Below are 48,977 nucleotides of genomic sequence, written 5' to 3' on the forward strand. Positions count from 1 at the left end.
CGCCCGCGCCCCCAACGCGAGCTCCACTCGGATCGATCAGCAGAAATCTTCCAGCCCCCCAATCCAGGAGGATCAAATGCCCCAAATCGCCCTTGACAGAAAAAGCCCCATACAAGGGAAGGGTGAGGGGGTGATCGCACTTCACCGGATCACGCGCTAGCGCTTGATCGCCCGCCAGCCGATGTCGCGGCGGCAGAAGCCGCCGGGCCAGTCGATGCGATCGACGGCCGCATAGGCATTGCGCTGCGCCTCGGCCACGTCGGTACCGAGCGCGGTCACACCCAGCACGCGCCCGCCATCGGCCAGGATCCGGCCGCCCACTTCCTTGGTGCCGGCATGGAAGACGATGACGTCGGGCAGCGCTGCCGCGTCATCGAGGCCGCGAATCTCGGTGCCGCGCTGCGGCGCCTCGGGATAGCCCTTGGCCGCCATGACGACGCAGAGTGCGGCCCGGTCATGCCAGCGCAGCTGGAACTGCTTCAGCTCGCCGTCTGCGGCGGCAACCAGCGCCGGCAGCAGATCCGACTGCAGGCGCGGGATCAGCACTTGCGCCTCCGGATCGCCGAAGCGGACGTTGTATTCGATGAGCTTCGGGCCTTGGGCGGTCACCATCACGCCGGCATAGAGCACGCCCTTGAACGGCCGGCCCATCGCCGCCATCGCGCTCACCGTGGGCTTGATGATGCGGGTCATGATCGCCTCCGCCACGCGCTCGCTCACCACCGGCGCCGGCGAATAGCTGCCCATGCCGCCGGTGTTGGGACCGACATCGCCGTCGCCGACGCGCTTGTGGTCCTGGGCGGAGGCCAGCGCCAGCACATTGGTGCCGTCGATGAGCGCATGAAAGCTCGCCTCCTCGCCTTCGAGGAATTCCTCGACCACGAGGCTGGCGCCGGCAGCGCCGAAGCGCTTGGCACCCAGCATGGCGCGGAGCGCGTCGATCGCCTCCTCGACCGTCGCAGCGACGACGACGCCCTTGCCGGCGGTAAGGCCGTCGGCCTTGATCACGATCGGCGCACCCTTTCGTCTCACATAGGCCTCGGCGGCGCCGAGATCGGTGAAGCGCTCATAGGCGGCGGTCGGAATGTCGTTGGCGCGGCAAAGCTCCTTGGTGAAGCTCTTGGAGCCTTCGAGTGCGGCCGCCGCGGCGCTCGGCCCGAAGGTCTTGATGCCCACCGCCGCCATCCGGTCGGCAAGGCCGGCGACCAAGGGCGCCTCGGGGCCGATGACGACGAAGTCGATGTCCCCGGTCTTGGCGAAGGCGACGAGGCCATCGAGATCGCCGACACCGATCGGCACACAGATAGCCTCATTCGCGATCCCGGCATTGCCCGGCGCTGCGTAGAGCCGATCCACCAGAGGCGAGGCTGCGATCGCCCAACACAGCGCATGCTCGCGCGCACCGGAGCCCACCACCAAGACCCGCATTCCTGGCTCCATTTCTTTGTCCCACTCGGCTGGTCTTGTATCATGCTTCCGTCCATGGCCAAGGCACGCAGTCCATCGGCTCAAGCGCTCCCGCTGGCGCCCGGCAATTTGCCGGAATTCACCGTGGGCGAACTCTCGGTCGCCTTGAAGCGCACCGTCGAGGGCGCCTTCGAGCGGGTCAGGGTCAGGGGCGAGCTGTCCGGCAGCAAGCGCCACGTCTCCGGGCATTTCTACTGCCGGCTCAAGGATGCGGATGCGGTCCTGGAGGCGGTCGCCTGGCGGGGCGTGTTCTCCCGCCTCGGGCTCAATCCCGAGGACGGCATGGAGGTGGTGGCCACCGGCAAGATCACCACATATCCCGGCCGCTCCCAGTATCAGCTGGTGATCGAATCGATGGAGCTGGCGGGCGAAGGCGCCTTGCTCAAGCTCATCGAGGAGCGCCGCAAGCGGCTTGCCGCCGAAGGCCTGTTCGATGCGGCGCGGAAGAAGCCCTTGCCGCTGCTGCCCGCCGTCATCGGCGTGGTGACCTCGCCCACCGGGGCGGTCATCCGCGACATTCTGCACCGGCTGGCGGAGCGCTTTCCCCGCCATGTGCTGGTCTGGCCGGTGGCGGTCCAGGGCGAAGGGGCCGCCGAGCAGATCGCCCTGGCAATCGAAGGTTTCAACCGGCTTACCCCCGGGGGCGCGGTGCCGCGGCCCGAGCTCATCATCGTGGCGCGCGGCGGCGGCAGCCTCGAGGATCTGATGGCCTTCAACGAGGAGCGGGTGGTGCGCGCCGCCGCCCTCTCGGCGATCCCGCTCATCTCCGGCGTCGGCCACGAGACCGATACGACCTTGATCGACTGGGCCGCCGACCTCCGGGCGCCGACGCCGACCGCCGCAGCCGAGCGCGCCGTGCCGGTCAAGGCCGAGCTCTTGGCCCGCATCCTGGAGATGGGCAGCCGGGCGGCGGCGGCGAGCCAACGCCTGATCGGCGAGCAGCGGATCCATCTGACCGGGCTGGCGCGCGGGCTGGGCGACCCGGTCGCCCTCATCCAAACCGCCATGCAGCGCCTCGATGACCGCGCCGAGCGCCTGGCCAATGCGCTGCCGAACTACGTGCGCGACCGCCGGGCGCGGCTCGACGGCGCCGCCTCCAAGCTCGGCGATCCGCGCCAGCTCATGGCGGCGGCGAAGGCCGCGGTCGAGCTCGTGGTCCACCGGCTGTCCGCCGCCTCGCACCGGTTCCTCATTGAGCGCCGGCACGGATTCGAGCGCTCCGCCCAGCGCCTCCGGCCACAGCCGATCCTGCTGAGCGTGCGGAACGGCCGGGAGCGCATCGGCGATCTGGCCCCGCGGCTGACACAGGGTGCCCGACGCGAGCTTGGTACCTTAGAGACGCGGCTCTCCGGCCTGGTTGCCCTGCTGCAGAGCTTCTCCTATGAGCGGGTGCTGGAACGCGGCTTTGCGCTGGTGCGCGATGCTGCGGGATCGCCGGTGACCTCCGCCAAGGCCTTGAAGCCCATGGACCCGCTCACGCTGCGCTTCGCCGACGGCGAAGCCGGGGTCACCGTCAGCGGCACCGCCAAATCGCCGCGCGGGCGGGGGTCCAGACGCGACGGCGGCGACCAGGGCTCGCTCTTGTGAGAGCGCTGGCGTTCATCCTGCTGGCGCTCGGCCTCGCGACCGCGCCGGCAGCCGCGCTCACGCTCGAGGGCAAGCTCACCCAAGGCTCTCTCGTCGAAGGCTTGGCCGCGCCGGGGGCTGCTGTCAGCCTCGACGGCAAGCCGGCCCATGTCGGCCCGGACGGCGCCTTCCTTCTCGCCTTCGGCCACGATGCGGCGGAGGAGGCGCGACTCGAGGTCGCCTATGCCGACGGCAAGACCGAGACGCACCTCCTCCAGATCCAGCGCCGGGAATGGGACATCCAGCGCATCGAGGGCTTGCCCGAGCGCATGGTGACGCCGAAGCCCGAGGACATCGCCCGTATCCGCGACGACAACCGGCAGATCGCCGAAGTGCGCGCCCTCGACTCGCCCGAGCCCTGGTACCGGCGCGGCTTCGCCTGGCCGGTGATCGGCCGGATCTCCAGCGTGTTCGGCAGCCAGCGCGTGCTCAACGGCCAGCCGCGCGCCTGGCACAATGGCGTCGACATCGCCGCCCCGGTCGGCATGCAGATCAAGGCCCCGGCCGACGGTGTGGTCCGCCTGGTGCATCCCGATATGTTCTTCACCGGCATCACCATGATGATCGACCATGGCTACGGGCTCTCCACCGTCTATGCGCATATGTCGCGGGCCGATGTGATGGTGGGCCAGAGCGTCAAGCGGGGCGATCCCCTCGGCGCCGTCGGCCAGTCCGGCCGCGCCACCGGCCCGCATCTCCACTGGGGCATGAGCCTCTTCACTGTCCACGTCGACCCGGCCCTGCTCTTGCCGCCGATGCCGCCGGTTGGGGAGAACTAGACGGCGAAATGGTACTTGATACGTACTGCGTATCGGACAACAATACGATGAACTCGTGATCCGCTCGTTTCGATGCAAGGACACCGCGCGCGTTTGGCAAGGACGGTCTAACCGTAAGTTTCCGGCGGATCTTCAAGATCGCGCGCTGCGCAAGCTGCGGCAGCTCGATGCCGCGCATAGGTTGGACGACCTCCGAAATCCGCCGGGCAATCGCCTGGAGGCTCTTCAGGGTTCGCGCAAGGGACAAATGAGTATCCGCATCATTGATCAGTGGCGCATTTGCTTTATCTGGGATGAAGGGGACGCCGATGGCGTCGAGATCGTGGACTATCATTGACAATCGACATGCTTTGGAGATTCGGCGATGGCGCTGCTTCGCAATCCTCACCCGGGCGACATACTGAGGCACGAGTTCTTGGACGAGATCGGGGTGAGCCAAAACCGACTCGCGAGTGCGATCGGGGTGCCGCCCAATCGCATTCACTCGATCATCAAGGGCGCGCGCACCGTTACGGCCGACACGGATTTGCGGCTGTGCAAATTCTTTGGTCTCTCCGAGGGCTATTTCCTCAGGCTGCAGAATGCGTTCGATACCCTGGAGGCGAAGCGCCGGATTGAGGCCGAAATTGCCCGCATCAAGCCCTACAAGCGGAACCGCGCGGCATAGCTGCAAAGCCACGCTCGTTCGCCGAGAGCATTCCCTGGATTCGCGTCAGCGCGACTGCTCCGTGTCTTCACCGTCGCTCAACCGGGCAATGGCAGACGCATCGAGGCGGTAATAGATTTTGTCCTCGACGATGCGGGCACCCAGCGCCCGGTAGACGGCCTGCGCTTGGGTATTGTCCTGCTCGGCCGTCCAATCAATGCGAACGCAGCCAAGCTCCTTCGCATTTCGCGCCAGGCCGCGCAGCAACGCCTTGGCGACACCGCGGCCGCGCGCCGCGGCGGCGGTGTAGAGATCTTTCATGTAGAGCTGCGGCTCCATGCCGAGCCCGGGAAAAAGCACGACGTAGGAGGCAAATCCCAGGAGGTCGTCATCCTCGACCGCCAGCAAGAAGTCGCCCCTTGCGAGCTGGGCTGCAATCGCCCGTGAGATATCCCTCTTGCTCGGCACGTGCATGTCGTAGTGCTGGAGAAGCTCCGCCACGAGCGTGGCGAGCACTGGGATGTCGGAAACAGTAGCCAATCGCACCGCGGCCATCGGTTGAGCTTAGGGCTGCCCCCTCAGGTCGTCCACCGGCCGCGGCGCGCGCAACGGCGTGGCGATGAGGCGCTTCAGCTCCTCGGTGCCACCGAAGCCGCCAACCCCGTCGGACCATCGGCCTAGCGGCAGGAAGGGGCTCTTGCCCGTCGATTTTTATGTAACATAACAGTTTTCTATGTTGTATAAATAACCATGGTGAAGCGTCCCCCGAATCCCGCACCGAGGCTGCAGCCGGTCCAACCCGGACCGTGGCGCAGCTGGTCGTCGGCCGCGGGCATGGCGGCCTTGCAAAGGCTGCTGGCCGAGGGCGAGAGCCCGTTCGGCAAGGCTTTTCTCGAAACCTTCGCCGCCGGGCTCGGCAACGCGAATACGCGCTCGGCCTACGAGGCGGCCCTCCGCCGCTTCACCGCTTGGTGCAGGGCGAAGCACATCGACGACCCGGCGCTGATCGGCTCCGAGCACGCCCGGATCTACTTCGAAGCGCTCTGCCGCGAGGTCAAGCCGGCGACGGCGCGCCAGCACGCGGCGGCGCTGCACGGGGCGTTCGGATGGCTGGTCGCGGCGAACGCGCTCAAATACGACCCCACCCGGACCATCCGCGGGCCCCGCCGCGCGCCCTCCCCGGCGCGGCGGCCGGCGCTCTCGGCGGCGGAGACCCGGCAGCTTCTCCAATCCATCGACACCACCACGCGCATCGGGCTCCGAGACCGGGCGCTCATCGCGCTCCTTGTCTATGGCTGTGCCCGCATCGGCGCCGTGATCGCCATGCGCATCGAGGACTACTATCTCCTCGGCAAGCGGCGCTGGCTCCGGTTGCACGAGAAGGGCGGAAGGCTGCATGAGCTGCCGGCGCACCCGAGGCTGGCGCAGTATCTCGATGCCTACATCGCCGGGCTCGGGCCCGTCGATGCGCGCCGGCGCTGGCTGTTTCCCTCGCTGCGCGGCCGCGCCGGCCGACCGGCCGAGCGGGCGATGACCAGGATCGATGCCTACCGGATGATCCGGCGCCGGGCGGCCGAAGCCGGCATCGAGGCCCGGATCGGTTGCCACAGCTTTCGCGCAACCGGGCTCACGGCGTTTTTTGCCAATGGCGGTACGGCTTCCCAGGCCCAGGCCATCGCCGCCCACGCTTCGGCCAAATCGACCTTGGCCTATGACCAGACCCGGCCGCCGGTCACCCTAGAGGAGATCGAACGCATTGCGCTCTGATCCGGAGAAGCCGGCGCGCCGCCGCGCCCAAACGCGCAAGCGCACCACCATCAGCCTGAAGCAGGCAAGGCGCCTCTATGCGGAGGAGCTCCGCCATTGCGCGCCGGCCCATTCAAGGCTGGTCGTCGATGCGTTCGCCACGGTGCCGCGCGAACGGTTTCTAGGCCCCGGACCTTGGACGATCCTGCCGGCGATGCGGCCCGACCAGGCGTTCACCACGCCCGATGCCGATCCCAGGCGCCTCTATCACAATGTGCTGGTGCCGATCGACGAAAGCCGGCGGCTCAACAATGGCGAGCCGGCGCTGTGGGCGTTCCTGATGGATCAGCTCCGCCTCGGGCGCGGCCAGCATGTGGTGCATATCGGCGCCGGCACCGGCTATTACAGCGCGATCCTCTCCGAGATCGTCGGGCGCCACGGACGGGTGACCGCGATCGAGGTCGACCCGGAGCTCTCACTTCGTGCGCGGCGCAATCTCAGGAAATGGCCGCAGGCCCGGGTCATCGCCGAGAACGGCTTCACCTTCACCCCCGAAGCGGCGGACGTCGTCGTCGTCAACGCCGGCGTGACCGAGATCGCCCTCCCCTGGCTGGATGCGCTCGAGGTAAGCGGCAAGCTGCTGGTGCCGCTGACCGTCGAGGATCTGCCCCGTGGCTGGGGCCCGCGCGGTTCGGGCCGCAACGGGTTCGGCGCCTATCTCCTGATCGAGCCCAAGGGTTCGCGCTACGCCGTGCGCTTCGTCAGCCGGGTCGGCATCTTCCCCTGCATCGGCGGTCGCGATGAGAGATCCGCGGAGAAGCTGAGGGGCGCGCTGCGATTTTCGGATTTCACCGCCATCAGCTCGCTGCGCCGGCCCCCGGAAAAACCCGACGACACCCTCTGGCTCCGAGGCACCGGCTATTGGTTCTCGACCGCGCCGGTCGCGGTGGAACCGCCGCCGCGCAAACGCAGGCGCCAGAACTAAATAGCCCAGCCCGCGGCATCACCGGAGATACAGATGCGCGCGACGATAAGAGATACGATTATCTATTTCGACGTCGAGGGGATGGGCCTCGTGCCCGATGGCGCCATGATGCGCGAGAGGCCGGTCGCGATGGTGGTACATGGCGGGCCTGGAAGCGATCATAGCGGCTTCAAGCCGGCATACTCTCCGCTCGCGACCAGGATGCAGCTCATCTACTTCGACCACCGCGGGCATGGCCGTTCCGCACGTGGAGACGCCGCCAAGTACACTCTGGACGAGAGCGTCGAGGACATGGAGGCGCTGCGGCGCCATCTCGGGACCGGGCCGATCGTTTCGATCGGGACGAGTTACGGTGGCATGGTCGCCATGGCGCACGCGGCGCGATATCCCGCCGGCGTCTCGCATCTGATCCTTATTGTAACCGCGGCCCATAACGGCTTCATCACGCGTGCTAAACAATACCTGCGCAAGTGCGGCACGCCCGAGCAGCAGGCGGCTTTCGAGAAGCTCTCTACGGGTGCTCTTACCACGATCGAAGCCATGCGCCGCTATTACGCGGTCACGGGTCCGCTTTACTCGGTCCGATACGACGCCGAGGCGCCAGAGTCGTCACACGAGCGCTCGATACCTTCGCCCGAGGCGCAAAACCGCGGGTGGTCGCCCGGTGGGTTCCTACACAGCTTCGATCTGCGGCCGGAGCTGAAGAACATTGCCTCCCCGACACTGATTCTCGCTGGCCGGCACGACTGGATCTGTCCACCCGAATTCTCCGAGGAGATCCACCGCCTCATTCCCGGTTCGGACCTCCGCATCTTCGAGAAGAGCAGCCACCAAATCCGAGTCGACGAACCGGAAGCCTTGATTGACGCGATTGCGGGTTTCATCGCTCACGACGCCTGCCGAACGGCCGGCTAGCGCCGCCGCCGATACTCACCCGCGCCTGATGTTCCAGAACACCGTTGCGCGCTGGACGAGGCCGCTGAGATCGGCGCGATGGGCGGTGGGCTGGATCATCTGGCCCAAGGGGATATAGGGCACCTCCTGGAAGGCCTGCTGCTGGATGGCTTCGGCGATCTTCCGCTGCTGCGCGGCCTCGTTGCTGCGCAGCCAGGCCTCGCGCAGCTCCTCGATGCGTGGGCTCGTGGGCCAGCCCGGTGCGGCCATCTTGCCGCTGCCGCGCAGAAACGCGTGGACGGCGGGGTTGGCCTGGTCGGCGCCGGGCCAATTCGTCTGGAAGACGCTCCAGCCGCCCTTGTCCAACCCATCGGTCTTGCTCCGGCGCTGCACCAAGGTACCCCAGTCCATCACCTGGTAGTCGAGGTTGAGGCCGAGCCGCCGGTAGAGATCGGCGGTGACGTCGGCGAAGATCTTCGCATAAGGCACGTCCGCCGGGCCCAGCAGCACCACCTTCTCGCCCTTGTAGCCGGCCTCTTCCAAGGCGCGCTTGGCGGCGTCCACGCTGCGCGGTCCGGTGAGCGCCTCCATGCCCGCCCCGTTCGCCATCGGCATGCCCGGACAGAAATAGCCGACGCCATCCTGCCAGCGCGAGCGGTCATCGCCGTTCATGGCGATCATGTAGTCGGACTGGACGATGGCCGGAAACAGCGCGCGGCGGATCTCCGCCTTGTCGAAGGGCGGCTGCAATTGGTTGAACCGCATGCACGAGATCGATCCCGCCGGCAAATGCACGGTGACCACCAGATCCTTGCGGGCCCGGAGCGTTTCCAGCAGATCGGCATTGGGCGTCAACACCCAGTCGACCTCGCCACGCTGGAGGGCGGCCGCCGCCGTCGTCGCATCCGGCAGAATCCACCATTCCACCCGGTCGAAATGGGCGATCTTCGGCCCGGCGGTGCCCGAGACCGAACCGCCGGATCGCGGCACATAGGCAGGGTTGCGCTCATAGACGACGCGGGCGCCGGGATTGCGCTCCGCGGCCCGGTAGATATAGGGACCGCTGCCGATCGTCGCCGTCACTTGGCTGAAGGGATCGCTCGAGGCGAAGCGTTCCGGCATCATCGCGCAGACATTCGCCGAGGACTTGCCCAGGGCATCGGCGACCGGGAACGCATATTTAAGGCGAATGCGGATCGTGCGGTCGTCGAGGGCGGCGATCTCCTCGGCGGCGGCCAGGAACGCCTGGCCGAAGCTATCGCGCGCCGCCCATCGGCGGATGCTGGCAACACAGTCGCGGGCCAGCACGCGTTCGCCATCATGCCATTTGAGCCCGTCGCGCAAGGTGAGCCGCCAGAGCGTGCCCTCGGCCTCGACCACATGGCCTTCCAGCATCTGCGGCTGCACCTGGTAGCGCGCATCCATGCCCCAAAGCATGTCGTAGACCAGATGGGCATGATCGGTGCTCTGGGACGCGGTCGTCCAAATCGGATCGAAAACGGCGAGATCCGCCGCCGGCACGAAGCGGATGACGCGGCTGGATTCGGCCCGCGCGATGGCGGGGAGCGCCAGCGCGGCCGCACTTGCCTTGAGGAAGCTGCGACGATGCATCATGGTGTCCTCCCGATTCGAGACAACCCCCAGGCGGACTCGAATGGCGCCCTGAGAGAGTAGACCCTCTGAGATTAGACGGGGCGGCCCCAGTACCTGATCGCGTTGCCTAAAGGGATTTGTACCGACTTTCTACGAAAGTCGGTACCAGGGCGGCAATGTCGGCCCGCTGGTGTGACTTTCCTGCACGCATCGCCTCACTTTCGAGCGCCTGTCCGGCGAAACTCTTTGCCGGCGTTCGCCGCATCGATTATGGTGCCGGCATGCGTTACGCTACGAAGCAACAGGTCATGTGCATTCTCTCGACCCACACCGGTGGGCCGTCGGAGGTCATGGCGCGCTGAGTTTCGCGACGTAACCCGAGACACCAAGGCCCCGCCGGACACCGTCGGGGCCTTTTTCATGGGCCTCGGCGGGACGCTCCGGCGACAACGGAGATCGCCATGGCCGGGGACGAGAGAGCGAATGCGGCAATCGCCGAAAATCCGTCCGGCGCGGAACGAACCCCTGCGCCGAGCGTGCGGGTGCGCCCGGAAGGCACGCATCTCTGGGATCAGCTCCGCGCCCGCTGGGGTGCGGCCGAGCGGCTGAGCGAGGCGCCGCCGCCCCGCGATGAGGAGTGAGCCATGCCCGCGCTCCGCCTCGATAAGCTCGCCAAGACCTTCCATAGGAGATCCCGGCCGGCCGGCGGGCTCGGCCGTCTGAGCCAGCTCTTCCGGCCGTCGCGGCCGATCGAGGTGCCGGCGGTCATCGGCGTCAGCTTCGCGGTCGAGGCGGGCGAGCGCGTGGCCTTCATCGGCCCGAACGGCGCCGGCAAGTCGACGACCCTCAAGATGCTGACGGGCATGCTGACGCCGAGCGCCGGCCATGCCGAGGTGGCGGGGCTCGTCCCCTGGCAGGCGCGGCGGCGGCTCGCATCGCGCATCGGCATCGTCTTCGGCCAGCGCTCGCAGCTCTGGCCGCAGTTGCCGGTCGCCGACAGCTTCTGGCTGCTCGCCCGCATCTACGGTGTGAGCCGGGCGGCGTTTCTCACCCAGAAGGCGCGCCTGACCCACGCCTTCGCCATCGGCGACTTCATGGACCGGCCGGCTTCCCAGCTCTCCCTAGGCCAGCGCATGCGCTGCGAGATCGCCGCCGCCTTGCTGCACGGGCCGGGGATTCTGTTCCTGGACGAGCCGACCATCGGTCTCGACGTGACCGCCAAGGCGGCGCTGCGCGATCACTTGAACGAGCTCTCCCGCGCCGATGCCACGACCGTGCTCTTGACCTCGCACGACACCGGCGACATCGAGAAGATCTGCGAGCGGGTCATCGTCATCGACCACGGCCGGCTGATCATGGATGTGAGCCTGGACAAGCTGAGACGCGACTATCTCGGCCGCCGCATGGTGACGCTGACCACCGCCGAGGAAGAGCCGCTTCTGGCGCTCGACGGCGTCGAGGTGGCGGCGAGGGCGCCTTACCGGCTCAGCCTTGCCGTCGACACCGCCCGGATGCCGATCCAGAAGGTCGTGGCGGAGGCGATGGAGCGTCTCACCATCCAGGATTTGATGATCGAGAACCCGCCCTTGGAGGACGTCATCAAGGCGATCTACCGCGGCGACCGGCGCGAGCCCGCCGAATGGGGCGCTTCGTGACTGCCGCACAGCAGGCCAAGGCCATGCTGGCGCTGTTCGCCATGGGCTGGCAGCGCGCCGGCATCGAGCGCGCGGCACTCCTCGGCCGCGCACTCCTCTACGGCCTGGTGCTGCTGATCTTCCAGGGCATCTGGCAATCGACCCCCCTGGCCGAGCTCGCCGGACCCGGCTACGACACCGAAGGGCTGATCTGGTACGTCGCGGTCACCGAGTGGATCGTCTTCGCCACGGCCTATCCCTACCGCGAGGTCGAGGCCGATATCAGAGGCGGCCGCATCGCCCAGCTGGCCTCGCGTCCGGTGCCCTACCTCGCCGCCGTTGCGGCCGAGTGGGCCGGCGCCAGCGGGTTCCGGCTCTTGGCGCTTGGCGGCTTCGGCTTCGCGGCGACGATCCTCATGACCGGCACGGTCCCGATCGCCTGGTCCGCCGGCCCCGGCCTCCTCCTGAGCGCGCTCCTGGCCATGGCGCTCGCCTTCCTCCTGCAATTCGCCATCGGGCTGGTCGCGGTCTGGATGGGCACCGCCGCACCGGTCTACTGGATCGCGCAGAAGCTGTTCTTCGTCATGGGCGGCCTGCTGCTGCCGCTCTCGATCTATCCAAGCACGCTCGGCGCCATCGCCGAGGCGAGCCCGTTTGCGGCCATGCTCTACGCCCCCGCCTCGCTCCTGCTCGACGCCGGCAGCGCCGGGCTCGGCCAGGTTCTCCTCGGGCAAGGCATCTGGCTGGCGCTGCTGGCGGCGGGCGCGCTCGCCATCGAGCACAGGGCGATCCGCCGCATCACCCGAGAGGGGATCTGAGCCGCCATGGGATCCTTTTCCTACCTCGCGACCTTGCTCCGCCTCAATGTGAAGAGCGGGCTCAGGCCCTTTCTCCCCTCGGCGATCGCGGCCACCCTCATGTGCGCCAACAACCTCGTCTTCTTCATCATCTGGCTCATCTACTTCCAGCGCTTCTCCAGCCTCAAGGGCTGGGGACTGGAAGACGTGGCGCTGCTCTTCGGCATCGCCGCCTGGAGCTTCGGGCTGACCGTGCTCGTCGCCGGCGGGGTGCGCGACATCACCCGCAGCATCGTCGACGGCAGCCTCGATGTGCATCTGGGCCGGCCGCGCCATCCCTTGCCGAGCCTCATCTTCGGCCGCTCCATTGCCGCCGGCTTCGGCGATTTGGCGAGTGCGGTGGTGCTGTGGCTGGGATACGCCGGCAAGGATCTTCTCGATCTGCCGTTCATCCTCCTCGTCGCCAGTGCGGCCGCGGTCATCGTGGTGGCGACCGCGACGCTCGTCAGCCTCACCGTGTTCTGGCTGCCGAACACGGTGCAGCTGGTCGAGGATGTGTATTTCATGCTGCTGATGGCCGCGGTCTATCCCCAGCACGTATTCGGCCCCTTCCTCAGGCTCCTCTTGTTCACGCTGCTGCCCGCCGCCTTCATCGGCCTGGTGCCGGTCGAGACGATCCGCGAGACCAGCCTCGAGAAGCTGGCGGTGCTGCTCGGCGCGGCGCTCGTCTATGCGTCCCTCGCCGTGCTTGTCTTCGAGCGGGGGCTCAAGCGCTACACCTCGGGCAGCAGCCTGAGCGCGCCCTAGAGAAGCATTGCCGATGCACCCGGGTGCTATTCTCCGCGATCAAGGGGCCCCGAGGGAGGTGCGTTCATGGAAGCGGTCGACCAGCTCAAGCGCACCATCAAGGTCTGCATGTTCGATCAATACGGAACCGTCGTCGACATGCAGACCGGTCTCATCGAGGCGGCGACACCCTACCTCGCGGAAAAGGGCTGGAGCGGCGATCCTTCCTCCTTCGTCACCTGGTGGCGGCGGACGCATTTCGAGAACTCGATGATCGATGCGCTCCTCGACAAGGAGCACACGCCCTATCGGGAGATCGGGCACCGCTCCTTGGCGCTGGTGCTGGAGCGCGCCGGCATCCCTTACACGATGGATGAGGTGCGCCGGCTGGTCGCTGAAATCGAGCGGCTCCGCCCATTCCCCGAGGTGCCCGAGGCGCTGGCGCGGCTCAAGACCCGCTACCGGCTCGTGGTCCTGTCCAACGGCGATCCCGACATGCTGGAAGCCGCGACGCAGCATCACCGGATATCCTTCGATCAGGTGATCTCGGTCGCCAGCGCCGGCAGCTTCAAGCCCCATAGGGCGACCTACACCAAGGCCGCGGCGATGGTGGGTGTCGGCATGGAGGAGGTGCTGTTCGTCGCCAATCACGCCTTCGACTGCATCGGCGCGAAATCGGCGGGCATGCGCACCTGCTTCATCGACCGCCGCCGGCGCCCCTTCGGGATCACGCCCCACCAGCCCGATCTCATTATGGGGACGATGACGGAGCTGGCCCAGCTCATCGCCTGATCTCGGCCCTCATACCTTCGTCTAATGTCGCCGGCCAGGCCCCGCTCCTAGGCTCGAGCCCAGGAAATGGGGAGAGAGTCATGAGCGACCGTGTCATCGATTGGCCGTTGGGCGAGTCCTCGAGCGCGTTGACGCCGTATTCGGCCGAGACCTCGCTCGCCCGCGAAGGGGCGGATTGGGGGCCGGCGGCGCGCGCCATCCTCGGCCCGCATCTGCGCTATTTCGCGCCGATCCCGGCGCCGCATGCGCCGGCCCGCGACCCGGGCAGAGAGGCGGATTGGCATTTGCTGCAATTCCGGGGCGGCGTGTGAGCCGTCCTCCCGCTCGGTCCGCCCTGCTTAGCCCGAGAGGCCCTTCTTCTTCTTATAGGCGGCGATCGCCTCTTTGAGATCGTCATAGGCCTCGCAGCCGAGCGTGCAGAGCTTGTCCAGCACCGCCAGACGCTCCTCGGCCCTGGGGAGATCGTCCATCGTGAGATAGAGCTCGCCCAGATATTCGTTCGCCGCCTTGTGCTCGGGATCGAGCTTGATCGCGGTCAGGTACTGATCGAGCGACTCCTTGAGCTTGCCGGTCTTGCGCATGCTCAGGCCCAAGAGGCTATGGGCATCGGCGTTCTTGTTGTCGACGAGGAGAACCTTCTCCAAGAGCGGGATCGCCTCGGCGTATTTCTCCTGCTTCACCAGAGCGTCGGCCTTCATGTAGTCGGGATTGCCTTTGCTCGCAGCCGAGGGCTGGGTCGGGATCATCGCCAGGGCAGGCCAAGAGAAGCCGAGCAAGACCAGAAGCAGAACCGCCTGAAGGCGCAGCATCGTCGACCTCATTTCACCAGCAGCTTTTCGATCTCTTGGGTGATCGTCGCCGATGTCGGCGTCACCGTCGAGGGCCAGGCCCCGGCCAAGCTGCCATCGGGTGCCAAGAGGTATTTGTAGAAGTTCCAGCGCGGCGTGTAGGACTCGCCCAGCTCCGCCTCCACCCATTTGTAGAAGGGATGGGCGCCGGGACCGCTGACGCTGTACTTGTCGGTCAAGGGGAAATCGACGGCGAAGTTCACCTCGCAGAACTGCTTGATCTCCGCCGCGCTGCCCGGCTCCTGCTCGCCGAAATCGTTGGAGGGCACGCCCAAGACGACGAGACCGCGATCGCGGTAGCTCCGCCACAGGGATTCGAGCCCCTCATATTGCGGGGTGAACCCGCATTGGCTCGCGGTGTTGACCACGAGCACGGGGTGGCCGGCGAACTTGGCGAGCGGCAGCTTGCCGCCATCGATGCCGGTGAACTCGAAGGCGAAGCCGCCCTTGGAGCCCGCCGCACTCGGCGGCGCCACGCTCATGCTCGCCGCCGCCAGCAGCATGCCGGCGAACTTGATGAATTTCGCCATGGCAGAGTCTCCTTCCCGGCACTCCGTTCAGCCATAACGCTGCTCCCGCCAGGGATCGCCCAGATTGTGGTAGCCGCGCACTTCCCAGAAGCCCTTCGTCTCCTTGGCCGCGAACCAGATATGGCGGACCCACTTGGCACTCTTCCAGAAATAATGCTTCGGCACCACCACGCGCACCGGACCGCCATGCTCGCGGGTGAGCGGCCTTCCCTCCCACGCGGTCGCCAGCAGCACGCCCTCGTCGTCGAAGGCCGCCAGCGGCAGATTGGTCTGGTAGCCGTCATAGCTCTTGAACATGACGAAGCGCGCCTCGGGCTTCGGCCGCACCACGGAGACGAGGTGTCGCCCCGACACGCCCTCCCAATGATTGTCGAAGCGCGACCAGGCGGTGACGCAATGGATGTCGGAGACATGGCGGGTGACCGGCTGCGCCGACAGCTCGCTCCATCCCCATTTGAGCGGCTGCTCGATGAGGCCGCCGACCGCGAGCTGCCATTCCCTAGCCGGCACATTGGGCTGCGTGCCGAGGTCGAGGACCGGCCAGTTCTTGACGAGATGCTGGCCCGGCGGTAGCCGGCGCGCTGCGGGGCTGGCGGTCTCCCCGGTCAGGAGACGGCCTTCCCGCGCCCATTTCTCCTTGGCCTCGATCAGCTTCTGCTTGGCCCGTGGAACCCCGTCCATCGCTTTCTCCCTCGACTAGACGGGAAGATATGGGCTCAGCGCCGCGGCGAATAGCCCCCGCTCGCGCGCTCGTGATCCCGTGCCGGCCGATACGAAGAGTGCTGCAATCCCGATCACCGCCAGCGCAAGAGCCAGCGCTCGGCGGCCGAGAGCAAAGCCCCGACGCCGAGCCCGAGGAGCGAGAGCACGACCACGCCGGCCAAGAGCTGGTCGGTCTGCATGAGATTGCCGGCCGTGAGGATGAAGGCGCCGATGCCCCGCTCCGCCCCGATCATCTCCGCAGCGACCACCAGGATGAGGGCGATCGAGGCGGAGATGCGAAAGCCCGAGAGAATGCCCGGCAGGGCGCCGGGAAGCACGATCGTCCTTAGGATCGCATGGCCGGGCAGGTTGAAGCTCTGGGCCATGCGAATAAGGCTGCGGGGCACCTGGTCGATGCCGCTCGCCGTCGCGATCACGGTCGGGAAGAACACGCCCAGCGCGATGGTGGCGAGCTTCGCCGGCTCGCCGATGCCGAACCAGAGAATGAACAACGGCAGGAGGGCGATCTTCGGAATCGGAAACAAGGCGGAGACGATGGGGAGGCCCGCGGCCCGGGCGAGGCTGAAGACGCCGATCGCCGTCCCGGCGGCGAGGCCGGCGAGCGTGCCGATCACCCAGCCGCCGAGGATGCGGACGAGGGAGGCCTCGAGGTGATCGGCGAGCTTGCCGGAGAGGGCCAGGCGCCAGAGCGCGCGGGCGACCGAGTCCGGGCTCGGCAGAAAGACCGGCGAGACCAGCCCCACGGTGCTGGCGGCCTGCCAGAGGAGGATCGCGCCGATGAGCGCTGCCCACGCCGCCAGCGGCCGCGGCCGGGCGACGAAGCCGCCGCCGCGAAAGCCGAGGGGACGCGGGTTAGCGGCGGCGTCTCCGGCTTCGATGGCGCGCCTGGTCATGGCGGTATGACCTCGCGTTCGGCATCGCGGGCCTCGTTCTGAATGAGCGCCCAGAGATGCTGGCGCAGCGAAGCCAGATGCCGGCTGCCGGCGTCTGTGCGGCGGTCCCGCCGCGTCCGCTCCACCGGGATCACCGCCTTGATCCGACCCGGGCGCCGGCTCAAGACCATGACGCGGTCCGCCAGGCGCAGCGCCTCATCCAGATTGTGGGTCACATAGACCGACGTCGTCCGCTTCTGTTCGCAGATCTGGATGAATTCCTCGAGCAACAGCTCGCGGGTCTGCGCATCGAGCGCGGAGAGCGGTTCGTCCAAAAGCAGGACCGCCGGCTCGACGGCGAGCGCCCGGGCGATGCCGACACGCTGGCGCATGCCGCCGGAGAGCTGCTTGGGAAAGGCTTCGGCGAAACCGGCAAGGCCGGTCAAGGCGAGCACGGACTCGATGCGCCGGCGCCGCATCTCGGCGGTGAGCCCATGGTGCTCGAGCGCCAGCGCCACATTGCCCCAGACCGTGCGCCAGGGTAGGAGCGCGAAGTCCTGGAACACGTAGGTGAGCGGATTGAGACAGGAAGGGGAGAGATCGCCGGCGAGGCTCACCCGACCGAAGCTGGGCTGGATGAGCCCGCCCAAGATGCCGAGCAAGGTCGACTTGCCGCAGCCGGACGGACCGATGACGGCGAGGATCTCGCCTTCCTCCACGCGAAAAGCGATGCCGTCCAGAACCTCCAGCCCGTCATAGCGATGCGAGATCGACTCGGCGATGATCTGCATGGAGCGGAGGCCTGGCCTCGGATCAGTCCGGCAGCGGCGGCACGAAGCCCGCCTCGATGATGGCGGCGGCGTCGGCGCCGGCATCGACCAGGCCCTCGCCCTGCCACCACTTCACCTGATGGGCGATGTCGCGGGCGCTGAAGCGCGCTTCAGGGTCGACATAGGGCAGGCCCAACTGCAGCGAGTCCCGCGGCTGCTCGGTGTATTTGGCGATGATGGCGAGCGCCGTGGCGAAGGCGTCCGCATCCGCGGGCTTGCCGTCGGCGGTCTTGTGCTGGAAGGCCGCATCGTAAGCCGCGGCACCCCGCTGGAAGGCGCGCACGAAACGCTCCGCCAGCGGGCGCTTGCGCTCGATCAGGAAGGGCCGGGTGAAGAGCGCCCCCAATTGCCACGGCGTCTCGTCGCCGGCCCAGCCGATGATCTTCGCCTCGCCGCGCGCCGCCATCGGCAGCGCCACGGTCGAGGGCATGACCGCCGCCTCGACCTGGCCGCCTTGGAGGGCCGAGACCATGTTGGGAATGCTCTGGAGCGCCACCAGCCGCATGCCGGAGAGTGGGAAGCGGTGTTTCTCGGCCAAGAGCCCGATCATGTAGTGGAAGGTCGAGCCGACCTGGGTCATGGCGACGGAACGCCCGGCCAGGTCCTTGGGCTGGCGGAGCCCTTTCTCCCAGGCCTGGTTCGAGGCCATGTAGGCGGAGAGGCGGTAGCCCGGCTCCTCGCGGCTCTGGCCGGCGATGATCTTGAGGGCACCCTTGCCGGCGAGATTGTAGAAGCCGGCGGTCAAGCCGGTGACACCGAGATCGGCATCGCCGGCGACCACGGCCACCGCCACCGGCTGCGCGGCGGTGAAGAACTTGAACTCGACCTCCAGGCCCTCGTCCTTGAAGAAGCCCTTGTCGGCGGCGAGAAAGAGCGGGCCCGAAGACGAAAGCCTGAGCGCCGCCACGCTCGCCTTTTCGGCCAATGCCGGGCTCGGGCCCCAGGCGATCGCGAGGGCGGCCAAGACGATGAGGCTGTGCATGCTTCGGTCCCTCCCCTCGCCATCCATTTGAGCGAGGCTTAGGCGAAGGGAGTCGAAGCGTCAATCCATGCGGTCGCGTGCCCCCACCCCGTCCCTCCCCCACGAAACGTGGGGGAGGGAGCCGGAGCTTCGGCTTCGTTCCCCCTCCCCCGCCGAAGGTGGGGGAGGGCTAGGGTGGGGGCATCGGTCGCTTCGCTGTACCCTGCCTGCTAGGTTGACGCTTCTTCCTTCTCGCGCGAGTTCGAGATGCCGTCTTCGGGCCCGACCCACACGCCTCAGCACACCGTCGAGGGCATTCTCTTGATGCTGGGGGCGCTGGTGCTGCTGCCGACGATGGACGCGGTGATCAAGCATCTGAGCCAGCGCCTGCCGGTGGGCGAGATCATCTGGGCGCGCTACTTCTTCCATCTGGCCGTGCTGCTGCCGGTAGTGCTGTGGCGCCATCGGGCCGCGGCCCTGATCGCGGCTCCGATCCTGCCGCAGCTTTGCCGCGGCATCTTGCTCCTGGGCTCGACCACGCTCTTCGTCACCAGCCTGTCGATGCTGCCGATGGCAGACGCGGCCTCGCTGTTCTTCATGGCGCCGCTCATCATCGCCGCGGCCGCACCAAGGCTCTTGCGCGAGCGGGTCGGCCTCGTGCGCTGGCTGGCGGTGCTGCTCGGCTTCGTCGGCGCCCTCATCATCGTCCGCCCGGGCTTTGCCAGCTTTCAATGGGGCAGCTTGTTCGCGCTCGGCTCGGCCGTGGTCAACGCCTCCTATCTCATGCTGACCCGCCGGCTCGCCGGCAGCGTGCCGCCGCTGGTGGCGCTCACTTATGTGGCGGCGACCGGCGCCGTGCTCATGTCGCTGATCGTGCCCGTATTGTGGGTGACGCCCTCGCCCCGCGACGCGGCCTTGTTGCTGGCGGTCGGGCTGCTGGCAGCCCTCGGGCATTTCCTGGTGATCAAGGGACTCGAGCGGGCGCCGGCCTCGGTCCTGGCGCCTTGCACCTATTTCGGCTTGGTCACCGCGACGATTCTCGGCTACCTCGTCTTCGGGCAACTGCCCGATCTCTGGACCTGGATCGGCGCCGCGCTGGTGGTGACGACCGGGCTTGCCGTCACCCTGGGCGAGCATTGGCAGGCCCAGCACAGCCTGCAGCGTCAGGCCGGCGCGGCATGAGCCCCCGTACCTCCCGGCCGCGCGTGGTCTCGCTCATTGCGAGCGCGACCGAGATCGTGGCCGCCCTCGGCCATCTCGATAATCTCGTCGGCCGCAGCCATGAATGCGACTTTCCCCCGGAGGTGGCCCGCGCGCCGGTCTTGACCGAGCCCCGCTTCTCGACCGAAGGCAGCAGCGCCGAGATCGACAGGCGGGTCAGGGCCAGCCTCGCCGATGCGCTCTCGGTCTATCGCGTCGATCGGGCGCGGCTCGAGGCGCTGGCGCCCGACGTGATCGTGACCCAGGACCAATGCGAGGTCTGCGCGGTCAGCCTCGCCGACGTGGAAGCGGCGCTCGCCGACTGGCTGGAGAGCCGCCCGCTTCTGGTCTCCCTCAAGCCCAACGCTCTCGGCGATGTTTGGAGCGACATCGCCCGCCTCGCCAAGGCGCTCGGCTCGGCCGAGGCCGGCAGCGCTCTCATCCGCCGGCTGAAGCAACGGATGGATGCCATCGCCCGGCGCGCACGCCAAGCCCGGCGACGGCCGAGTCTCGCCTGCATCGAATGGATCGATCCGTTGATGGCGGCCGGCAATTGGATGCCCGAGCTGGTGGCGATGGCCGGCGGCATCGCACCCTTCGGCGAAGCCGGGCGCCATTCGCCCACTCTCCTCTGGGAGGACCTGGTCAGCGCCGATCCCGATGCCATCTTGATCATGCCTTGCGGCTTCGGCATCGAGCGCAGCAGCAGGGAGCTCGCTTGCCTTGTCCGCCGCCCGGAATGGTCCGCCCTGGCCGCGGTCAGGAACCGCCGTCTCGCCGTGGCCGACGGCAACGCCTTCTTCAACCGACCCGGGCCGCGGCTGGCGGAAAGCTTGGAGATCCTGGCCGAGATTCTGCACCCGGAGCTGTTCGACTTCGGCCATCGCGGAACTGGTTGGATCGGCTGGGATAGTTGCGGGCGATAGGCAAGCGCGCCGGCGCTGCCGCGCAGGTTGCGGGCGTGGCAAAAGGTCGCGGTTGCCCGTCGGCGAAGGACACCGGACCCATCTTCTCGTCTTCGCATTGACCGGAGCTGAGGCGCGCATGGGCGCAGACGAAGCCGCGTTGCCTGCTGCATGAGACCCCCTCGATGATCGGCGACGCCACCCTCAGAGCCAGCGCCCCGCATGCGACTGTCACCATTGCGCCCGCGGCGATCGCTCGCCGTCGGCTCGCGACCTGGGGCGGCATCCAGGCCGACAGCGTCCAGGTGCTTCGCCGCGATCCCTTCGAGTATGGATTCTGCTCGGCCCGACATTTGCTGATCGCCTCCGAACAGGTGGCGCGCTACGACGGCGAAAGCTTCGTCGAAGGATTGCCGAAATCGGTCCTTCGCGAGTTTAGCGAGACGCTGACGTTCGTTCCCGCCGGACATCGGTTCCACGGCTGGCACAAGCCTCGCGGCCTAGCGCGGGCGACTTACCTCTACATCGAGCCGCACGCTCCGCTGCTCGGCCCGGAGCTCGATTTTGCCGAGACGGCATTCAAGCCCAGATTGGCGTTCGCCGATCGCAATCTGTGGACCACAGCGCTCAAGCTCGGGGCGGAAGCGGAGAACGCCAGCCCCGACCGGCCCTATGCGGAAGCGCTCGGCATGGTGCTCGCGCACGAGCTCATGCGCCTCAACAACCCTGACAAGGCGCCAAGGCCGGTCATCCGCGGCGGGCTCGCAGCCTGGCAGCAGAAGCGGGTCGCCGAGTTTATCGCGGAGCATCTCGGCCAAGAGATCGCCCTGTCGACGCTGGCGAAGCTGGCGCAGCTCAGCCCTTTCCACTTTGCGCACGCCTTCAAGCAGTCCTTCGGAATGCCGCCGCACCGCTACCACACCAGCCGGCGCATGGAGCGGGCGAAGACCTTGCTGGCGCGCCAGGGGCTGTCGATTACCGAGATCGGCCACCGACTCGGCTACCGCGAGACCAGCTCGTTCACTGCGGCATTTCGCAAGGTCACCGGCTTTTCGCCAAGCCAGTTCCGCCGCAATCTCGGATGATCGCCGCCGTTTGAAGGCAGCCCTCGCGGTATCGCCGATCTCCGCAAGATCGAGCCAGCTTCAGCAAGGATCGACAAGATCCCGCCGCGGCCGATCGCTAGTCTGGAAGACGCACGCCTAGGCGTCGCGGAGATCGTGAATTTCCGAGCCTTGCGCGTGCGCTCCCGTCCCGGCCCGTCGCTCCCATGGTCAAAGCCGAGGCGGCCGACGCCCGGCCGACCGAGTTCGGCGGCTGGATCGTCTCTGGCGACGGGCTCGCAATCCCAGCGCCGAGGCCGGTCGGGACCCCAGCCCAAGGCGATCATCACGGTTAGGTGCGGCGTTGAGCGAAATGCAATTCAAGACCGCCGTCGTCAAGCAGGCCCACGACTATTGGCTGAGCAAGGCCGCCCCGGGGCGTCTCCCGGCGCGCGCCGAGATCGAGCTGGAGGAAATCAAGCACCTCCTGCCCTATGTCTTCCTCGTCGATGTGGCGGGAAACCCGACCGAATTCCGCTTCCGGTTGGTCGGCACCGAGATCGATGCATGGGCGGGGAAGCCCTATACCGGGCTCGCGGTCAATGAGCGGGACTATGGGCCGCAATGGCGCCGCATCTATGACGAATACCTAGAGGTGGTCCGCACCCGGGCACCCCGCTTCAGCCGATATCGTGCGCCCTGGGTCTCCAAGGAATACCGGCTCTACGAGCGCTTCATCGCGCCCTTGTCGAACAGCGGCGGCGCCGTCGACATGCTGTTCGGCGCACTGCACATGGTAGACTAGAGACGGATCGGCGCCGTCGCCGAAAGGCCTGGCTGGCCGCCGTCAACGAGCCCGCATGAGATGTGGCACCCATGTACGTTCCCAATCACTTCCGCGAAGATGATCCGAACGAACTCTGCCAGCTCATCCGGGAGCACGGCTTCGGCACCTTGATCGCCAGCCTCGAAGGCCGGATCGAGATCGCGCATCTGCCCTTCCTCATCGATGCCGATCAGGGCGCCCATGGCACGCTCCTGGCCCATGTGGCGCGCGCCAATCCGATCCACCACGCCTTCGACGGCAAGACCGCGGCGGTCGCGGTCTTCCATGGGCCCGATAGCTACGTCTCTCCCGATTGGTATGAGAACCGGGTGGCGGTGCCGACCTGGAATTACGCGGTGGTGCACGCCCATGGCCATCCGGCGGCGCTCGAGGACGAGGCGCTCACGCGTCTGTTGGAGCGTCTCAGCGCCACCCATGAGGCGAAGCTCGCGCCGAAGCGGCCTTGGACCATCGACAAGCTGCCGAAAGAGATGTTCGCCGGGCTGAAGAAGGCGATCGTCGGCTTCTCGATGCCGATCGAGCGCATCGAAGGCAAGTTCAAGCTGTCGCAGAACCGGCAAGCGCCCGATCGCCTGGGCACCATCGCGGCCTTGGAAGCGCTGCCGGGCGAAGGGGCCGCCGGCGTCGCGGCGCTCATGCGCGCGCGAGAAAAATAGCAGGTTCACCACAGAGACACGGCGAGCACAGAGAAAATCCGATTCGTGATGCGCTACGCGCAAAAAATTCGTCTCTTCTCCGTGTCTCTGTGTTGAATCTCCTCAAGCCTTCTGGCGAAATTTTAGCTTGAGCGCCAACAAGAGCGCGGTCAGCACCATGCCGATGACATTGCCGACGATCGCGGCCCAAGCATCCAGCATCAGCACGTAGACGAAGCCGAAGACGCCCGACACCAGCGCCAGCACCAGCCAGACGGTGGAGAGGTCCTCGGCCGAGCGGGTGCGCCAGGTCTTCAGGAGTTGGGGGATGATCGAGGCGAGCCCCAGAATAACGGCAATCGCGCCGATGAGCTCGATGAAGGGTTTGTTCACGGGGGTGGGAGCGGCTCGGAGGCTTGGTCGGGTTCAGCTCTCATTGTAGCGGATTTCGCCGGCGACGATTGAGAGTTTCACCCGCTCAAGCGACAGCCCGGCGCAGGGACCGGCAATGCAGAAACCATCCTCGGGCCGGAACAAGGCCCCGTGGGTCGCGCACATGATCCAGCTATCGTCGGGAGAGAGAAAGCGATCGGGGAGCCAGTCGAGCGGCGTGCCGACATGGGGGCAGGAATTGACGTAGCCATGGACCACGCCGGCCCAATTGACGAGGAAGATCGCCGTTCGATGATCCTCGCGCTCGACGGCGAAGCCGCGGGTTGCCCCCTCGGGCAGATCGTCCAGCCGGCAGAGCAGGCTCAAGCCTTGACGCCCGCCATCTGGCAAAGGAGCTCCCAATGGGCCGCGCTCACCGGCACTACCGAGAGCCGCGAATGGCGCACCAGGAGGAGATCGGCAAAACGCGTGTCGGCCTTGATCTCCTTCAAGGTGACCGGCGTCTTCACCGGCATCACCGGCTTGACGCCGACCATGACGAATTTTCCGGTGGGATCGCTCGGATCGGGATGGGCGGTGCGGGTGATCTCCATCACGCCGACGATCGCCAGCCCTTCATTGGAGTGGTAGAAGAACGCGCGGTCGCCGACCTGCATCGCCTTCAGATTGTTGGCGGCTTGGTGATTGCGCACCCCGTCCCAATGCGTCGACCCCTTCTTCACCAGCATGTCCCAGGAGAAGGTGTCGGGCTCCGACTTCATCAGCCAATAGGCCATGGGCAGACTCCGTTCCGCTCAGCCCGGCGCGCCGCCGACCGCCGGCGCGGAGAACACCTTGCGCCAGGGATGGATGGTGAGCGACTGGAACAATCCCGCCCTGTCGTAGGGATCGGCGGCGGCGAAAGCACGCGCCTCCGCCTCGTTCGTGCACTCGACCAGGAGCAAGCTGCCGATCGGCGTCTTGCCATCGTCTGCCAGCACCGGCCCGGCGGTGAACAGGCGGTGCGACTGGCTCCTGAGATAGTCGAGATGGACGGGACGGGTCTTCAGCCTGAGCTCGACCGCGTTCGGCTTGTCCAGGCGATAGATGGCGAACAGCATGCGGCTCCTGGGGGGTGGCGAGCGGTGCGGATTCGGATCGGCGCCTCGTTTTAGCTGCCGGAACCGGCCCCGTCCAATCTTCCGCCGGCCTCCGGCAAACCGCTCGGCCGCGGCCCCCCCGCCTCGTCCATTTCCTCGGCGTAGCGCTCGAACCGCCGCGCCGTGTCCAAGAGCAGGCGGCGACGCTGTTGTTCGGATTCGCCCGTCAGCAGCGATGCATCCTCGCGCAGCCGATCCGCGGCGTCGCGCAGGAGCTGCCGGAACCGCTCGGTTTCCTTCAGCGCTTTGACCAGTCGTGCGCGTCGCCGGGTGAGCTCGCGCTCGGGCGAATCATCACCCTCCCCCTGCTCGCTCATGGCGTTCTGCCGCTTGTCCCGTGGCTATCGCAAGGCATTTCTACCTATGTGTGTATGTTCACCCGGACGATTGGTCAATACATTTGTATGCAGCACCCGACGATTTCCGGGTAATTCGAGGGCTCTAGCAGCCGCCGGAGAGCGCCGGGACGATGCTATTTAAGATTTTAACTTGCTGCCGAATTGCCCCGTTTCGTCCTCGCGCTTCAGCGGCCGCTCCAACAGGCCGGCGATCGCCTCGGCGACCCCGAGCGCACCCGTCAAGACCGCATCGACCGCGACCGCGATCGGCATGTCGACCCCGAGGCTGTGCGCGAGCCGCAGGACGGCCGCGGCACTGGTGACCCCTTCGACCACCGCCGGCCCGGATCCCAGCGCATCGGCGAGGCTCCGTCCTTGGCCCAGCGCCACCCCGAGGCCGTGGTTGCGCGACTGGCCGCCGGTGCAGGTCAGCACCAGATCGCCCAGGCCCGAGAGCCCGGCCAAGGTCTCGCTTCGCGCCCCCTTGGCCAGCCCGAGGCGCAGCATCTCGGCCAAGCCTCTGGTGATGAGGGCGGCGCGCGCATTGTCGCCGAGCCGCGCCCCTTCGACGATGCCGGCGGCGATCGCGAGCACGTTCTTGACCGCGCCGCCGAGCTCGGCGCCGACGGGGTCATCGGAGAGATAGGGGCGGAACCGCCGGCTGGCGAGCGCCTCCGCAAGCGCGCTGCCCAGCTGCGGGTCGGTGGTGGCCAGCGTGACCGCGGTCGGCAGCTCCAACGCCACTTCGGCGGCGAAGCTCGGCCCCGACAGCACCGCCAGCCGATGGCCGGGGGCGACGCTCTCCGCGACCTCGGTCATCAGCAAGCCGCTGCCTTGCTCGATGCCTTTCGCGCACAGCACCAGCGGCCTCGAGGTGCCGAGATGGGGTGCCAACCGGCCGAGGGTCTGGCGGAGATGCTGCGCCGGGGTCGCCAGCAGCAGGGCATCGGCTTTAGCGGCGCCGGCGAGATCGGTGGTGGCGCGAATGCCGGGACCCAGAGGAATGCCGGGAAGGAAGCGCGGATTGCCGTCGCCGCGGTTGATCGATTGGGCGACGTCTTCCTCATGCGCCCAGATCAGGGCCTCGCCGCCGCCGCGGCCGACCACCAGCGCCAAGGCGGTGCCCCAGGCGCCGGCGCCGATGATGGAAAAGCGCCTCACGCCTTCACTCCGGCGCCGATCGCCGGCGGGGCGCCTGGATCCAGCGGCCAGCGCGGCCGCGGCCGGAAGTCGAGACCGTCGGCGAGACCTAGCCGCAGCCGTTCGAGCCCGGCCCAGGCGATCATCACGCCATTGTCGGTGCAGAGCGATGGCGGCGGCGCCACGAAGCGGATCGATTCGTCTTCGGCCAGCCTGGTCAGGCGCTGGCGCAAGAGGCGGTTGGCGGCGACCCCGCCCGCCACCACCAGGGTGCCGCCCCCCGCATGTTCGGCGCGAAACCGGCGAACCGCGTTTCTGGTGCGATCCGCCAGCACGTCGGCGGCCGCCGCCTGGAACGAGGCGGCGATGTCGGCGACGTCCCGTGCCGCCAGCGGCTGCGGCCGCGCTTGAACCGCGTGGCGCAACGCCGTCTTCAGGCCGGAGAAGGAGAAATCCGCGCCCGGGCGCCCGAGCATCGGCCGCGGCAGGGGAATGCGCGCGGCATCGCCCTTGAGAGCCGCTGCTTCCACTGCCGGCCCGCCGGGATATCCCAGGCCCAAGAGCTTCGCTGCCTTGTCGAAGGCCTCGCCCACGGCATCGTCGATGGTGGTTCCGTAGCGGCGATACTGGCCCACGCCCTCCACCGCCAAGAGCTGGCAATGACCGCCCGAGACCAGCAGCAGGAGATAGGGGAAGGCCACGTCGTCGGTAAAGCGCGCGGTCAGCGCGTGGCCTTCCAGATGATTGACCGCCACGAACGGCAAGCCGCAGGCAAGCGCCATCGCCTTTGCCATGGTGGCGCCGACCAAGACGCCGCCGATCAGCCCCGGACCCGCGGTCGCGGCAACGGCGTCGACCTCGCTCAGATCGAGCTTGGCTTCGCCGAGCGCGGCTCGGATCAACGGCTCTAAATGCTGGAGATGCGCGCGGGCGGCAATCTCCGGCACGATGCCGCCATAGGGCTGATGCTGGGCAAGCTGCGAGAGCACGAGATTCGCCAGCGCCCGGCGGCGGTCATCGACCAGCGCCACCGCCGTCTCATCGCAGCTCGTCTCGATCCCGAGCACGATCACGCCCCCACCCTCCCGCTCGCGCGGGTCCCTCCCTCCCCCACGCATGCGTGGGGGAGGGCCGGGGTGGGGGCATTCGCGCGCAATCTCGGTTGGCATCGCAGGGAGCGCATGGCGGGCCGGACTGTAGCCGAGGCCTCGTGCGCCCGCACCCATCGGCAGACATTATTATTGCCCTTGCCGACCGGGCTCGTTCCGCTTTCCTTCCTCCAAGGCAAAGGCTACAGCTTCGCCATGGCAGCATCGGCGCTTCGCATCGGCACGCGCGGCAGCAAGCTCGCCCTCGTCCAGGCGCGCGAGGCCGCCCAGCGTCTGGCCCTTTGCCATGGCTGGCTGGCCGCGCCCGGCGCCATCGAGATCGTGCCGATCCGCACCACCGGCGATGCCCAGCAGACGCGGCTCCTGGCCGAGATCGGCGGCAAGGGACTGTTCACCAAGGAGATCGACGAGGCCTTGCTGGGCGGCCGCATCGAGCTCGCCGTCCACTCGCTGAAGGATTTGCCGACCTGGCTGCCGGACGGCGTGCTGCTCGCCGCCGTGCTCGAGCGCGAGGACCCGCGCGACGTCTTCATCGCCCGCGGCGCGCACCGCCTGGCCGAGCTGCCGAGGGGCGCCAGCGTCGGCAGCGCCTCGCTCCGCCGCGCCGCCCAGCTCCTGCATCGCCGCCCCGATCTCAAGATCGTGCCGCTCCGCGGCAATGTCGACACCCGGATCGCCAAGATCGCCGCCGGCGAAGCCGATGCGACTTTGCTGGCCTTGGCCGGCCTGAAGCGCTTGGGGCTGATGGACCGCGTCGGCTCGATCATGGAGACGGACGAGATGCTGCCCGCCGTCGGCCAGGCCGCGATCGGCATCACGGCCAGAGCCGATGACACGCGCACGCGATCGCTGCTGGCGGCGATCGACCACCGGGAATCGGCGCTCCGCATCACCGCCGAGCGGGCGATGCTGGCGGTTCTCGACGGGTCTTGCCGCACGCCCATCGCCGGGCTGGCGGAGCTGTCCTCGGAAGGCGCGCTGAGGCTCCAGGGGCTGGTGGCGCTCCCCGACGGCAGCGAGCTCGTGCGCTCGACGGCGAGCGGCGCTGCGGATGCCGCCGTGGCGATCGGCCAGGCGCTCGGGGCCGAGCTCAGGTCCCGCGCCGGCGCCAAGTTCTTCGCCGCCGCCTGATGCGGGCGCTCATCACCCGCCCCCGCGAGGACGCCCAGCTTCTCGCCCCGGCGCTCTTGGAGATCGGCGTGGAGGCGATGATCGAGCCCCTGCTCGAGGTCGTGCCGAGGCCGGATGCCGTCATCTCGCTTGCCGGCGTCGCCGGCCTCATCTTCACCTCGGCCAACGGTGCCCGCGCCTTCGCCCGGCTTCGCAGCGAGCGGGCGCTCACCGCGTTTGCCGTCGGCGATGCCACGGCCGAGGCGCTCGGCGATGCAGGCTTCGCGGCCGTCATCAGCGCCGATGGCGATGTCGGCGATCTGGCGGCGCTCATCCGCCGGCGCTTCGATCCAAGGAAGGGCGCCTTGCTGCATGTCGCCGGCAGCGCCGTCGCGGGCGATCTCGCCGGGACGCTGGGCGAAGCCGGATTCGTCGTTCGCCGGGTGATTCTCTACGAAGCGAAGCCGGCCACGCGGCTGAGCCAGCAAGCCATCGATGCCCTCGAGCGGGGCCTGATCGATCTCGTGCTCATTTTCTCTCCCCGCACCGGCGCCACCTTTGCTAGCCTCGTCAAGGCTCACAACCTCGCCCGAGCGGTCGAGCGGACGACACTGGCGGCGCTCAGCCGGCGGGTGGCCGAGGCGAGCGCGGCCTTGCCGTGGCGGCAGATCCGCATTGCGGCGGCGCCGACGACGGCGAGCCTGATGGCGCTCGTCGAGGATCTGGCGGGCGCGTCCCCAGATGGCGAACCCGCCCCGAGGCAAGCGATGTCCGAGCCCGCCCCCGCCAACCAGCCTCCCCAGCCGGCTCCCGCTTCCCTCGCCGCCGCGGCACCGGCCTTGCGGCCACGCCCGTCCTTGGCCGCCGCGATGGTGGCGGGCCTGGTGACCGCGCTTGCGGTTCTCGTCGTCTTCGTCGGTCTCCTGTGGCTGGCGCGGGACTCTTGGCGAGCCGACCCGCAACGCCTCTTCGCCGGCGCGCCGCCGGCGACGGCCGGTGCCGATGCGAGCAGCACCTCCCCGCGCCTCGATCAGATCGAGCGCGGACTCGCCGCCGCAACCGAGACCGTCGCCGCGGCCGACCAGCGCCTGGATGCGCTCGCGGGCGAGCTCAAGCTGGTGCGCGAGCTGTTGGCGCAACCGAACCTGGACGTGCACCCGCCGACGGTCGATCTGAAGCCGCTCGAGGATCGCACTGAGCGGCTGGAGGCAGCTTTAGCCGCGGTCGATCGCCTGGCCCAGCGCCTGCGGCTCATCGAATCGCAGCCGAAGCCGCCGATGGTGGATCCGGCCGAGATCGCCCGCCTGCAGCAGGCCCAGCGTGAGCTCGCCGACCGCTTGGCGCGCGAGGAAGCCACCCCGAAGCCGAACCCGGCCGATGCGCAGCTCCTGGCTGAGCTCGAGAAGGGCGAGCGCGGCTTGGCCGAGCGGCTCATCAAGCTCGAGACCGCGATGGCGGCCGAGCGGGCGGCTTCCGGCCGCGCCGCGGCCTTGCTGCTGGCGGTGGTGCAGTTGAAGGCAGCGCTCGCCGGCTCCGGTGGTTTCGCGCCCGAGCTCAAGGCCGTGCGCGCGCTCGCCGGCGAGGATGGCGAGATCACGCAAGCGGCCGGAGCCTTGGAGCCGCGCCAGCAGAAGGGGGTTGCGAGCCTGGAGATGCTGCGCCAGCGCTTCGAGGACGCCGCGGCGGCCGCGATCCGCGCCGAGATCGCCGGGCCCGACCAGGGGGTGATCGGCGAGGCCTTGAACCGCGTGGCGAGCCTGGTCAGCATCCGCCGGCGCAATGCGACCGACGGATTGCAGGGCAAGCTCGCCCGCGCCGAGAAGGCGCTGGAAGGCGGCGACCTCGACGGCGCGTTGTTGGCGCAAGACGGGATCCAAGGCCCGCCCGGCGATGCGCTCAAGGCCTGGATCGCCGATGCTCGCACCCGGCTTGCCGCCGACCGGGCGATCGAGCGCATGCTCACCCGTGCGACCCAGCTCCTGGGTCAGCGCCCGGCGCCGTAGCTCGATGCTGCGACCGCTCCTCTATCTGCTCGAGGTGGCGCTCATCGCCGCCGCCGCCATCTTCCTGGTGGAGCATCCAGGACATGTGCGCTTCGACTGGCAGGACTGGCGGATCGACACCTCGCTCGGCGTCGTGGCGCTGGCGGTGGGCCTCTTTGCGGTGGCCCTCGCGCTCACGCTGCGCTTCTGGCACTGGCTCATGCACGCCCCCGGCGAATGGCGCCGGCGGCGGCGGGAGCGGCGCCGCGGGCGGGGCTACGAAGCCTTGAGCCGGGGCATGGTGGCGGTGGCCGCCGGCGATCCAGGCGAGGCCCGGCGCTATGCGCGCCGCGCCGATGTGCTGCTGCACGACCCGCCCTTGACCTTGCTGCTCTCCGCCCAGGCGGCCCAGCTCGAAGGCGACGATGCCGCGGCCGAGCGCTACTTCGCCGCCATGCGCGAGCGGCCGGAGACGGAGTTTCTGGGGCTGCGCGGGCTCTTGACCCAGGCGCTCGGCAAGGGCGAGCGGCGCCGGGCCCGCGCGCTGGCGGAGCGCGCCTATGCGCTCCGGCCGGCCTCGCCCTGGCTGGTGGAGGCGCTCTTCGAGCTACGCGCCGAGGCCGGCGAGTGGCAGGGGGCCGAGGCCTTGATGCTGGCGGCGACCCGCACCGATTCCATCCCCGAGGCCGAGGCGAAGCGGCGGCGCGCGGTGGTGCTGACCGAGCGGGCGCGGCAGGCGGCGGGGGCCGGCGATGCGCGGATGGCGGTGAAGCTGGCGAAGCAGGCCACACGGCTCGAGCCCGGCCTGGTGCCCGCGGCCGTGCTGCTTGCCGGCGAATTCAAGAAACTTGGCAAGAAGCGGCGCGCGGCCCGGGTCATCGAATCGGCCTGGACGGCGCTGCCCCATGCCGATCTGGCCCTGGCCTATGCCGGCCTGGTCGAGGACTCCGCCCCCTTGGCGCGGCTCCGCGCGCTGGAACGCCTGGCGGCGATCCGGCCCGACCATGCCGAGGGGCATTTCGCCATGGCCGAGGCAGCGCTCGCCGCCGAGCTTTGGGGCGAAGCCAGGCGCCACCTCAAATCGGCGGGCGATGCCGCCGGCCCGAGTCCGCGTCTCTGCCGGTTGATGGCGCGGCTGGAGACCGACGAGCACGGCAATCTCGCCGAAGCGCGACGATGGCTGGAGCGCGTGGCCACGGCCGAGCCGGATCCGGACTGGGTGTGCGAATCCTGCGGCGCCGCCGCCCCCTCCTGGAGTGCGGTCTGCGGTCATTGCCGCAGCATCGGCCGCATCCTCTGGAAGAAGCCGCCGAGGGTGCATCGGCTGATCTCCCAGGAGACCGACCGTACCCAGGACCGCCCTGATACGCCCACGCCCCAACCCGCTCCGGCGATCCCGCCGCCGGTGACCGCCGCATCCGGTGCGGTCCCATGATCACGGCGCGGTCCCGCCGTCGCCGCGGCTGGCATTTGAGGATCATGCCGGTGCCGGCGCCGGCCTTCCTTGCCGCCGCCTGGCTCGTCTTGATCGCCCTTGCCGGACTCGACGCAGGGCCCGCGCAGGCAGCGTCTCCGGACCCGGTCGACCTCGCTCTGGTGCTCGCCGTCGATGTCTCCGACAGCATCGACGATGGGGAGTTCCGCCTGCAGCGCCAGGGCTACGCCGCCGCCTTCGAGGATCCCCGGGTGACGGATGCGATCGCGCTCGGCGCCCATGGACGGATCGTCGTCACCCTCATGCACTGGGCCAGCGCCAGCGAGCAGCGCCAGGTTCTGGGCTGGACCCAGATCGCCGACCGGGAGGGTGCCCGCGCCTTCGCCGCCCTCGTGGCCACGGCACCCCGTACGGCATTTCCCGGCGGCAGCACTTCCTTGAGCGGCGCCATCACCGGGGCCCTCTGGCTCTTCGAGACGGGCGGCTACAAGGGCGCCCGCCGGGTGATCGACATCTCCGGCGACGGCATCAACAACAATGGCCGGCCGCCAGAGTTCGCCCGCGACGAGGCGATCACCGCCGGTGTCACTGTCAACGGGCTTGCCATCCTCTCCGACGATCTCTTGCTCGAGCGCTATTTCGAGGCCCGCGTGATGGGCGGCCCCGGCGCCTTCGTGGTCACCGTCGACTCCTCGGCGGCGATCGCCGGCACCTTGGTGGTGAAGCTGGTGCGCGAGATCGCCGGTCTCAGCCTGCCCTTGCCCGAGGCCCAGCTCGCGGGCGCCTTCCCCCTTGCAGGCTCCGGCCAAGCCCGATAGGTTCCGCCCACTCCTCTCCAGGGCCGAAGTAGCTCAGCGGTAGAGCAACTGATTCGTAATCAGTAGGTCCCGAGTTCGATCCTCGGCTTCGGCACCATCAAGATCAAAGCTTTAGCGAATATTCACGTCGAAACGGTCGATACGAAATTTTGTTGTGCACCGACTGTGCACCACTCGCAACAGACATTCCCGCCCTAGACCCGGCGACGTAAAGAACGTTGGCGAATTGTCCGGGCGTTCCCGTCGGTGTGCAGGATCTGCGACACACGGCTGCGAGTATCGGCGTCCCTATCGGAGCAAATCTTCCTGTGGTTGGTCGTCTACTCGGACACTCGCAGGCAAGCACAACGAACCGGTACGCCCACGTTGATATCGACCCAGCGCTGACGGTCGCTGACGAAATAGGCGCAACCCTCTCGAACGCGATGCGGCTGTTCGTCGAGCCACCCCAAAGCTGCGAGGATGAAACTGGGTAGATTGCTCATATAAATTCAACAATGAGGGGCGTGGCGTACATAGTTAATTTCCGCGCGCAGGAAAGCGACGTAGAGCTAGCCCATGCTAGACAATGTGTCGTGAAGGGGGACCAACTGACTAGAACAAAGACATCATCAATGGCATGGATCAGAAAGATGAATCATCCATGACAACCCAAACCGCTTCGCATTTCATCGGCCTCAACGGCACCGAGTTCCATTATGTCCGCGCGGGCTCCGGCGCGCCGTTGTTGCTGCTCCATGGCTGGCCGGAATTCTGGCTGACCTGGAAGCGGGTGATGGAGCGACTTGCCGACCATTTCGATCTAATCGCGCCGGATCTCCGCGGGTTCGGCAAGAGTGGCGAACTCGATCCGCCGCCCTCGGACCAAGTGGGACCCGACGCCCATGCCGCCGACATGCTGGCGCTGCTGGATGCGCTCCGCATCGAGAAAGTCGGGATCGTCTCGCATGATGTCGGCGGCTATGTCGCGCAGAGCGTGGCGCGGCAGCATCCGGATCGGATCACCGGCCTGTTCTTCTTCGATTGTGTCTATCCTGGAATCGGTGCCAGGTGGATCCAGCCCGATCACATCAAGGAGATCTGGTATCAATCCTTCAATCAGCTTCCTTGGGCCGCCGAGCTGATCGGCTCGTCGCGCGATGCGTGCCGGATCTATTTCGGCAATCTGATCCGGCACTGGTCGGTCCGCAAGGACGCGTTTGACGATCTGCTCGAAGCCTGGGTAGACAATTTCATGTCGCGGGGCAATCTGCAGGGCGGCTTTAACTGGTACCGCAGCGCCAATGCGACGCGCATCGCTATTATGAAGGGCGAGCTGCCGCCCCCGCCGCCGATCGCCGTGCCGACGCGTGTTCTGTGGGGTGCCGGCGAAACCGTTCTCCCGGTCGCCTGGGCCGACAAGCTGGACCAATATTTCACCGACCTAGAATTCTCGATCATGGACGGAGTCGGCCATTTTCCGCATGTCGAAGATCCGGACCGGTCGGCGGCCGCGATCGCGACGTTTTTCAAGAGATTTCCCTAAAGGTTGGCGGCCATTCCTAGGCCGGTCGCGTGACCTATGCTGGGTGTCCCGAATGCCTGCGTATGTCCCAGATTTCATAGAGGGCCAACGCCAGGACGAGCACGCCGACAATAGCGACGTTCGCTGTCGGCACCAAAGCCACTATGCCGAGGACCCAGGGCGAGACCACGAGCCACACACCCAAAACGACGTTGACCCATTCCTCCCAAACACGGAAGGCAGTCAGCGTGATGTTCTGGAATAGGACCAGTCCCAGCCCGACCACAACAGCGTTCGTTGTTACCGTCTCGTCGTTGGCAAATTGAAGTGCCCATGGTGAGACGGACAGCCAGATGCCCAGGGCCAGGTTGAGCCAATCCTCCCACTGCTCAGGTCGCGAGAACTTGCCGATCGCCATGTTGCCTCCTCGAACCGCCAGGCGGATCTAGTGTCCCGCCCCTTAAATTCGTCCGCGAATTTCAGGGATAAGCTGGCCGCTAATCTATTGAATCTAGTGTGATTCAGATTCCGAAGTTCGCCAACGAACTTCGGAATCATCACACTAGCCGGTATTCGGGCTTTGGGCCTATCTCCCCACGCTTTCCCGCTGGGCCTTCGTTCCGAGGCCAATCCGCATCGCCGCCTTGGACCGCCCCTCTAAATACCGAGGGGCGACCATTGGATAATCCGCTGGCAGACCCCACTTGGCCCGATACTGCGTGGTGAAGCTGGCTTGATCCAGCAGCGTCCAGGCAGGCTCAACACCGCCAAGCCAGCTCTTGACCGATGGATTCTGCAGCATGCCGGGAGCTACCACCGAGCGGGCCTCGCGTGCTTGGGCTTTTGCCATTGAACTCCAGGATGTGAATACTGCCGATGAGGTGTGCTGGTTGTCGAGACGGTGTCTGGATGGCTTCGCTGGAAGCAAACAGTTGCTTATCGACCGCGATACGCAAAACAGCATGGCGGTATTCACGGTTCCGGTCCGTGGCGGGACCGCCGATTGGCAAAGATCGCGGCTTTCTCCTACTCTTGCTGGCGAATGCGGGCCGTTGCGCCTGCATGCGCGATCGCCGACGCGAAGGAACCATGCCATGGCCGCAGGCTGCCATCCCGCCGCTCCGCACCGAAAGCTTCGGGTTCCCGATTGGTACATCTCGAGCCTGATGCTCGACCGGGCGCTCGACGCCATCTTGCGGCGGGTGCAGAGGCTCGACCGCAAGCACGACGTGCCTTATCTCGCCGGCTACAGCAATGACGGCAAGACCATCTACATCGATCGCCACCTGCCGCGTGCGTTCCGCTATCGCGGCCGCGACATCGAGGTCGATCGCTACCTGATCCTGCATGAGGAGGTCGAGAAGACCCTCATCGACCAGCTCGGCCTGCACTATCTGCATGCCCATCAGGTCGCCTTGCGGGCCGAGCAGGGTGCGGTGCGCGCCGGCAACATCCGCTGGCGCGATTACGACGGCTTCATGCAGAAATACGTGAAGCGCATCGGTGATGAGCGCCTCAGGAAGGTGCCGGCCGACCTCGATCTCAAGCCCTATCGCGACGAGCATGACAACGACTTGCTCCTGCGCATGCAGGAGGCGATCGACAAGGGTACCTTGCCGGATTCCTTCCGCCATGCCCGGCTGCTGACCGGGCTCGGCCGGGCGATGCCGGCGAAGCCGAAGCCGCCCGGGAAGGCGGCGCGGCGTCCGCGGCGAAAATGACCGGCTCGATACGGCCCATAAGAACCGATCCATGGGAGGACTGGCGATGATCACCACGACGCGCGTCTCCGCTTTGGTGTGCGTGGCGCTGCTCGCTTTCGCGTGGAGCACGCCCGCGCTGGCGCAGAGCACCATGAGCTTTTTCGTCACCAGCGTCGGCCTCGGCAAGGGTGCGGACCTCGGCGGGCTCGCCGGCGCCGACCAGCATTGCCAGGCGTTGGCACAAGGCGCGGGGGCCGGGGCGAAGTCCTGGCGCGCCTATCTCAGCACCCAGGGTGCCGGCGCGGTCAACGCGCGCGATCGCATCGGACCCGGCCCGTGGACCAACGCCAAGGGCGTGGTGGTCGCCAAGAGCGTCGATGACCTGCACGGCGCCGGCAACAACTTGACCAAGCAGACCGCGCTCACCGAGAAGGGGGCCACCGTCAACGGCCGCGGCGACACGCCCAACACCCACGACATCCTGACCGGCGCGACGCCGGAGGGCCGCGCGTTCGCAGGGGACGCCGACATGACGTGCAAGAACTGGACGAGCAGCACCCAGGGGACGGCCATGCTCGGCCATTCGGATCGCACCGGGCTGGATGAGAGCGCGCCGGCGAAGTCGTGGAACTCTTCGCATCCCTCGCGCGGGCCCGGCGGCGGCTGCGCCCAGGACGACCTCAAAAGCACCGGCGGCGCCGGCTTGCTCTATTGCTTTGCGACCAACTGAGCGGCGAGGACGTTACCTCGGGAGCGCTTCGGAGGGAGATTGCGGGGGCTCCGCATCGGGCCCCCCGGCGCTGGCAGCAACGTCGTAGGCCCGGTCAGTAAACGAGCTCGTCGCCGCCCTTGCTGTCCGACAGCACGATGTCGCCCCTGGCCGCCATCTCCTTCGCCAGGTTCACCATGTAGGTCTGCGCCTCTTCCACCTCCTTGCGGCGGATTGGGCCCATGGAGGCCATGTCCTCGCGCAGGAGCTTGCCGGCACGTTCGGACATGTTGGAGAAGAACAGGTCCCGCAGCGTCTCCGAGGCGCCCTTGAGGGCGAGCGCCAGCTTCTGCTTCTCCGCACCGCGCAGCATGGCCTGTACACCCGTGGGATCGAGACGGCCCAGATCCTCGAAGGTGAACATCAGCGCCTTGACCTTCTCGGCCGAATCCTTGTTGCGCTCCTCCAAGGCGCCGAGGAAGCGCGCCTCGGTGGCGCGGTCGAGGCCGCTGAAAATCTCGGCGATCATTTCATGGGTATCGCGCCGGCTGGTGCGGGCGAGGTTGCTCATGAACTCGGTCCTGAGCGTGCGCTCGACGTCGGAGAGCACATCCTTCTGCACCGCCTCCATGCGCAGCATCCGCATCACCACTTCCATGGCGAAGTTTTCGGGCAGGAGCTGCAGCACCTTCGCGGTGTGGTCGGCGCGGATCTTGCCGAGCACGACGCCGACGGTCTGCGGGTATTCGTTCTTGAGATAGTTGGCGAGCACCAGCTCGTTCACATTGGCAAGCTTGTCCCACATGGTGCGCCCGGCGGGGCCGCGAATCTCCTCCATGATGTCGTTGACCCGATCGTCGCCCAGCGCCTTCTTCAGCAGACGTTCGGTCGAATCGAAGGTGCCGGTGAGCGATCCGGTGGAGGAGATCTGCTCGGCGAACTCCACGAACAGCCGCTCGACCACGTTCGAGGAGACGGTGCCGAGATTGGCCATGGTCTGCGAGATTTCCTTGATCTCGTCGTCGCTCATCAGCGCAAAGAGCTTGGAGGCATGCTCCTCGCCCAGGCTCATGAGCAGCATCGCGGCTTTTTCCGGTCCGCTGAGCGCCCGGTAGTCTTCACGGACTCGCATCGCTCGCCTCCAGGGTGTCCCCGCAGAAGCCCGTCAGCGACTCCATTGCCACGGTGCTGGTGCGGTCATCGTGAGGTCTACTGGTTGCGCGGCAAAGATCTCCAGGAGCTGGCGTCGGAGCTACGGTCTCTTGGTTCGGGCGGCGCTCGAGACGGCATCGGGCAGCGTCGTGCTCACGACTTCGCGACGTTCCGGATCGTTCTCGATGAGAAGGACCATGGCCATCGACCGTCCCGCTCGACGTTCAACCGTTGTTGCAACAACGTCAAATACGACTATTTGCCGCCGATTAACTACAAATTTGAAATAAAGTCAAATGGTCGACCGCGTGCGCGCCCCTAGGACCTGCTCCAATCGGGTCCAATTGACCACCAGCATTTGGCTCAGAAGTAGGATTGCAGCCCGCCTCGCCGGCGGACGTCGAGCGTGGCGCAATGGAACGCGCCACCGAAGGGCCCGTAGCTCAGGAACGCGCAAGCAATGGGCTCGAACCCCCAGTCCTTGAACGCCTTGATCAGGGTGGGCTGGGACTGGTCGACGATCACCCGCTTTTCATCCAGCATCAGCGTGTTGATGCTGGTCCAGGGGCTGCACATCGAGATCTTGGTCATGATTCCCTCGACCGGATCCGGCCTGGGCGCGATCAGCACGTCCCACGTCTTCAGCACCGGCGGCAGCCGGTCGATGTCGACATAATCGGGATTCACCAGCACCTTGCCCGGACAGAGCGGGATGAACGAGCTGTCGATGTGCATCGGCTGACGACAGATCGAGACGATCTCGTGGATCCGGAAGCGCTCCCCCAGGTGACGGCGCAGCCATTCGATGCCGGCCGCGTTGGTGACGTTGCTCTGCGTCACAAAGAGGTCGCGGCCGCAGCGAACGAAATCCGCCGCGTCGAACACCGGCTCCCATTCCGTGATCGTGTAGCGGAGCGTCTCTCCCTGCTTCGGCACTTGGTAGCGGTGATTGTAAAGCGCGTCCAGCAGCTGCGGGCGGGGTGCGGAGGTCCAGCGCGCGCCCTTGGAGAAATACTCCTTGAACAGCGTCCGATACGCATCGCCTTCGAAGTGGCGCGAGCGCCAGCACATGGGCGTTTCGATGATCTCATCGCCGATCACCAGGAATCCGTCGCGCGGACAGGCGATGCAGAACCCGGCGCTGGACCAGGCGGGCGTGCGGAAGCGTCTGGCGTGGTTTGCTACGTCAGGCCGGCGCACCGTGACGCCGGCGCTTTCCAGGATGCGAATGAAGCCGTCCAGCTCCTTTTGCGCGCGCTTCACCATCCATTGCGGATAGCGGAAGCCGGCGACGAGGCGATGCAGCTTGGCCGTGAAATTCGGGACGTTGAAGGTGACGGTGACATGATAGGGCGGGATCACCGCGCCTTCGAGCCGGCCGACAATCACCTCTTCGAGCGGATCCCACTCGTTCCAGGAATTCACCACGCCCATGGATGCCGGATCGATCTCGGTCACCGGCTTATGCATCACATCCATTCCGCCTCCCTTAGCGTGCTCATCCTAGTGCCGTGAATCAGAAATTCGTGGCGGCGAAATTCGGAACCGGCACACCAGCGCCCCAGCCTTCAATCATTGGCGAGCGTCGTCGACTCGCCGGCGATGCGATAAAGCGGCGGCAGGGACCGCGTCAGCCGCGCTTCCAGCCGATGCCAGACATACAGGGCCGGCAAGCCCAGCACGATTTCCGGGACCCGCTTCACCAAGGACAGCGCAATCGCGGTTTGCGGATCGATCCCCAACAATTGCCCAAGCAGGATGAAGCCGCCCTCCTGCACCCCAAGCGCGCCCGGCACCGGGAAGGCCGCACCCCGCAAGGCCTGCCCGAGACTCTCCAGGATCAACGCCTGCGCAAACGATGCATCGTGGCCCATCCAGTAGAGGGCGATCCAGATCTCGAGGACGCCCATCAGCCACGCGGCGATATGGAGCAGCAGCGAGACCCCGAGCGCGGCGGGCCGCCGCCAGATTGTGCCGAGCGCCTCGGCCAATCGGAGCGGGTTGATCGAAAAGGCGCGCTTCGATCCGGACTTGGACCAGCGGGCCGCCTGCGCCACCACGAAGCGTTCGATCGCGCCGACGCCGCCAAAACGCAACGCGGCGAAGAATCCCGCGAGCGCGAGAAACGCCACACCTGTTCCGGCCAGGGCCCACTCGGTCAGTTCCTCGGCCCCGGCGACCCCCGCCAAGAGTGCGACGCCGATCAGCGCGAACACCGCTTGCCCCGAGGCCTGCAGCAGAACATCGATCAGGATGCCGGCGCCGGCCACGCCGGCGGCGACGCCCCAGAAGGTCAGCAGCCGCGCGCCGATGATCTCGCCGCCCACGGTCGCGACCGGCAAGAGGACGTTGATCCCCTCCCGAATCCAGCGCAGCAGCGGCCACACGCCGAGCGGCAGTCCGCGGAGGTCGAGCAGCAAGACCGCCCAGGCGCCGGCGCATACGGCAATGATGGAAGCGCGCACGGCAACGACCGGAACCAGCCCGAAGCCGACGCGCGCGAATATGTCGAACACGCTAGCCGCGTCGTTGAAAACGATCAGCGCGATCGCGAGCGCCAAGCCAAAGGGCACTCCCAAATAGACGCCGATCTTCATGTCTGCAAATCCGTTTCCTCCGCCGCCGCCGGCCACCTTGGTCTGGCCGATCTTTTGTGCCAGGCGATTTGTTGGACTAAGGCTTGGCCGAGTGTTGATCGAGCGGTGTCGGGTTAGGTCTATCGGCCGTCGACGCTCAACGACTGTTGAAACAACACCAAATACGACAAATTCGCGGCGATTAACTACAGATTTAAGATAAAGTCAAACGGTCGATCGCGTCCCCGCGGCCGGCTGCCCCATGCAACGCCGCAACCGGGAACCTCGCGTTTCACCATCGACGTATTTGCTGCCTGGGAGATTCGCAGGAGCCGGCACACCCGCGGATATGCGGCGGGCGGCGTTTGCCCGTCGCTGCGCAAGACTTGAGTGGGGTGGGCTTCGCTTGCGGACATGAATCTGGACACCGATCGACCGCGCATTCGATCATGCCGCTCGCGACAAGCATCGAACTCACGGGGAGGGCGTCTTGAAGGGATTTCCGTTGCCGCAGAGCGGGCTCGAAGCGGCCGGCCTGCGGGTGGAGCAGATCGACCGGCTGGTTCGCCTCGTCGAACGGCATATCGCCGAGGGTCGGTACCCGGGCGCTCAGTTTGCGATTGCCCGAGGCGGCAAGCTCGCGGCGTTCCGCAGCTTCGGCAAAGCGACCCTCAAGCGGGAAGCTAACCAGAAGACGCTGTGGCTCCTCTATTCAAACACCAAGGTGGTGACCGCGGCGGCCTTGTGGGTGCTGGCCGAAGAGGGCGCCTTCCGCTTCACCGACCGCATCAGCGACCATGTGCCGATTTTCGCCCGCAACGGCAAGCGCGAGGTGACCGTATTGCAGCTCATGACCCATCAAGGCGGGGTTCCGAGCGCCGTGGTGCCGCCCGAGGCGTGGGAAGATCATGCCTTGCTGAAGGAGACCGTGTGCAACTTCAGCCTGGAATGGACCCCGGGCTCCCGCATCTTCTATCACGGCCAGTCGGCCCACTGGATCGCCGCCGTGCTGATCGAAGCGCTGACTGGCCAGGATTTCCGCCGGGTCATCCGCGAGCGGGTGCTGGCGCCGCTCGGCCTCGCCGACGAGCTGATGGTGGGTATGCCGGCGGCAGCGATGGCGCGCGCCGCCGACATGCACGAACCCGGCGGCAACGGCGTCGTGCCGATCGCCGACACCAACACGCCGGCATGGCGAAAGGCCGGCGCGCCCGGCGCCGGCGGCTATGCGAGCGCGCGCGCCATGGCGGCCTTCTATCAGATGATGCTGAACGGCGGCGAGCTGGCGGGCAAGCGCTTGCTCTCGCCGCGCACGCTCGGATACGCCATCCGCAACTGGACCGGCGAGCGCGTGGACGAGTTCATGGGAATGCCGATGCATCGCGGCATCGGCCCGCATCTCCGCGGCACCACCCCCACCATCCGCGGCCTCGGCAGCTTCGCCTCGCCCGCCACCTTCGGCCATGGCGGCGTCGGCAGCTCCTATTGCTGGGGCGATCCGGATTCCGGCGTGTCTTTCGCCTATCTCACCAACTGCCGCGCGCCCGATCCCTGGCACAGCCAGAGGCTGGATCAGGTGAGCAATCTCGTGCACTCGGCCATCCTGTGAGCGCATCCTCTCCGCCAAGGATCGATCTCGCCTGCGCGGGCGCCAGCGCCAGCATCCAGCCCTTGGGCGGCGAGCTGGTGGCATGGCAGGAAGCGGGCTCGCCCCCGCTCCTCTGGCACGGCGATGCGGCCCATTGGCCGCACCATGCGCCGATCCTCTTTCCCATCGTCGGCCACGCCGCCAACGACGTGATCCACCATGACGGCATCGCCTATCCCACCCAGCGCCACGGCTTCACCCGCACCAGCCTGTTCACGGTGGCATCCACGGCACCAGACCGGGTCGAGCTCGTGCTCCGCGACACCGAAGAGATCAAGGCGATCTTTCCCTTCGCCTTCGTCTTGCGGCTCGCCTATCGGCTGGGTGCGGCCGGCCTCCGTCTCGACCTGTCCCTCGCCAATCCCGGCACGGTGCCGCTGCCCTATGCGACCGGCTTCCACCCGGCATTCCGCTGGCCCTTTGCTGGCGCGAGCCAAAGCGGCTACCGGGTGGTCTTCGAACGGGAGGAAGCCTCGAGCCTGATCGGCGGCGGCCCCGACGGGCTGATCGAGAGGGAGATGCGCCTCTCGCCGCTCTCCGGGCGGACGCTGTCCTTGACACCCGAGCGGTTCGAGCAGGGTGCCATCATCTTCCGCGACGCCAAGAGCCGCCGCCTCACCTTCGCCGCCCCCGATGGCAGCGCCATCGAGATGGCGACCGACGGCTTTCCCCACCTCGCCTTGTGGACCAAGACGACGGCGCCGTTCCTGTGCCTGGAGGCCTGGACCGGGTACTCCGATCCCCGCGGCTTCACCGGCAACCTCACCGAGAAGCCGTCGATGCGCTTGCTTCCGCCCGGCCAGGAGGCGACCTACGGCGTCGATCTTACCTATCGCCCGCCGGGCAGCGTTCTTTAGCCGCGGCGTTGGTAGCCTAGCGCGCGGCGCTGATCTTGCTTTTGGGCTTGGCCTGCCAGAGGGCCTGGGCGGCGGGCCGTGCGGACCTGATCCTGGTCGAGTCCGACCGGACATACGCCTTGGCCGCATGCTCCGGGCAATAGATCGTGCCGGCGGGAACCGGCTTGCTGCAGAAATGGAAGCCGGGAAGCTTCGGATCGCCGATCGGCCAATGGCAGCGCGCCCCGGGGATGGGCGGGCTGGCCCCTGGCGGCGGGGGCGAGCGACGGGCGCCGGGCCGATTGAGCCCATGGCCGATGAGCCCCATGCGCTGGATCTTGCCGGCGACGGCGCTGCGGCTGAGGCCGAGACGCTTGGCCATCTGCTCGAAGCTCAACCCTTCGAGCGTGAACCAAACCCGGAGTTTCCGCTCGCTCGCTTTCGTCCAAGTAAATCGTGCCATGGGAGCATTCGGCATTCTGTTGACCCGACCGCATCGGCGCTTGCTCTCGCCCCTACGGCTCGCCGAGCATTTAAGCAAATATTACGGCATTTCAAGCGCGCGCGTCGACCCCCGGCTGCCGGGCCGGGTCGCCCTCGGCTGCTCCGGCAGCACTTCGATCCCGGCCGGTTCCCTCAATTCCCCGGCCGGATCATGAAGGCGGCCATGTAGCCATCGGCCCGTCCGGTGTAGGCGAGCCCCTTGCGCAAGGCATAGGTGTTGTCCTGGTAGAAGAGCGGCACGAGCGCCTGGTCGGCCATGGCGATCTCGGCCGTCTCCTGCAGCAAGGCCTCGCGCTTCTTGTCGTCGACCGTCGCCAGCGCCCGATCCAGCACCTCGTCCACCTTCGGGTTTGAATAGCGTGCGCGGTTGGACGCACCCATCCCCTTCTCGCTGCTGACGGTCGCCACCTGGGCGCGGAGCGGGAAGGAGGCCTCGCCGGTGGTAGCCGAGTTGCCGATCAGCAAGAGGCTGTATGCGTAGGTGGGCGCGCTCGCCTGGCCGATGAAGATCGTCCAAGGCTGCGCCACCACCTTGGTGTCGATGCCGATGCGGGTCAGCATCGGGGCCAGCGCCTGCAGCACCTTGTCGTCGTTCGGATAGCGGTCGTTCGGACCGTGGATGGTGATGGCGAAGCCGTTGGGATAGCCCGCCTCGGCCAGGAGCTTGCGGGCGCCGTCGGGGTCATAGGCATCGGGCTTGAGCTTGGGGCTGACGCCGAAGAAGCCTTCGGCCAGAAGACCGCCGGCGGGCGTGGCGGTGCCGTCCATCACCCGCTCGACCAAGGCTTGGCGGTTGATCGCCTTGGAGATGGCCATGCGCACCCGGCGGTCCTTGAACGGGTTCGCCGCCAAGGGCTGGCCGGCCTTGTCGGTGACGAAGGGAGTCTTGTCGCGGAAGCTGTCCATATGGATGAACAGCACGGAATTGGCCAGCGCGCGGACGAGACTGACATTCGCATTCGCCTTGAGGGCGACGTAATCGGCAGGCGGCACGTCGTCGATCGCCTGCACGTCGCCGGCCAGCAGGGCGGCGACCCGCGCGGCATTGTTGGTGATGATCTTGATCGTCGCCTTCTGCCAATGGGGCTTGGCGCCCCAATAGGCGTCGTTGCGCTGGACCACGATGCGGTCGCCCTGCGCATAGCTCGCATACTTGAACGGTCCGGAGCCGATCATGGCGCTTCCGTCGTTGAAGGCGCTGGTCGGCGCCTGCTCGAACTTGCGCGACACGATGTAGATCGAGGCGAGGTCGACCGGCATCAGCGGATAGGGCGTGGACGTCTTGAAGCGGATGGTCTGCGGGTCGACGACGATGATCTCCTTGATCTGGCGGGTGTAGATGGTGAAGGGAGACGGACTGTTGGGAACCCAGTTCACCCGCCTGATGGTGGCGGCCACGTCCTCGGCGCTGAGATCGCTGCCGTCATGGAACTTGACCCCCGGGCGCAGCTTGAACTCCCAGGTGGTGTCGTCGATCGTCTTCCACTCGGTCGCCAGGCCCGGGATCGGCCGCATCCGCTCGTCCTGATCGACGAGCCGGTCGAACATGTGGATCGACAGCTTGATGTTCGTCGCCAGATTGTGGAAATGCGGATCGATCGAGGTGACCGCGGCACCCTGTCCCAGCGTGATCTCCTGTGCCAAGGACGGTGCGGCCAGAGACAGGAGGGCCGCCGCCGGAATACCGATCGCCAGACGAACCAGAGCGCGAAGCATCTGCCCCTCCTCTTGATCAGCAGGTCCCGAGCCGGATCCTCGGCCACCGCGCCATCAATGTCCAATCCAGATCGTTACCGCCGCCGCCGCCCGACCAGGAGGAGCGGCACGATCAACAGCGTGATCCCGGTCATCCATTGGAAATCCGCGAGATAGGCCAGCATGGTCGCTTGGCGGTCGACCTCGGTGCTGAGGCTAAAGAGGCCCTGCACGGTCTGCAAATCCCAAGGCACCGAGGATGTGGGCTCGCGGAACTTCGGATCGAAAGGGGTGATGCCCTCGACCATGGCGCTGCGGAACACCTGGCGGTTGCGCGCCAACAGCGCCTCCAAGGCGGCGATGCCGGCGCTGGCACCCAAGTTGCGCATGAGGCTAAACAGGCTGGCGCCGGTGGTGCGGTAGTGGGGTGCCAAGGTGGCGAAGGCGAAGGTGCTGAGCGGCACATAGATGAACCCCATGCCGAAGCCCTGCAGGAAGCCGACCCAGACCAGGCTCCAGACGTCGACGTCGAGGGTAAACCGCGTCATCAGCCAGAACGCCGAGGCCGTGATCGCCACCCCGCCGGTGATCACATAGCGGGGATCGGTCCGGCCGCTGATCTTGCCGGCGATGGTCATCGCCACCATGGTACCGACGCCCCGCGGCCCCATGATCTCGCCCGCGGTGATCGCCGGATATTGCAGCACGTCCTGCAGCAGATGCGATAGGAGCGCCAGCATCGCCAGCACCACCAGGCTCACGATGAAGGTGGCGAGCACGCCAGAGACGAAGTTGCGGTCGCGGAAGATGGCGAACTCGATCAGCGGCTGGTGCGCGGTCAGGCTGTGGACGATGAAGAGATAGAGCGCCAGCGCCGAGACCGCCGCCATGACGACGATCTGCTTCGATTGGAACCAGTCGAGGCTCTCCCCGCGGTCGAGCATCATTTGCGCCGCACCGATGGCAAGCCCGAGGAAGGCAAAGCCGGTCCAGTCGAAATTCGCCTCGCGGTCGATCTTCGTGTCGGGGAGGTTCGCCCACACGCCCAGCGCCGCCAGCAGGCCGACCGGCACGTTGATGTAGAAGATCCAGCGCCAATCATGCGCCTCGGTCAGGTAGCCGCCGACGGTCGGCCCGAAGATCGGCGCGGCGACGAAGCCCATGCCCCAGAGCGCCATCGCCTCGCCGTGGCGCTCCTTGGGATAGGTGTCGAGCAATGTCGCCTGGGAGAGCGGAATCAGGCTGGCGCCGAAGGCCCCTTGCAGGGTCCGGTAGATCACCATCTCGGTGAGGCTCCCGGCGAGGCCGCACAAGGCCGAGACGGCGCTGAAGCCCAGAATCGAGATGATGAACAAGCGCCGGCGGCCGATCTTGAGCGCGATCACGCCGGTGGGCGGAGTCATGATGGCGGCGGCAAGGATGTAGCTCGTCAGCACCCAGGCGATCTGCTCCTGGGTCGCCAGCAGGCTTCCCTGCATGTGCGGCAGCGCCACATTGGGGATCGTGGTGTCGATCGCATGCATGATCGTGGCGGCCATGATCGAGATGGTGATCATGGCGCGGCGGGGTGCCGCCACTCCCCGATCTGCCGTCATCCAGCTCCCGCATCCACAGGGATCGAGCCCCGGCAAGCTAAACCACAAGCTAGACCAAGAGCAGCCGCGCCGGCAATCGGGCCTCCGGCGGCGACGGCTCCTTGGGGGAATTGCCGCCAAGGCGTCGCCAAGCCTATCCTCTCCTGGCAATCGATCCGACCGCGAGGCAGGGAGCGGTCAAGCATGGGAGGCTTCTCGTCATGAGCATGAAGATCAGCGGCAACAGGCGCGGGCTCAGCCGGCGCGGCGTCATCAAGGCGGGAGCCGGAACCATGGGCGTGCTGGCGATGCCCGCCGTGCTCCGGCTCGCCAGCGGCAAGGCCTATGGCGCCGATGCGCGCTCGACCGTCAAGGTCGCCCCCGAGGTCGACCTCAAGATCTTCGATCCGGTGTGGACGACCGCCACCATCACCTCCACCCATGGCTACATGGTCTACGACACGCTGTTTTCGGTCGACGCCAAGTACAATGTGAAGCCGCAGATGGTGGAGAAATACGAGGCCTCCGCCGACGGCCTCACCCACAATTTCAAGCTCCGCGACGGGCTCGGATTCTCCGACGGCTCGCCGGTGACATCCAAGGATTGCGTCGCCTCGATCAAGCGCTGGGCCGCCAGATTCGGCGAGGCGAAGATCATGATGGAGCGCGCGCAGTCCTTGGCCCCGATCGACGAGAGGTCGTTCTCGCTGAAGCTGAAGGAGCCGTTCGGCCCGGTCTTGGAGACCTTCGGCGCGGTGACCCCGGTCTGCTTCATCATGCGCGAGAAGGAGGCCTCGACCGATCCCTTCACGCAAGTGACCGAAGTCGTCGGCTCCGGCCCGTTCCTCTGGGTCAAGGAGGAATGGCAACCCAACAACCGGGTCGTCTACACCAAGAGCCCCAGCTACAAGCCGCGCGCGGAGCCGGCCGACGGCTATGCCGGCGGCAAGGTCGTCAAGATCGAGCGGGTAGAATGGCAAGTGATCCCCGACCCCTCGGTGCAGTCGGCCGCACTCGCCGCGGGCGAGCTCGACTACCTGACCAACCCGATCGCCGATCAGGTCAGGCAGATGCGCACCAACCCCAACATCACCATCGGCTTCCTCGATCCCCTGGGCTGGCAGTTCCACTTCCGCTTCAACTCCTTGAACAAGCCCTTCGACAATCCGAAGGCGCGCCAAGCGATCCAGATGCTGATCGAGAGCCGGCAGGAGGACTATCTGAGCGCTACGGGCCAGACCGGCGATCTCGGCCGGGTGTGTCTCGCTCCCTTCGTCTGCGGCTCGCCCAACGAGACCATGATCGGCACCGAGCGCTTCGCCAAATACCAGCCGGAGCGCATCAAGGCCTTGCTCAAGGAAGGCGGCTACAACGGCGAGCCGGTCGTGCTCATGGATCCGACCGACCAGGTCAACTTGCATCTCATCGCCCAGGTGCTGGACGGGCATCTGCGCGAGCTCGGCGTCAAATCCGATCTGCAGTCGATGGACTGGTCGTCCCTGGTCTCGCGCCGCTCGATCAAGGCCTCCCCGCAGCAGGATCGCGGCGGCTGGAACATCTTCCCCACCGCATGGCCCAGCGCCACCATGATGGATCCGGTGCTGAACGCGCCCTTGGAATCCACCTGCGAGCAGAAAAACTGGTTCGGCTGGCCCTGCGATCCCGAGATGGAGAAGCTCCGGGTGGAGTTCCTGGCGGCGAGCGGCGCCCAGCAGCGCAAGCAGCTCATCGAGAAGATCCAGCTCCGCTTCTTCGACCAGGCGCCCTACGCCTATGCCGGCCAGTATTTCCCGCCGATCGCCTACCGCAAGGATCGCCTCAGGGGCGTCATCGGCGTCCTGAGCCCGGTCTACTGGAACATGGAGAAGTTCGCGGGCTAGCTTGATCCAGCGCGCCTCAAGCGCAATCTAGAAGAGGGGCGGCGGTCGCCCCTCTTTGCTTTTCCCCTCCTCTCAAGGTTCCGATCCACCATGGCCACGTCCGTCAAAGAACTGCTCGCCGCCGCCAATGCCGCGGTGCCGCGCATAACCGCCGATGAGCTCCAAGTGATGGCGAAGGCCGGCAATGTCCTCATCCTCGATGTCCGCGACGAGCTGGAGATCCGCCAGTCCGGCAAGATCAAGGGTGCCGTCACCGTCTCCCGGGGCATGCTCGAGTTCCGCGCCGACCCGGAGCTGCCGAGCCACAACCCGGCCTTCCAGAAAGACAAGAAGATCGTGGTCTATTGCGGCTCCGGCGGCCGCGCCGCCTTGAGCGGCAAGACGCTGAAGGATCTCGGCTACAAATCCGTATTCAACGCCGGCGGCTTCAGGGACCTGGCCGAGGCCGGAGTCGAGACCGAGCCCGTGTGAGCCGCTGAGGACCCGCCGAATGCCCCCACCCCAACCCTCCCCCGCCTCACGGCGAGGGAGGGAGTCGAGATAGACCTCCTGCTCCCTCCCCCACGCCAGGGGAGGGTTGGGGAGGGGGGGGC

The 48,977-nt window shown here is 67.1% G+C and carries 54 protein-coding genes and 1 tRNA gene; 31 read left to right on the forward strand and 24 right to left on the reverse strand.

Annotated features, from left to right (window positions below):
- Positions 1–156: 156 nt before the first annotated feature.
- A complete protein-coding gene (gene purD, locus HY058_07005; protein ID MBI3497034.1) occupies positions 157–1,428 on the reverse strand; it encodes a phosphoribosylamine--glycine ligase in 1,272 nt (423 codons plus the stop codon).
- Positions 1,429–1,482: 54 nt separating this feature from the next.
- Here purD and HY058_07010 point away from each other — a divergent pair, with 54 nt between their 5' ends.
- From HY058_07010 to HY058_07025, 4 genes are read left to right on the forward strand one after another with little or no spacing between them, the layout of a single operon-like run.
- A complete protein-coding gene (locus HY058_07010; protein ID MBI3497035.1) occupies positions 1,483–3,054 on the forward strand; it encodes an exodeoxyribonuclease VII large subunit in 1,572 nt (523 codons plus the stop codon).
- Entirely contained in the window at positions 3,051–3,872 is an 822-nt protein-coding gene (locus tag HY058_07015) for a M23 family metallopeptidase (protein MBI3497036.1), read from the forward strand. The genes HY058_07010 and HY058_07015 overlap by 4 nt, the downstream gene beginning before the upstream one ends.
- A gap of 55 nt (positions 3,873–3,927) precedes the next feature.
- Positions 3,928–4,209: a type II toxin-antitoxin system RelE/ParE family toxin gene (locus HY058_07020; protein ID MBI3497037.1), complete on the forward strand. Its 282-nt coding sequence runs from the start codon at positions 3,928–3,930 to the stop codon at positions 4,207–4,209.
- Positions 4,210–4,236: 27 nt separating this feature from the next.
- A complete protein-coding gene (locus HY058_07025; protein ID MBI3497038.1) occupies positions 4,237–4,539 on the forward strand; it encodes a HigA family addiction module antidote protein in 303 nt (100 codons plus the stop codon).
- 45 nt (positions 4,540–4,584) lie between these two features.
- Here the strand turns inward: HY058_07025 and HY058_07030 are convergent, their stop codons facing one another.
- Positions 4,585–5,073, reverse strand: a complete 489-nt coding sequence (locus HY058_07030; GenBank protein ID MBI3497039.1) for a GNAT family N-acetyltransferase — start codon at positions 5,071–5,073, stop codon at positions 4,585–4,587.
- Between the two features lie 195 nt (positions 5,074–5,268).
- Here HY058_07030 and HY058_07035 point away from each other — a divergent pair, with 195 nt between their 5' ends.
- Genes HY058_07035 through HY058_07045 form a run of 3 tightly spaced genes read left to right on the forward strand, consistent with a single transcriptional unit; the run spans position 5,269 to position 8,164 of the window.
- Positions 5,269–6,285 carry a tyrosine-type recombinase/integrase gene (locus tag HY058_07035; GenBank protein ID MBI3497040.1) on the forward strand — a complete coding sequence of 339 codons (1,017 nt, stop codon included), beginning with the start codon at positions 5,269–5,271 and terminating at the stop codon, positions 6,283–6,285.
- Positions 6,275–7,249 (forward strand): protein-L-isoaspartate(D-aspartate) O-methyltransferase, encoded by a 975-nt coding sequence (locus tag HY058_07040; GenBank protein MBI3497041.1) that lies wholly within the window; start codon positions 6,275–6,277, stop codon positions 7,247–7,249. Before HY058_07035 ends, HY058_07040 begins: the two co-directional genes overlap by 11 nt.
- A 33-nt stretch (positions 7,250–7,282) precedes the next feature.
- The gene (locus HY058_07045) at positions 7,283–8,164 is read left to right on the forward strand and encodes an alpha/beta fold hydrolase (GenBank protein MBI3497042.1); all 882 of its coding nucleotides are present in this window, start codon (positions 7,283–7,285) and stop codon (positions 8,162–8,164) included.
- Between the two features lie 15 nt (positions 8,165–8,179).
- On the opposite strand, the gene HY058_07050 is transcribed toward HY058_07045, so the two are convergent.
- The gene (locus HY058_07050; protein MBI3497043.1) at positions 8,180–9,757 is read right to left on the reverse strand and encodes an ABC transporter substrate-binding protein; all 1,578 of its coding nucleotides are present in this window, start codon (positions 9,755–9,757) and stop codon (positions 8,180–8,182) included.
- A gap of 440 nt (positions 9,758–10,197) precedes the next feature.
- On the opposite strand from HY058_07050, the gene HY058_07055 reads away from it, so the two are divergent.
- The 6 genes from HY058_07055 to HY058_07080 all read left to right on the forward strand — a co-directional run bounded on the left by HY058_07055 (position 10,198) and on the right by HY058_07080 (position 14,056).
- The gene (locus HY058_07055) at positions 10,198–10,377 is read left to right on the forward strand and encodes a hypothetical protein (protein ID MBI3497044.1); all 180 of its coding nucleotides are present in this window, start codon (positions 10,198–10,200) and stop codon (positions 10,375–10,377) included.
- A 3-nt stretch (positions 10,378–10,380) separates the two neighbouring features.
- Positions 10,381–11,391: an ATP-binding cassette domain-containing protein gene (locus tag HY058_07060; GenBank protein MBI3497045.1), complete on the forward strand. Its 1,011-nt coding sequence runs from the start codon at positions 10,381–10,383 to the stop codon at positions 11,389–11,391.
- Positions 11,388–12,188: a hypothetical protein gene (locus tag HY058_07065; protein MBI3497046.1), complete on the forward strand. Its 801-nt coding sequence runs from the start codon at positions 11,388–11,390 to the stop codon at positions 12,186–12,188. The genes HY058_07060 and HY058_07065 overlap by 4 nt, the downstream gene beginning before the upstream one ends.
- A gap of 6 nt (positions 12,189–12,194) precedes the next feature.
- On the forward strand, positions 12,195–12,974 hold the full coding sequence (locus HY058_07070; GenBank protein ID MBI3497047.1) for an ABC-2 family transporter protein: 780 nt from the start codon (positions 12,195–12,197) through the stop codon (positions 12,972–12,974).
- 66 nt (positions 12,975–13,040) lie between these two features.
- Entirely contained in the window at positions 13,041–13,745 is a 705-nt protein-coding gene (locus HY058_07075; protein MBI3497048.1) for a haloacid dehalogenase type II, read from the forward strand.
- A gap of 80 nt (positions 13,746–13,825) precedes the next feature.
- The gene (locus tag HY058_07080; protein ID MBI3497049.1) at positions 13,826–14,056 is read left to right on the forward strand and encodes a hypothetical protein; all 231 of its coding nucleotides are present in this window, start codon (positions 13,826–13,828) and stop codon (positions 14,054–14,056) included.
- 27 nt (positions 14,057–14,083) lie between these two features.
- Here the strand turns inward: HY058_07080 and HY058_07085 are convergent, their stop codons facing one another.
- The 6 genes from HY058_07085 to HY058_07110 all read right to left on the reverse strand — a co-directional run bounded on the left by HY058_07085 (position 14,084) and on the right by HY058_07110 (position 18,530).
- Positions 14,084–14,554 carry a tetratricopeptide repeat protein gene (locus tag HY058_07085; GenBank protein MBI3497050.1) on the reverse strand — a complete coding sequence of 157 codons (471 nt, stop codon included), beginning with the start codon at positions 14,552–14,554 and terminating at the stop codon, positions 14,084–14,086.
- Positions 14,555–14,562: 8 nt separating this feature from the next.
- Positions 14,563–15,123, reverse strand: a complete 561-nt coding sequence (locus HY058_07090) for a glutathione peroxidase (protein ID MBI3497051.1) — start codon at positions 15,121–15,123, stop codon at positions 14,563–14,565.
- 27 nt (positions 15,124–15,150) lie between these two features.
- The gene (locus HY058_07095; protein MBI3497052.1) at positions 15,151–15,804 is read right to left on the reverse strand and encodes a sulfite oxidase-like oxidoreductase; all 654 of its coding nucleotides are present in this window, start codon (positions 15,802–15,804) and stop codon (positions 15,151–15,153) included.
- 113 nt (positions 15,805–15,917) lie between these two features.
- A complete protein-coding gene (locus HY058_07100; protein ID MBI3497053.1) occupies positions 15,918–16,739 on the reverse strand; it encodes an ABC transporter permease in 822 nt (273 codons plus the stop codon).
- Complete coding sequence (locus tag HY058_07105) at positions 16,736–17,509, reverse strand: ABC transporter ATP-binding protein (protein MBI3497054.1); 774 nt, start codon at positions 17,507–17,509, stop codon at positions 16,736–16,738. Before HY058_07105 ends, HY058_07100 begins: the two co-directional genes overlap by 4 nt.
- Before the next feature lie 22 nt (positions 17,510–17,531).
- Positions 17,532–18,530, reverse strand: a complete 999-nt coding sequence (locus tag HY058_07110; GenBank protein ID MBI3497055.1) for an ABC transporter substrate-binding protein — start codon at positions 18,528–18,530, stop codon at positions 17,532–17,534.
- 246 nt (positions 18,531–18,776) lie between these two features.
- Here HY058_07110 and HY058_07115 point away from each other — a divergent pair, with 246 nt between their 5' ends.
- The 5 genes from HY058_07115 (at position 18,777) to HY058_07135 (ending at position 23,160) form a co-directional block, all read left to right on the forward strand.
- Positions 18,777–19,691, forward strand: a complete 915-nt coding sequence (locus HY058_07115; protein MBI3497056.1) for a DMT family transporter — start codon at positions 18,777–18,779, stop codon at positions 19,689–19,691.
- Complete coding sequence (locus tag HY058_07120; protein ID MBI3497057.1) at positions 19,688–20,635, forward strand: cobalamin-binding protein; 948 nt, start codon at positions 19,688–19,690, stop codon at positions 20,633–20,635. Before HY058_07115 ends, HY058_07120 begins: the two co-directional genes overlap by 4 nt.
- 164 nt (positions 20,636–20,799) lie before the next feature.
- Positions 20,800–21,699: a helix-turn-helix transcriptional regulator gene (locus HY058_07125; protein ID MBI3497058.1), complete on the forward strand. Its 900-nt coding sequence runs from the start codon at positions 20,800–20,802 to the stop codon at positions 21,697–21,699.
- 331 nt (positions 21,700–22,030) lie between these two features.
- On the forward strand, positions 22,031–22,462 hold the full coding sequence (locus HY058_07130) for a PAS domain-containing protein (protein MBI3497059.1): 432 nt from the start codon (positions 22,031–22,033) through the stop codon (positions 22,460–22,462).
- Positions 22,463–22,533: 71 nt separating this feature from the next.
- Entirely contained in the window at positions 22,534–23,160 is a 627-nt protein-coding gene (locus HY058_07135; GenBank protein MBI3497060.1) for an FMN-binding negative transcriptional regulator, read from the forward strand.
- Between the two features lie 102 nt (positions 23,161–23,262).
- Here HY058_07135 and HY058_07140 read toward each other — a convergent pair whose 3' ends face one another.
- From HY058_07140 to tsaD, 7 genes are all read right to left on the reverse strand, one after another.
- Complete coding sequence (locus HY058_07140) at positions 23,263–23,532, reverse strand: PQ-loop repeat-containing protein (protein MBI3497061.1); 270 nt, start codon at positions 23,530–23,532, stop codon at positions 23,263–23,265.
- Between the two features lie 33 nt (positions 23,533–23,565).
- On the reverse strand, positions 23,566–23,898 hold the full coding sequence (locus HY058_07145; protein MBI3497062.1) for a Rieske 2Fe-2S domain-containing protein: 333 nt from the start codon (positions 23,896–23,898) through the stop codon (positions 23,566–23,568).
- Positions 23,895–24,308 carry an EVE domain-containing protein gene (locus HY058_07150; protein MBI3497063.1) on the reverse strand — a complete coding sequence of 138 codons (414 nt, stop codon included), beginning with the start codon at positions 24,306–24,308 and terminating at the stop codon, positions 23,895–23,897. Before HY058_07150 ends, HY058_07145 begins: the two co-directional genes overlap by 4 nt.
- Positions 24,309–24,326: 18 nt before the next feature.
- Positions 24,327–24,632, reverse strand: a complete 306-nt coding sequence (locus HY058_07155) for a YciI family protein (protein ID MBI3497064.1) — start codon at positions 24,630–24,632, stop codon at positions 24,327–24,329.
- Positions 24,633–24,682: 50 nt separating this feature from the next.
- Positions 24,683–24,988, reverse strand: coding sequence for a hypothetical protein (locus HY058_07160; GenBank protein MBI3497065.1), 306 nt, complete (start codon positions 24,986–24,988; stop codon positions 24,683–24,685).
- A 159-nt stretch (positions 24,989–25,147) separates the two neighbouring features.
- Positions 25,148–26,170 carry an NAD(P)-dependent glycerol-3-phosphate dehydrogenase gene (locus HY058_07165; protein ID MBI3497066.1) on the reverse strand — a complete coding sequence of 341 codons (1,023 nt, stop codon included), beginning with the start codon at positions 26,168–26,170 and terminating at the stop codon, positions 25,148–25,150.
- A complete protein-coding gene (gene tsaD, locus HY058_07170) occupies positions 26,167–27,222 on the reverse strand; it encodes a tRNA (adenosine(37)-N6)-threonylcarbamoyltransferase complex transferase subunit TsaD (GenBank protein MBI3497067.1) in 1,056 nt (351 codons plus the stop codon). Before tsaD ends, HY058_07165 begins: the two co-directional genes overlap by 4 nt.
- 231 nt (positions 27,223–27,453) lie before the next feature.
- On the opposite strand from tsaD, the gene hemC reads away from it, so the two are divergent.
- The 7 genes from hemC to HY058_07205 all read left to right on the forward strand — a co-directional run bounded on the left by hemC (position 27,454) and on the right by HY058_07205 (position 34,128).
- The gene (hemC, locus tag HY058_07175; GenBank protein MBI3497068.1) at positions 27,454–28,389 is read left to right on the forward strand and encodes a hydroxymethylbilane synthase; all 936 of its coding nucleotides are present in this window, start codon (positions 27,454–27,456) and stop codon (positions 28,387–28,389) included.
- Positions 28,389–30,371, forward strand: coding sequence for a uroporphyrinogen-III synthase (locus HY058_07180; protein MBI3497069.1), 1,983 nt, complete (start codon positions 28,389–28,391; stop codon positions 30,369–30,371). Before hemC ends, HY058_07180 begins: the two co-directional genes overlap by 1 nt.
- Positions 30,372–30,375: 4 nt before the next feature.
- A complete protein-coding gene (locus tag HY058_07185; GenBank protein MBI3497070.1) occupies positions 30,376–31,785 on the forward strand; it encodes a heme biosynthesis protein HemY in 1,410 nt (469 codons plus the stop codon).
- On the forward strand, positions 31,782–32,603 hold the full coding sequence (locus tag HY058_07190) for a DUF1194 domain-containing protein (GenBank protein MBI3497071.1): 822 nt from the start codon (positions 31,782–31,784) through the stop codon (positions 32,601–32,603). The genes HY058_07185 and HY058_07190 overlap by 4 nt, the downstream gene beginning before the upstream one ends.
- Before the next feature lie 22 nt (positions 32,604–32,625).
- Positions 32,626–32,700, forward strand: a tRNA-Thr gene (locus HY058_07195).
- 121 nt (positions 32,701–32,821) lie between these two features.
- Positions 32,822–33,079, forward strand: a complete 258-nt coding sequence (locus HY058_07200; GenBank protein ID MBI3497072.1) for a tyrosine-type recombinase/integrase — start codon at positions 32,822–32,824, stop codon at positions 33,077–33,079.
- Positions 33,080–33,246: 167 nt separating this feature from the next.
- Positions 33,247–34,128 (forward strand): alpha/beta hydrolase, encoded by an 882-nt coding sequence (locus HY058_07205; GenBank protein MBI3497073.1) that lies wholly within the window; start codon positions 33,247–33,249, stop codon positions 34,126–34,128.
- 34 nt (positions 34,129–34,162) lie between these two features.
- Here the strand turns inward: HY058_07205 and HY058_07210 are convergent, their stop codons facing one another.
- Both HY058_07210 and HY058_07215 read right to left on the reverse strand, forming a co-directional pair.
- On the reverse strand, positions 34,163–34,525 hold the full coding sequence (locus HY058_07210) for an SPW repeat protein (GenBank protein MBI3497074.1): 363 nt from the start codon (positions 34,523–34,525) through the stop codon (positions 34,163–34,165).
- A 168-nt stretch (positions 34,526–34,693) separates the two neighbouring features.
- Entirely contained in the window at positions 34,694–35,071 is a 378-nt protein-coding gene (locus tag HY058_07215; protein MBI3497075.1) for a MucR family transcriptional regulator, read from the reverse strand.
- 130 nt (positions 35,072–35,201) lie between these two features.
- Here HY058_07215 and HY058_07220 point away from each other — a divergent pair, with 130 nt between their 5' ends.
- Entirely contained in the window at positions 35,202–35,828 is a 627-nt protein-coding gene (locus HY058_07220) for a hypothetical protein (GenBank protein MBI3497076.1), read from the forward strand.
- Positions 35,829–35,874: 46 nt separating this feature from the next.
- Positions 35,875–36,540, forward strand: a complete 666-nt coding sequence (locus tag HY058_07225; protein ID MBI3497077.1) for a lectin — start codon at positions 35,875–35,877, stop codon at positions 36,538–36,540.
- Positions 36,541–36,634: 94 nt separating this feature from the next.
- Here HY058_07225 and fliG read toward each other — a convergent pair whose 3' ends face one another.
- From fliG to HY058_07240, 3 genes are all read right to left on the reverse strand, one after another.
- On the reverse strand, positions 36,635–37,651 hold the full coding sequence (fliG, locus tag HY058_07230) for a flagellar motor switch protein FliG (GenBank protein ID MBI3497078.1): 1,017 nt from the start codon (positions 37,649–37,651) through the stop codon (positions 36,635–36,637).
- Between the two features lie 383 nt (positions 37,652–38,034).
- A complete protein-coding gene (locus HY058_07235) occupies positions 38,035–39,141 on the reverse strand; it encodes an amidinotransferase (protein MBI3497079.1) in 1,107 nt (368 codons plus the stop codon).
- Positions 39,142–39,239: 98 nt separating this feature from the next.
- Positions 39,240–40,268: a flippase-like domain-containing protein gene (locus tag HY058_07240; protein ID MBI3497080.1), complete on the reverse strand. Its 1,029-nt coding sequence runs from the start codon at positions 40,266–40,268 to the stop codon at positions 39,240–39,242.
- A gap of 469 nt (positions 40,269–40,737) precedes the next feature.
- Between HY058_07240 and HY058_07245 the strand changes: the two genes are divergently transcribed.
- Together HY058_07245 and HY058_07250 are read left to right on the forward strand one after the other, a co-directional pair.
- Positions 40,738–41,856, forward strand: a complete 1,119-nt coding sequence (locus HY058_07245) for a beta-lactamase family protein (GenBank protein MBI3497081.1) — start codon at positions 40,738–40,740, stop codon at positions 41,854–41,856.
- A 20-nt stretch (positions 41,857–41,876) separates the two neighbouring features.
- Positions 41,877–42,752: an aldose 1-epimerase family protein gene (locus tag HY058_07250; GenBank protein ID MBI3497082.1), complete on the forward strand. Its 876-nt coding sequence runs from the start codon at positions 41,877–41,879 to the stop codon at positions 42,750–42,752.
- Between the two features lie 16 nt (positions 42,753–42,768).
- Here the strand turns inward: HY058_07250 and HY058_07255 are convergent, their stop codons facing one another.
- The 3 genes from HY058_07255 to HY058_07265 all read right to left on the reverse strand — a co-directional run bounded on the left by HY058_07255 (position 42,769) and on the right by HY058_07265 (position 46,486).
- Entirely contained in the window at positions 42,769–43,194 is a 426-nt protein-coding gene (locus HY058_07255; protein ID MBI3497083.1) for a global cell cycle regulator GcrA-like protein, read from the reverse strand.
- A 173-nt stretch (positions 43,195–43,367) separates the two neighbouring features.
- Positions 43,368–44,951, reverse strand: a complete 1,584-nt coding sequence (locus HY058_07260; protein ID MBI3497084.1) for an ABC transporter substrate-binding protein — start codon at positions 44,949–44,951, stop codon at positions 43,368–43,370.
- 74 nt (positions 44,952–45,025) lie between these two features.
- Positions 45,026–46,486, reverse strand: coding sequence for a DHA2 family efflux MFS transporter permease subunit (locus HY058_07265; protein MBI3497085.1), 1,461 nt, complete (start codon positions 46,484–46,486; stop codon positions 45,026–45,028).
- A 239-nt stretch (positions 46,487–46,725) separates the two neighbouring features.
- Between HY058_07265 and HY058_07270 the strand changes: the two genes are divergently transcribed.
- Entirely contained in the window at positions 46,726–48,384 is a 1,659-nt protein-coding gene (locus tag HY058_07270) for an ABC transporter substrate-binding protein (protein ID MBI3497086.1), read from the forward strand.
- A 90-nt stretch (positions 48,385–48,474) separates the two neighbouring features.
- Positions 48,475–48,855 carry a rhodanese-like domain-containing protein gene (locus tag HY058_07275; GenBank protein MBI3497087.1) on the forward strand — a complete coding sequence of 127 codons (381 nt, stop codon included), beginning with the start codon at positions 48,475–48,477 and terminating at the stop codon, positions 48,853–48,855.
- Positions 48,856–48,977: the final 122 nt, after the last annotated feature.

The organism is Pseudomonadota bacterium (genome assembly GCA_016195085.1).
Taxonomy (GTDB): domain Bacteria; phylum Pseudomonadota; class Alphaproteobacteria; order SHVZ01; family SHVZ01; genus JACQAG01.

Excerpts from the sequence above, each read along its gene's own strand:
- purD (MBI3497034.1), bottom strand. The coding sequence starts at position 1,428 with ATGCGGGTCTTGGTGGTGGGCTCCGGTGCGCGCGAGCATGCGCTGTGT.
- HY058_07010 (MBI3497035.1), top strand. The coding sequence starts at position 1,483 with ATGGCCAAGGCACGCAGTCCATCGGCTCAAGCGCTCCCGCTGGCGCCC.
- HY058_07025 (MBI3497038.1), top strand. The coding sequence starts at position 4,237 with ATGGCGCTGCTTCGCAATCCTCACCCGGGCGACATACTGAGGCACGAG.
- HY058_07030 (MBI3497039.1), bottom strand. The coding sequence starts at position 5,073 with ATGGCCGCGGTGCGATTGGCTACTGTTTCCGACATCCCAGTGCTCGCC.
- HY058_07035 (MBI3497040.1), top strand. The coding sequence starts at position 5,269 with ATGGTGAAGCGTCCCCCGAATCCCGCACCGAGGCTGCAGCCGGTCCAA.
- HY058_07045 (MBI3497042.1), top strand. The coding sequence starts at position 7,283 with ATGCGCGCGACGATAAGAGATACGATTATCTATTTCGACGTCGAGGGG.
- HY058_07050 (MBI3497043.1), bottom strand. The coding sequence starts at position 9,757 with ATGATGCATCGTCGCAGCTTCCTCAAGGCAAGTGCGGCCGCGCTGGCG.
- HY058_07055 (MBI3497044.1), top strand. The coding sequence starts at position 10,198 with ATGGCCGGGGACGAGAGAGCGAATGCGGCAATCGCCGAAAATCCGTCC.
- HY058_07060 (MBI3497045.1), top strand. The coding sequence starts at position 10,381 with ATGCCCGCGCTCCGCCTCGATAAGCTCGCCAAGACCTTCCATAGGAGA.
- HY058_07070 (MBI3497047.1), top strand. The coding sequence starts at position 12,195 with ATGGGATCCTTTTCCTACCTCGCGACCTTGCTCCGCCTCAATGTGAAG.
- HY058_07075 (MBI3497048.1), top strand. The coding sequence starts at position 13,041 with ATGGAAGCGGTCGACCAGCTCAAGCGCACCATCAAGGTCTGCATGTTC.
- HY058_07080 (MBI3497049.1), top strand. The coding sequence starts at position 13,826 with ATGAGCGACCGTGTCATCGATTGGCCGTTGGGCGAGTCCTCGAGCGCG.
- HY058_07085 (MBI3497050.1), bottom strand. The coding sequence starts at position 14,554 with ATGCTGCGCCTTCAGGCGGTTCTGCTTCTGGTCTTGCTCGGCTTCTCT.
- HY058_07090 (MBI3497051.1), bottom strand. The coding sequence starts at position 15,123 with ATGGCGAAATTCATCAAGTTCGCCGGCATGCTGCTGGCGGCGGCGAGC.
- HY058_07095 (MBI3497052.1), bottom strand. The coding sequence starts at position 15,804 with ATGGACGGGGTTCCACGGGCCAAGCAGAAGCTGATCGAGGCCAAGGAG.
- HY058_07100 (MBI3497053.1), bottom strand. The coding sequence starts at position 16,739 with ATGACCAGGCGCGCCATCGAAGCCGGAGACGCCGCCGCTAACCCGCGT.
- HY058_07105 (MBI3497054.1), bottom strand. The coding sequence starts at position 17,509 with ATGCAGATCATCGCCGAGTCGATCTCGCATCGCTATGACGGGCTGGAG.
- HY058_07110 (MBI3497055.1), bottom strand. The coding sequence starts at position 18,530 with ATGCACAGCCTCATCGTCTTGGCCGCCCTCGCGATCGCCTGGGGCCCG.
- HY058_07115 (MBI3497056.1), top strand. The coding sequence starts at position 18,777 with ATGCCGTCTTCGGGCCCGACCCACACGCCTCAGCACACCGTCGAGGGC.
- HY058_07120 (MBI3497057.1), top strand. The coding sequence starts at position 19,688 with ATGAGCCCCCGTACCTCCCGGCCGCGCGTGGTCTCGCTCATTGCGAGC.
- HY058_07125 (MBI3497058.1), top strand. The coding sequence starts at position 20,800 with ATGATCGGCGACGCCACCCTCAGAGCCAGCGCCCCGCATGCGACTGTC.
- HY058_07130 (MBI3497059.1), top strand. The coding sequence starts at position 22,031 with ATGCAATTCAAGACCGCCGTCGTCAAGCAGGCCCACGACTATTGGCTG.
- HY058_07135 (MBI3497060.1), top strand. The coding sequence starts at position 22,534 with ATGTACGTTCCCAATCACTTCCGCGAAGATGATCCGAACGAACTCTGC.
- HY058_07150 (MBI3497063.1), bottom strand. The coding sequence starts at position 24,308 with ATGGCCTATTGGCTGATGAAGTCGGAGCCCGACACCTTCTCCTGGGAC.
- HY058_07155 (MBI3497064.1), bottom strand. The coding sequence starts at position 24,632 with ATGCTGTTCGCCATCTATCGCCTGGACAAGCCGAACGCGGTCGAGCTC.
- HY058_07160 (MBI3497065.1), bottom strand. The coding sequence starts at position 24,988 with ATGAGCGAGCAGGGGGAGGGTGATGATTCGCCCGAGCGCGAGCTCACC.
- hemC (MBI3497068.1), top strand. The coding sequence starts at position 27,454 with ATGGCAGCATCGGCGCTTCGCATCGGCACGCGCGGCAGCAAGCTCGCC.
- HY058_07180 (MBI3497069.1), top strand. The coding sequence starts at position 28,389 with ATGCGGGCGCTCATCACCCGCCCCCGCGAGGACGCCCAGCTTCTCGCC.
- HY058_07185 (MBI3497070.1), top strand. The coding sequence starts at position 30,376 with ATGCTGCGACCGCTCCTCTATCTGCTCGAGGTGGCGCTCATCGCCGCC.
- HY058_07190 (MBI3497071.1), top strand. The coding sequence starts at position 31,782 with ATGATCACGGCGCGGTCCCGCCGTCGCCGCGGCTGGCATTTGAGGATC.
- HY058_07205 (MBI3497073.1), top strand. The coding sequence starts at position 33,247 with ATGACAACCCAAACCGCTTCGCATTTCATCGGCCTCAACGGCACCGAG.
- HY058_07210 (MBI3497074.1), bottom strand. The coding sequence starts at position 34,525 with ATGGCGATCGGCAAGTTCTCGCGACCTGAGCAGTGGGAGGATTGGCTC.
- HY058_07215 (MBI3497075.1), bottom strand. The coding sequence starts at position 35,071 with ATGCTGTTTTGCGTATCGCGGTCGATAAGCAACTGTTTGCTTCCAGCG.
- HY058_07220 (MBI3497076.1), top strand. The coding sequence starts at position 35,202 with ATGGCCGCAGGCTGCCATCCCGCCGCTCCGCACCGAAAGCTTCGGGTT.
- HY058_07225 (MBI3497077.1), top strand. The coding sequence starts at position 35,875 with ATGATCACCACGACGCGCGTCTCCGCTTTGGTGTGCGTGGCGCTGCTC.
- fliG (MBI3497078.1), bottom strand. The coding sequence starts at position 37,651 with ATGCGAGTCCGTGAAGACTACCGGGCGCTCAGCGGACCGGAAAAAGCC.
- HY058_07235 (MBI3497079.1), bottom strand. The coding sequence starts at position 39,141 with ATGCATAAGCCGGTGACCGAGATCGATCCGGCATCCATGGGCGTGGTG.
- HY058_07240 (MBI3497080.1), bottom strand. The coding sequence starts at position 40,268 with ATGAAGATCGGCGTCTATTTGGGAGTGCCCTTTGGCTTGGCGCTCGCG.
- HY058_07255 (MBI3497083.1), bottom strand. The coding sequence starts at position 43,194 with ATGGCACGATTTACTTGGACGAAAGCGAGCGAGCGGAAACTCCGGGTT.
- HY058_07260 (MBI3497084.1), bottom strand. The coding sequence starts at position 44,951 with ATGCTTCGCGCTCTGGTTCGTCTGGCGATCGGTATTCCGGCGGCGGCC.
- HY058_07265 (MBI3497085.1), bottom strand. The coding sequence starts at position 46,486 with ATGATCACCATCTCGATCATGGCCGCCACGATCATGCATGCGATCGAC.
- HY058_07270 (MBI3497086.1), top strand. The coding sequence starts at position 46,726 with ATGAGCATGAAGATCAGCGGCAACAGGCGCGGGCTCAGCCGGCGCGGC.
- HY058_07275 (MBI3497087.1), top strand. The coding sequence starts at position 48,475 with ATGGCCACGTCCGTCAAAGAACTGCTCGCCGCCGCCAATGCCGCGGTG.